This window comes from Spongiivirga sp. MCCC 1A20706 (assembly GCF_046524175.1).
Classification (GTDB): Bacteria; Bacteroidota; Bacteroidia; order Flavobacteriales; family Flavobacteriaceae; genus Spongiivirga.
On sequence record NZ_JBEFZF010000004.1, the window covers coordinates 1 to 57,671 of the forward strand.

The window sequence follows — 57,671 nt, forward strand, 5'->3', positions numbered from 1 at the left end:
GGTTATAGCAATGGGGCTCACCTCTTACCATTCCGAACAGAGCAGTTAAGCCCATTAGCGCCGATGATACTACACTTGTGGGAAAGTAGGTCGCCGCCTTCTTTAAAAACCCTGACAACAATAAAATTGTCAGGGTTTTTTTTATGCGCTATATTCTAGGCTAATGGATCTAAACATATATGTTATAACGATCTCAAGCGCGAATGAATGTGGTGGGAGTATGGCAAAACTATAAATTTCTTAAACCAGTTTTTTACCTTACGATCGTTTCCAATACTTTTAGTAGACTTCTTAACAGTAAAACGATGGGGCTAAACACCAACCAAGCTTTTATACCGAAAAAAACATATCATCGTAATATAGCAATATTACGATGATATGTTTAATATATATTTATATAAAATCTTTAGAGTACATTTAAGAAAGTATTCCCTTCTAAATATCTAGTCATGACCAAAGACAATCGAAGAAATTTTATTAAAAAAAGTACACTAGCTGGAATAGCGGTTGCAGCTAGTCCCACTTTAGTGGTTCCTAGAGATACTAGAGCAAAACAAAAGTTGCAAATTGGTTTAATAGGAATTGGCCTTCGAGGAACAAATCATCTTGATAATTTACTGAATAGGGATGATATTTTAATAACAGCTATATGTGATATTGATGCGAGTAGAATTGATATTGCTCAGAACAAAATTCAAAAATCCAAACACCCAAAACCAGTTGTTTTCGGCAAGAATGATTTAGATTATCGAAATTTGTTAGAGTTAGAAAATGTAGATGCAGTAATCATTTCTACACCTTGGTTGTGGCATGCACGCATGGCCAAAGATGCTATGAAAGCAGGTAAATATACTGGGGTTGAAGTATCGGCTGCCAACACAATGGAAGAGTGTTGGGATCTTGTAAATATGCACGAAGAAACAGACACACATTTGATGATATTAGAAAATGTAAATTATCGACGGGATGTGCTTGCAATCTTGAATATGGTAAGACAAGATGTGTTTGGTGAATTAGTACATTTTAGATGTGGTTACCAGCATGATCTTCGGTTTGTAAAGTTGAATGACGGAAAAACAGCCTATGGGAAAGGAGTAGAGTTTGGAGAAAAAGGAATATCAGAATCTAAATGGCGCACCCAACATTCGGTTTCTAGAAATGCAGATGTATATCCCACGCACGGTGTAGGTCCTATTGCTGCTATGTGCAATGTTAATAGGGGTAACAGATTTTCTTCAATCACATCAAATGCAACTAAGAGTATTGGGTTACATAACTATATAGTGAAACATGGGGGTGACAATCATCCGAATACTAAAGTAAAGTTCAAACAAGGAGATGTGATTACATCAACTATAGAAACTACTAATGGAGAGACCATTATAGTTACTCATGATTGTAATTTACCTCGGCCTTATTCACTTGGCTTTCGAGTGCAAGGTAGCAATGGGTTATGGGAAGTTGATGGAAATAGAATATATATTGAAGGAAAATCTGAATCTCATAAATGGGATAAAGCAGATTCATGGCTTCAACAATACGATCATCCTCTTTGGAAAAAGTATGGCGAATATGCTGAAGGCTCTGGTCATGGTGGGATGGATTTTTTCGTATTGAACGCTTTTATAGAATGCGCAAAACAAAATGTTGCACCACCGCTGGATGTATACGATGCAGCTGCCTGGAGTGCAATCACACCTTTGTCTGAATTGTCGATCGAGAATAATGGACAACCACAAAACTTTCCCGATTTCACCAGAGGTATGTGGATAAAACGGGAGCCTTATAACTGGATAAAAAATACATATTAGCTATACAATCATATTGAAAAAAGAAATTGTTATAAAAGCTCCTGGTAGAGTTTGCTTGTTTGGAGATCATCAAGATTATCTCGATTTACCCGTTATTGCTTGTGCCATTAATCGATTTGTTGAGTTAAAAGCTGTGCCCAATAAGACTTCTGTTTTCAATATCACTATGACAGATATCGGTCAAGAGCGAAGTATTGATATTGGTGGTTTATTTCAACCTTTAACGCATCATGATTATTTTGCTTCTAGCTTAAGAGTTGTTCGTCGCTATGGATGTATTCCCAACTTGGGGTACGATATAACAATTTCTGGGGACTTACCAATAAACGCCGGTTTATCAAGTTCATCAGCACTGGTGGTGGCTTGGATTCGCTTTTTATTGACAGCTTTTGAAGCTGATCATTCTATAACGGACCAATTTGTTGGGAAGTTGGCCTATGAAGCAGAAGTATTGGAACATCATGGTTCTGGTGGATATATGGATCAGTATTCCATTGCTTTAGGTGGTGTTGTTTTTATTGAAACCTCGGGAAATATAAATTTTAAGAGATTAGAGAAAAATCTAAATTGTAGCTTAATTATAGGAGAATCTGGGGTTAAAAAAGAAACGCAGTCTACCCTTGGTAATTTGAGTGCTAAGGGGAAAGAGTCATTTTCACTGATAAAAGAAAGGAATCACGATTTTAATCCGATTACCACTAGCTTAGAAGATGTTAAAAAACTGTCAACCCACCTACCAGATCAACTTCAGCCAATTTTTTATGCAGCAATTAATAACTATCAAATAACGCAAGAAGCACTAAGAATATTTGAAAAAAATGAGATTGATGCTGCTAATTTAGGGGTACTTATGAATGAACATCACAGGATGTTAAAAGACCATTTGAAAATTACGGTTCCTTTAATTGATAATATGGTCAAAGCTGCGCTTTCCGCCGGTGCTTATGGTACTAAAATTGTTGGTTCAGGCGGTGGTGGTTGTATTGTTGCACTAGTGGATCAAAGTAAGGCTAACATAGTAATTTGTGAAATCAAGAAGGCTGGCGCCAAAGATGCTTATCAGGTATCAATAGTGTAGAAAAGGATTATGAGGCAAAACTTAATCATACTTGCTGCGGGAGCATCATCGAGGATGAAAAATTCAATTGATGATAGTCTAGATAAGCAATTAGCTGCCCAAGCGAATACACGGACCAAGGGTTTAATTCCTATTGCAAAAGGTCGACCACTGCTAGATTTTTTAATGTACAATGCCAAAAAAAGTGGCTATACCAATATCTATTTGGTGATTAGCGAAAAAGATAAGTTGATTTGCAATCATTATGGTGATTGTTTTGAAGGCCTTTCAATAACTTATGCGATACAATATGTTCCCAGAGGACGGGAAAAGCCTCTAGGTACCGCTGATGCTGTTGCACAAACCCTTCAACAGTATCCCGACTTGCAGGGTAAATATTTTACAGTATGTAATAGTGACAACCTATACTCAAAAGAAGTATTTAAGAAATTGCTACATACTAAAGCACTCAACGCATTTATTGCATACGATAGAGATGCTTTGAATTTTCATTTGGAAAGAATTCAGCAGTTTGCACTAGTATCCTTAGATGAAGAGAATTATTTACAAGACATCATCGAAAAACCAAGCGAAACCAAAAGTAAAAAGTATGTTGACTCCTTTGGCAAACTTAGGGTAAGTATGAATATTTTCCGATTTTACGGACCTTTATTCTCACCCTATGTCATTAACTGCCCGATTACTAAATCAAGAAATGAAAGAGAATTACCAACGGCTTTGTTAAATATGCTTAATGATCACCCTAAATCAGTAGTTGGTATTCCCGTTTCAGAACATGTGCCAGATATCACGTCAAAAAAAGATATAGCATTGATGAGGGAGTATATTGAAGAAAATCATGGCTATTTTAACTTAGAATAAGCCTATTATGGCTTTTTAACTTCTTACCTTCACTGGTAAATAAACCACCTTCTTGGTTTCGTAAAAATCCTCTTCAAAATAGTCCGATAAATTGATGATCTCGGCTTTTGGGAAACTAGCTAGTTCTTCAGTTAGATCACCTCCTTTTAAATAAACGATGCCATTTTTAATAGCGTGATTATTTTTTTTAGCAATCTTCCCTTTGGTCCAACGCACAAAAGTAGGCATGGCCGCTACCGCCCGACTCACAATAAAATCGAAAGTATCATCAATGTCTTCTACACGACTATGAATGGCAGTCACATTGTCTAGGTCTAGTCCTTTTTTTACTTCCTCAACTACTTTTACCTTCTTTCCAATAGAGTCAACTAAAGTGAAATGTGTTTTAGGAAAAAGTATGGCCAATGGTATCCCGGGAAAACCACCACCGGTGCCAACATCTAAAATTTTGCTACCTTCTTTAAAGGTTATAAACTTAGCAATCCCTAAAGAGTGTAGTACATGTCTTAGGTATAATTCATCAATATCTTTTCGGCTCACAACATTAATCTTTAAATTCCAATCTTGATAAAGCGACTGCAATTGATCAAAATGAGAAATTTGAACATCAGTGAGATGAGGAAAATATTTGGTGATTAAAGATGTCGGCATCGTTTAAAATTTTAACAAAAATACAACGCTTCGTTTTTCTTTTAAGATACTTTTTTCATGTTATGCGGAGTTATTATCAATATATTTGTTGAAAATTGTTTTGAAACTTTAGGATATAATCCTATTACTACAAAATTTACTTATGAATACACAATCTCTCAGATTTTCAAGAGCTGATAAAACAAAGTTTTTCAGAACTTTAAACAAACGCGTTAATGATTATTTCAAGGATAACAATATAAAACGTACAGGTAATTGGAAGCTTTACTTGAAATCTGCCATTATGTTTTCAATTTTTTTAGCCCCGTATTTCGTGCTGTTAACCATAAATATGCCTAATTGGGCACAATTGTTACTAACAGTTGTTATGGGAGTTGGTATGGCGGGATTGGGTATGAATGTAATGCATGATGGAAATCACGGTTCATTCTCGACCAAAAAATGGGTAAATAAATTAATGGGTTCATCCATTTATATTTTGGCGGGGAATGTATACAATTGGCAAGTACAGCACAATGTTTTACATCATACATATACTAATATTCATGGTCACGATGAAGATTTAGAGGCAGGCCGTGTACTGCGTTTTTCTAAGCATGCAAAATGGTACAAGCATCATAAATTTCAACACTATTATTCGGTATTACTTTATGGTCTGTTAACATTCAATTGGGCAATTACAACTGATTTTATGCAGATGCGCAGATACCTGAAACGTAATTTGTCTTATGGTAAAATTCAAAGCCCTGTAAAACAATGGAGTGTTTTGGTGATTACCAAATTGATATACTTAACAGTATGGATTGTATTACCGTTAATTTTTATTGATGTTGCTTGGTGGAAAGTTCTTCTTGGTTTCTTTGTAATGCATTATGTTGCCGGATTAATTTTAAGCATCGTATTTCAGTTAGCTCATGTGGTAGAAGACACCGCAATGCCGTTGCCTGATGAATCGGGTACTATGAAAAATACGTGGGCTATACATCAGCTGTTTACTACGGCTAATTTTTCTACAAAGAATAAAATTGTTAATTGGTTTACAGGTGGACTAAACCATCAGGTTGAGCATCATATTTTCCCACATATTAGTCATGTTCATTACACGAAGATCTCTAAAATTGTAAAAGAAACGGCAAAGGAATTTAATTTGCCATACATCGAGTATAAAACGACCAGGAAGGCGATCATTGCGCACTTTAAGCATTTGAAGGAAATGGGCATGAAGCCGGCACTGGCATAAAACAACACTTAAGTACTTTTTACAATGTTAGTTGAAGCAAAAAATCCACTTTCGGATAGAATTAACAGCTTACCAACCTCTCAAACTTTGGCAATGGCCGCTAAGGCAAGAGAATTAAGAAATCAAGGAAAAGATATTATTGGTTTAAGTTTGGGGGAACCGGACTTTAATACCCCTGATTTCATAAAAGAAGCGGCAATTCAGGCAATTAATGATAACTATAACTCCTATACTCCGGTTGATGGTTATGCAGAGTTGAAGGAGGCTATTTGTCTTAAGTTTAAAAGGGATAATCAACTTACCTACAAGCCATCTCAAATTGTTGTAAGTACTGGGGCAAAGCAGTCAATTGCAAATGTGGCTCAAGTACTTTTGAATCCTGGAGACGACGTATTATTACCTGCACCATATTGGGTGAGCTACTCGGCAATTGCCACGTTGGCGGAGGCTAATTTTATTGAAATACCAAGTACTATAGATACCGATTTTAAGATTACTCCAGAACAATTAGAGGCAGCTATAACTCCGAAAACGAAGATGATTTTCTTTAATTCACCTAACAATCCAAGTGGTAGTGTATATAGCGAGGCAGAGTATCGGGCATTAGCAAAAGTACTTGAAGAACATCCAGATATTTTCATATTATCTGATGAGATTTATGAGCATATTAATTACGGACATCCAGGTTTTAGCTTCGCTAGAATTCCTGAAATGTATGATCGTACGATTACGATAAATGGAGTAGCCAAAGCTTTTGCCATGACAGGGTGGAGAATAGGTTATATTGGTGCTCCTGAGTGGATCGCAAAGGCATGTACCAAAATGCAAGGTCAAATTACTTCTGGTGCAAACTGTATTGCTCAACGGGCTACTATTACAGCGGTTAGTGAACCTGTAAGCCGTATACAATATATGGTAGATGAGTTTAGAAGTCGTCGCGATATGGTGTTAGGTTTATTGGCAGAAATCTCGGGATTTAAGGTTAATGAACCTGAGGGAGCTTTTTATGTTTTTCCAGATATTTCCTATTATTTTGGAAAAACCTTGAAAGGCCATGAAATCAATAACGCATCAGATTTTGCGATGTTTATATTGGAAGAGGCTAATGTTGCTACTGTGACTGGTGACGCGTTTGGCGCACCTAATAACATTCGTATTTCCTACGCCGCTTCAGTAGAAGAGCTAAAAGAAGCAATAAGAAGAATAAAGGAAGTGTTGCACTAAACAATTATTCATCACTAAAAATGATAATAAAAGGCGTCCTAATTATTTAGGGCGTTTTTTATTATCGATTTCTCCAAAAAATAGGTGTTAGTAGGATCAATACGGTAAACAATTCAAGTCGCCCAAGAAGCATTAAAAATGCACACCACCATTTGCCCGCCGAAGGCAAAACACTGTAATTATCTACAGGGCCTAGTTGTCCAAATGCAGGGCCTACGTTACCCAGAGAAGAGGCCGCACCACCAATGGCTGTCTCAAAATCAAGCCCCATGACTCCAAGCACAAGTGCTCCTATAATGAACAACAGCATGTATAAAATAAAAAAACCTAGAATGTTGTAGACAATTTCTTGAGATACGCTTTTACCATTATAGCGCACAGGGATAATAGCATTGGGGTGCAGAGTACGCTTAAATTCTAACAATCCATTTTTAATCATTAGCATATGTCTTACCACCTTAACCCCACCCGCGGTTGACCCTGCTGACCCCCCTAAGAACATCAATCCAAAGAAAAATACGGTTAGAAAAGGTGTCCAAGCGGTATAATCCGCAGTAACAAAACCAGTTGTCGTTACTACAGCTAGAATTTGAAATAAAGCATGTCTAAATGCACCTTCTCCTTCACCATTTACAAGAGGGTGCGTTACTGTTGAGGCTGATATATCCGCATTGAAATAAATAACCAATGAAGCTACTAAAGTTCCAATTGCGATAAAAAAGAAATAAAATTTAAATTCTTGATCCTTGATAATTTTTTGGACTTTTCCTTTAAAAGCAAAGTAACTTAAAACGAAATTGGTTCCTGCTAAGAACATAAATATCATAATAATATATTGTATAGCAGGATTATCATTCCAGTGTGCGACGCTAGTATTTTTGGTTGAAAATCCGCCAGTGCTCAAGGTGCTTAGGGCGTGATTGATGGCATCAAAAAAGTCCATTCCAGCTACTTGCAATAAAATAGTTTCAGCCGCTGTGTAACCAACATAAATAAGCCACAAACGTTTCGCGGTATCCGTAATTCTAGGATGAAGTTTATCGCCTCCCGGACCTGGAGCTTCGGCTGCAAAAAGTTGCATTCCTCCAATACCAAGCAAGGGTAATATGGCAATTGCAAGAACTATAATTCCCATACCGCCTATCCAATGTGTCATGCTTCGCCAGAATAAAACGCCTTTTGGAAGTGACTCTATATCACTTAAAATGGATGCACCTGTGGTCGTATAACCTGATATAGTTTCAAAAAAGGCCTCTGTAAAACCCGGAATTGCATCTGTAAAAATATATGGAAAGGTACCTGAAAGAGACATAAATATCCAACCAAAAGTAACAACGATATATCCTTCACGTTTTTTGATTTCCTTTTTATGGTCTCTAGTGGTAAACATTAACAAGATACCTGCAAATAAGGTTGCTAAACCTGCCAAGGTAATTTCGAGCGTTACGCCATCTTTATAAATGCGGCTGATAATAGCAGCGACAAGCATAAATCCGCCATTACACAATAAAAGCAGCCCCATTAAATGAAATATGATCTTGTAGTTAAGCCGTTTCATGAAATTCTAAAAAAACATGTTTTCGACTTTTTTAATCGATCGGGGTAAGCAACAAACCACTACTTTGTCACCTACTTGAATCTCGAAGTTTCCAAGTGCAATAATGCCTTCGTCATTTCTTACTACGCCCCCAATAATTGCCGAGCGGGGAAATTCTAAATCTTTGATTTTCTTGCCTGTAATTTTAGAACCTGGATTTACAATAAACTCCAAAATCTCAGCATTCATATTATTAAGCTTTGTTAAAGCAACGACTTCTCCTCGGCGTATGTGCCTGAAAATATTGTTGGCGGCAAGTAGTTTTTTATTGATCAATGTGTCGATACCAATGGAGTGAGAAAGTTGAAAATAGTCCATATTTTCAACAAGCGCTATTGTCTTTTTAATATTACGAGACTTTGCAACTAGGCAAGACATAATATTGGTTTCTGAATTTCCGGTAACGGAAATAAAAGCATCCATTTCATCAATGTCTTCTTCTTCAAGCAGCTCTACATTACGACCATCACCATTAATGACAAGTGCATTGGGGAGGTCTTCAGCAATATCAAATGCTTTCGTTTTGTTTTTTTCAATAAGCTTTACATTAAATTTGTTTGCACAAAGATCCCGTGCTGTTTTGTAGCCTACTTTACTACCCCCTAAGATCATTACATTTTTGATGTCTTCTTTTTCTCTTCCTGTAAGTTTATAAAGCTGGTCAACACCATTTTTACAAGTAATAAAATACGCATTATCACCATCCTTAAATTGGGTATCTCCTCTAGGGATTAAGGTATACTGAGTTCCCTTTCGTTGCAAGGCAATAGGCATAAAAGCGAAATCAGGGAAAATATTGGCCACTTCCTTTACGGATTTGCCAATAAAAGGTGCTCCACGTTTAAGTCTAGTACCAATCATGGTAAGTGCACCGTCTTCGAATTCATAAGTGTCGCTAAATCCAGCTTGCTCTAATAATAGATGAATTTCATCAGCGGCTAACTCCTCTGGAGAAATAAGCTCATCGATACCCATACTAGTAAATTTGAGATCATCTTTATGTTCGATGAACTCCGTATTGGAAATACGCGCAATAGTTCGTTTGCAACCCAGTTGTTTGGCCAATAAACAAATGGTGATATTCGATGTTTCTGAGGAGGTAACGGCAATCATCAAATCAGAAGATCCAATTTGTGATTCATTTAAAACGTTAATGGAGGTAGCGTCGCCTTTAACAACCTTAATGTCAAGATGCGTATCTGCATAAGTCAAGCTTTCTTTATCTTGATCGATGAGGGTTATATTTTGCGACTCAAATGATAGTAGTTTTGCCAAATGGAAACCAACCTCACCTGCACCGGCTATAATAATTTTCATTTACGGTATTGTTATAAACAGTTGTTTAGGGGGTGAAAAAGTAATACACTTTTGGCATGGTTAGTTTGATGTCCTTTACCATATTTAAAATAGAAAGAGGGGACAAATATACGCTAAAAAACAGTTTTTGATATAGAGATTCCGATCTAAGGTGATGTTTTCTATTTAAACGAATTAATAGAAGTGGGAAGCTAAGGTCGTTTTTCTCATCTTTTTGATGTGGAATAAGCTTTGATTTAAAGCATGTACTTCAATTTGAATGTATATTTGCAAAAAAAAATCTATGTCTTCATCAATTACTCCATATAACGATTCAGATAGCAGTAAAAAGGAACAAGTGACCGAGATGTTTGATACTATTTCGGATAAGTATGACGGGTTGAATCGTGTTATCTCGTTTGGTATAGATGTTAAATGGCGCAAGAAGGTGGTTGCTTTGGTAAAAGAAATAAACCCAGAAAGCATACTTGATATTGCAACCGGAACTGGCGACCTAATTATAAACATGGTAGAAACCGGAGCTACGAAGCTTGTAGGTTTAGATATCTCACCAGGAATGCTAGAAGTAGGGAAACAAAAAATTGCTCAAGAGGGTTTGAGTGAAAAGATTGAGATGATTATTGGTGATAGTGAACAAATGCCTTTTAAGGATAACAGTTTTGATGCAATTACAGTAGCTTTTGGAGTGCGTAATTTTGAAAATTTAGAGAAAGGTTTAAAAGAAATTTTAAGAGTTTTAAAACCCAAAGGAAGGTTGGTGATTTTAGAAACATCAGTACCTACTAAAACACCCTTTAAACAGGGTTATTACTTACATTCTAAACTAGTTTTACCGACAGTAGGGAAATTGTTTTCTAAAGATAAAACGGCATATACTTATCTGTCAAAATCAGCTGCGGCATTTCCCCATGGAGAAGCTTTCAACAATATTTTGCAAAAAATTGGGTTTATAGCTATTGAAAATAAGCCACAGACATTTGGTGTTGCCACCATATATACCGCTTCAAAATAGCTTTATGAGTAGATTGTTTCTTTTTGCATTGTTTTTTCTTGGTGTTCAAGCCGTATCAGCTCAGTTTTTGCGGGACCAGATTATCAATCTTGAAAATAAAGACAAAGACTTGCTTAGTTGGGGTTATTACTTAGGTTTCAATCAATATGATTTCAAATTTAATTATGAAGAAGGACAGGCGGAAGATATTTTGGTCAATAAAAGCATCGGTTTTAATGTTGGTCTCGTAGGAGAAGTTAGGCTTAATGATTATTTCGACATTCGCTTTGAACCTGGTTTATACTATACGCAACGAGACCTGTTTTTCCCTGGATTTACTGAGCAGCGTGATATTTTAAGAGAGGTGAAGTCTACCTATATTCACTTTCCGTTACTTTTGAAAATAAGTACTAAACGGGTTAATAACTTCAAGCCATTTATCGTCGGTGGTGTTTCCACATCCGTAAATCTTTCAAGTAATGAAGATAACCCTGATGATAACCGCAGCGGTAATTTCCGAATGAAAGAGAGTACATATTATTACGAACTTGGTTTTGGAATTGACTTTTATTTGTATTATTTCAAATTCACACCTTCTATTCGTGGGGTTTTTGCACTAAATAACGAATTGGTACCGGATGCTGATGCCAATAGTCCATGGACCGGTAATATTACCAAAATGGCGACAAGAGGTATTTTTATCAATTTTACTTTTGAGTAGTTTTTTACTTTAACGTTTAGAGAGGTAGCTTAAGGTTCCGAAATTTCTAGGTTCCCATTTAGTATTTACAAAAATTATCTAATTTTTATTAAGCTACTTTAAATAATCTGCTCCAAAGGCTAACGGAAGTAAATCTAGTAGCGATGCGGTTTTGATTACTTTTCCGGTCTCCCCCATGAAAAGCATTTCAATAGGTGTTTTTTGTTTTTGTTCGTATTCAGCGATACTTTGTCTACATGCACCACAGGAAGATACGGGTTCAGTACTGGAGCCATCGCTTGCGGCCGCAGTAATAGCAATTTTCTTTATGGCAACTCCAGGATATTGGGCGCCAGCATAAAAAATTGCAACACGCTCAGCGCATAGGCCTGAAGGATATGCTGCATTTTCTTGATTTGTGCCAGTTATTATTTCTCCATTTTCAAGGAGAATAGCAGCACCAACCTTAAAAGTAGAATAGGGAGCGTAAGCTGTATCACGTACTTCGATAGCCAAACTCATCAAAGATGAATCATCTCCATCTAATTCGTCAAAGTTATCGAATACCTTTATGGTGGAACTCAGTTTAACTTCTTGCATCCTTAAAAGTAAGGATTATTGGTCAAAAGTATCACCTAAATTAAAGGTTAGCGAAAAACGTAGCGTGTTTTCCAAAGGGTTTCTTACTTGCGAAGTAGAAAACAGATATGAAATGTCAATATCTAAAGAGTTGTAGGTGAAACCTGCGCCCAAAGTAGCGTACTTTCTTGATCCTTTTTCGTCACTTTCGTTAAAATATCCGGTACGTACAGCAAATGAATCCAGGTAGGTATACTCAACACCTAAGGCCCATGTAAATTCTTTTAGCTCTTCACTAAATCCTCCTGGTGCGTCACCAAAAGATTGGAAAATACCCTGAAAGAAACTTACATCATCATCCTGCCCTTCGATAATATTACCTGAATCATCTCTTACAGGAGGAGTAGGGACTAGAAGTTTATTAAATTCTGTATTAATCGATAAGGTATTATCGGCATCAAAAATAAAATCAAATCCACCACCTAGTCTCATATTAGAAGGAATAAAGTTTTCCTGACCTCCTTCATCATAGGTGAGCTTAGGTCCGATGTTTGAAAAATTAAATCCTGCCCTCCAACGTCCGTCAAATTTACTGTATGCCTGTTCTCTAGATTGGTAAAAACCGGCTACATCGACACCTACAGTACCACGGCCTCCAATTTCATTTCCGCCTTCTTGTAATCGTAAATTACTATTTAAGTAACGTCCTGCAATTGCCATGGAAAAGGTTTCACTCAGCTTTAACGAGTACGATAAATCTACCGCTAATTCATTAGGTTGTTGAACGCCCTGACTTACCACATCATTGCCAACTAAGCTATTAAATTCAATATCACCTAGACTAAAAAATTTAAAACTTGCCGCCCAAGCACTTTGTTCATTTAGTTTGTTGTAAAACGTAATGTTTCCTAAGAAAATATCATCTACGAGGTCACTTAAGTAAGGTGTGTAGCTTATACCAATTCCGTATTCTTGAGTCGCGAAAGCGTACTTTGCCGGATTCCATTGTTGTGAATACGCATCAGGAGACGTACTAACTCCAAGTTCTCCCATTCCCGCTGAGCGGGCATCAGGTGTAATAAGCAAAAAAGGTACTGCTGTTGTTATAACTCGTGTATCATCCTGAGCACTTAAATTAAAGGTAGTAAGTGCTATAAGTAAGGTGCAGATAAAGTTTTTCATAAGTAACCGCTGTGCAAATTTGAGCAAATATAACTTTTAATTGAAATACAGCAAGTGCATCCAATCTTGTTAATTAACGCTCTTTTAATGGTATTGTTATATCCATTGGTCGAATTCTTTTAACAAGTCTTTCAGAAAAAGTGAAAACCATCAATTTTACAGAAATAACAAAAAACTAGGTAGGGTAAATCAAGACTTTCTTTTTATATAAATAGTAATGAAACAAAAAGACCACTTTTAGAATAAAAGAGGTTCGTTACCGATAAAAGCAACCAGACGTCGTTAGATGAAATTTTTATGCCAAGTACATAAAATAATATTCATAATCCTTCGTTAATATTACGCACTAAATGTCAGTTATACTGATTTTTAGTCAAGTATATGTGGTAACAACTAAAAAAACTTGACATTTTGCACGTTATTGCTAACTTGCGTGCTTTAATAAAGAAGAACCAAATCTTAGTTATGAAAAAACTTACTTACAAGTCTAGCTTGTTAATGCTAATGGCGATTTCCCTTTCGTTTGTTGGTTGTAAAAAATCCTCTGGTGGAAAAAACACATCGCGTGCTACCGGATGGTCTATCAACGACAAAAATGGTGGTTTTCAGTACAATTCTGATTTTAAGGAGCAGGAAACAGGACCAGGCCTAGTTTTTATTGAAGGTGGTACGTTCACCATGGGTAAAGTGCAAGATGACGTCATGCATGATTGGAACAACACTCCAAATAAGCAGCACGTTCAGTCATTTTATATGGATGAAACCGAGGTGACCAACAAAATGTATTTAGAGTATTTAGATTGGATTAAAATGGTATTCCCAATCGACAATCCAAACTATCGCCAGATTTATCTTGGAGCTTTGCCTGATACACTTGTATGGCGCAATAGACTTGGTTATAATGAAACCATGACCTCTAACTATCTACGTCACCCAGCTTATGGAGAATATCCTGTAGTTGGTGTAAACTGGGTACAAGCGACTCAGTTTAGTAAGTGGAGAACAGATCGTGTAAACGAGTATGTTCTAGAACGTGAAGGCTATATTGCCCAAGATACAAAGATCGCAGGAGTTGATGCTAATAGTACTTTCAGTACTGAAACTTATCTAAATGCCCCAGATATGGCATATGGTGGTAAGATCGATTCGGTTCAAGGAAAACAAAAAAGCTCAAAAGATAGTACAAACGTATATGCACGTCGTAGCTCTGGTCTTATTTTACCAGAGTACCGTTTGCCAACAGAGGCAGAATGGGAATATGCTGCAATTGCTTTAGTAGGAGTGAGAGAATATAACAATTACAGGGGTAGAAAGAAATATCCTTGGGATGGTGATTATACTAGAACGGCCAAACGCCAAATCAAAGGAGATCAGCTTGCAAACTTTAAGCAAGGTAAAGGTGACTATGGTGGAATTGCAGGATGGTCTGACGATGGTGGTGACATTACCGTAGCTGTAAAATCATATGCGCCAAATGATTTTGGATTATATGATATGGCAGGTAACGTTGCAGAATGGGTTGCTGATGTATATCGACCAATTGTTGATGATGAGGCAAATGACTTCAATTACTACCGTGGTAATGTATATACTAAAAATCAAATTGATGAAGAAGGTAAAGTCGTAGTGATTAATCCGGATGCTATTGTATATGATACGTTGCCAAATGGTCGAATTGTAGCAAGAAACCTTCCTGGTGAAATCTCAACCGTTGCGGTTGATGATAAAGATACGTATTTAAGAACTAATTTCGATAGTTCAGATAACCGTGATTATCGTGATGGTGATACGCGTTCTACAAGACAATTCTTTGAGCAATTTGCAGAAGAGGAAGTAGAGGGAGAAGATGCTAGTAATGATAAAATGTACAATTCACCAAAGCATAAAGTTGAGGTAGATGAAGAAGGAAACTTAGTTAGAGAATACGATTCTTCTGACAAGCGTACATCTTTAATTAACAACGAAACACGTGTATACAAAGGAGGATCTTGGAGAGATAGAGCATACTGGCTAGATCCTGCACAGCGTCGTTACTTGCCACAGTATATGGCAACAGACTATATTGGATTTAGATGTGCAATGTCAAGAGTTGGTTCTAAGTCAAAACAAAGCGCAAAAAGAGCACGACACTAGTCTTTTATAAATAATTATGAAAAGCCTTTCTTAACGAAAGGCTTTTTTATTTTTGACCATAATTATAAGTTTGTCACATGACTGTTCAAGATATTCATAAACTGTTCTTAGCATCTACCGGAGTCTGTACCGATACGCGAAAGATTAAAAAGGGACAACTGTTTTTTGCATTAAAAGGGGAAAACTTCAATGGCAATGAGTTTGCTGAAGAAGCATTAAATAGTGGTGCGGCTTATTGCATAATAGACGAAGAATCTTTTAATACCAATAAAGACTTTGTATTGGTTAATAATGTACTGGAATCGCTTCAACAATTAGCAACTTTTCATCGTGATTATTTGAAAATACCCATATTAGCGCTAACAGGTAGTAATGGTAAAACTACTACGAAGGAGCTAATTGCGGCCGTGCTGTCAAAAAAGTTTAACCTCGCTGCTACTATTGGTAACTTGAATAATCATATTGGAGTGCCTCTTACTCTTTTATCTATGAATGAACAAACTGAGTTCGGAGTGGTAGAAATGGGAGCAAATCATCAAAAAGAGATTGCGTTTTTGTGTAGTATAGCGAAACCGGATTATGGTTATATCACCAATTTTGGGAAAGCGCATCTAGAAGGCTTTGGTGGTTTTGAAGGAGTCATTAAAGGAAAAAGTGAAATGTATCATTACATTAAAGATTATGGGAAACTTTTCTTTTATAATGCAGATGATATACTAATGGTTGAAAAAGTAAGTAGTGGTAATACTTATTCTTTTTCCGAAGATGCTAAAGCTGACGTGAAGGTTGAAAAAGTTACTGCAGACCCTTTTGTAGTTGCCCGCTACAACGACCAAGAAATCAGCAGCAAGCTAATTGGTTCATATAATTTTACGAATATAGCTGCGGCGATTGCCATTGGCAACTATTTTAATGTAACTGATGATGCAATTGTTGATGCACTCGAAACTTATGAGCCAAAAAACAATCGTTCTCAGTTAATTAAAAAAGGAAGCAATACTATAATATTAGATGCATACAATGCGAATCCTACAAGCATGAAAGCAGCCTTAGAGCATATTTCCACACTAAAAGAAGATAAAAAGTGGGTTATTTTAGGAGATATGTTTGAAGTAGGTGAAAGTACAGCCAAAGAGCATCAGGCCATCGGAGATTGGATCAGTGGTCTATCATTTGATAGAGCATATTTGATTGGCAATGCGTTTGCAAGCATTGAAATTAATAATGATAGCATCAAGCTATTTAATGATTTTGAGTCATTAAAAGTGGCATTCGAAATGCCTGAAAATGCTACCATCTTGATAAAAGGGTCAAGAGGGATGAAACTGGAACGTGTTTTAGAGTTATTATAACAAGCTTTTGGTAAGTCTATTCTTTCTTGTACGTTAGCATCCAATCATATAAATCCACTTCAAATTTATCATATAGTTGTGGACTATTTTGGCCAGTGCCATCATAAGTTCTAGACCAAGCATCATGGCCAACATCTGTATATACGGTTAATCTAGCACTTATTTCCGGAGAAGTTTCATTGATCGCCTGAACCATTTGCACTGAACCATAATTTGTAAAAGCATCTACGGCTAAGTCTTTTTCACCATGAAAAGCCCAGATGGGGATATTCTTCAAATTGGTTATCAATCTGTCTGCTCCGTTAGCACTAATAGGAACAATGGCAGTAGCATAATTGTCTTGAATTTCACCGGCATAAAACCAGCACCCGATTCCGCCTAAACTTAGTCCGGTAAGATATATTCTGTTTGGGTTAATTTGATAGTTGTCTAAAAGATATTCTATAAACTGATGTATTTGATCAGGTGCCCAAAACTGAGTGGTTAATTGAGGTGAGGCAACAATAAAAGGAAATCTAGGATTCCATTTACGCTGATTGATAAGTTTCGGTGGGCCACTATTTAGAACATTTGATAAAGGTTCATTTCCTAAATTACTATTCCAGCCATGTAAAAAAATGATCAGGGGATAATCAGGGCCGTTGGTAGTGTATCCGCTGGGCGTATATATATAGTGTCCAAAATTTGAAGAAGTAGAACCTAACGGTACTGGAGTATGCTCTCCTCCCAGATCTTCCGGTAATATTGATAAATCAGTTTCGTCAATATTTACCACAAATGGTCCATCTTGGGGTGTTTCGTCAGTATTGTCATCTGGGTTTTCATCAGGGTTTTCATCTGGAGTATCACTTGGATCTTCTGGACTTTCGTCAGGACCATCTTCCGGAGTATCAGTTGATTCATCTGAATCATCTTGATTATCATCTTGTGAATCTTCATCCATACTAGCAATACTTTCTTCCATTTCAACACCTTCAAATTCATTACAACTGTGATGGGTCCAAATAGACAATATCAAGGATAAGAGAATCAAAAATTTCTTCATAATACTTATTAAAACTATTAACATTACTAACTATAATACGAATGTAATATTGCTATTGGTTTATTGTCTTCAACAAAACTTAAGTAAAGATACTTCATTCATGTCTAACTTATCGCAACAATGTGAAATGCCCTGTAAACTCACGATTGTCAAAATCTTTAAGTCTAATAACGTACCAATAATCACCGGAAGGAAGAGGTTTCATATTACGTTCATATCGACCGTCCCACTTTTCATTTTGCTTTAGTGTTTTAAGTAACCGCCCATAACGATCATAAATTTCTGATTCTATATTCGGGAAGGATACTTGGTTAATTGGAGCCCAGAAATCATTTTGGCCATCACCATTAGGACTAAAGAAATTCGGTATTTCAACGTCGATAAATAAATAGTCTATCTGGTCGCTAGCTTCACAACCATTACTATCAACTACCCTAACTTCATAAAGGCCATTTTCAGGAACAATAATTATATTGTCTTCTCCTGTATCTTCACCATTAACGTAATAAGTATACGGTGGCACTCCACCACTGGCCATGGCAGTTAATACGTTATTTCCTGTTTCTACAATACTTACCGAAACAGGATCAGCAGTAATAATTGAAAAATTGACCATCCGCTCGCAACCGTTTCTATGTAGCACTCTGATTTCATGATCTCCTTCAGATAATTGGGTAAAGACATTCGAATTTCCTAAACTACCGCCATCTAAACCAAACATGACATCATTTAACGGAATGGATCCAACATCTACTTCTACTTCATTCATTAAAGTGGTACCTGTACATTCATAACGTACCAAAGGATTAGGATTTAACGGAATACCTACCCCTAGATCAATAGGTACAATTTGAGTACAGTTTCGGGAGTCACGCACATGAACTTCATAGGTTTGGTCTCCGCGTAAATCGGTAAACTCAAATTGATTTTCAGTATAACTTGTAGGATCATTGGGATCTAATGTTGTAAAATATGGAGGTGTTCCTCCTTGAAGTTGTATTCTGATTACCCCATCATCATCCCCCAAACAGCTTTCAGGGATCGTGCTAAACGTACTTGTTATTGCCGCTGGTTCTGAAATTGTTCTTGTATAGGTGATATAGCATCCTACTGAATCCTGTATGATTATTTCATAGGTGCCTGCCACTAAATCATCGAATCTAAATACATTGGTTCCAGGGATCTCTTCATCGAAAAATTCATTTAAACGATTGCTAATTGCAAATTGAATAGGACCCGTTCCACCAGATGCTTCTACAATGATGCTTCCGTTCATTCCACCAGGACAGTTTACATTAGTAATTTGTGGTTCTTCAGCCTGCAGAGGAACAGGGTCTACAACAGGAATATTGGTGGTACGTTCTCTACATCCTCTACTTTCAACCTCTATAAAATAGTTGCCAGCACCTAAATTTCTAAAAATACCGGAATCTTGTGGTCCGGCTAGGGGCGGATCCGTTGCAGGGTTCGCACTCGCATCAAAAAGGCGGTATCTGTAATCGCCTGAACCTCCATTGGCTTCTGCACGTATAATGGCCGTTGCTTCACCGGCACATTTTAAGTTAGCATTGGTTTCATCGGGAATTACATTTAAGGTTGGAACCGGATCAACTCGTACCTGATTAGTAATTACCGAAGGGCATGAACTGGCTCCGACCTCTCGAATATAGTAACGATATTGGCCCTGGGGTTGAGGAACCATTGTGGTAAAGACACCGGCTCCCATAGCCGTCCATATCCCTGTTGCTGGATCGTCAGTACTAATCAAATATTCATATTCTGCTCCTGGGTCCGGATTGGTTACGTTTATTTCTAACTCCGCCGGATCTACACATGATAAGGCTACTGCTTCTCGGAGCAATACCAGCGGTGGTTCCGGATCTTGTACCCTAAATGGTTGAGTGGTATGTTCGCATTCCCACCCGTCTCTTATAATAATCGAGTAATTTCCTGCCGGTAAATTTCCAAACTGGGCGTTCGACTGTGGTCCGCTTGTTTGCAGAACTGCATCGTTTTCATCTAATTGATTTAACCTAAAAATATAGGATCCCTCACCTCCGGATAGTGCACCATCTACCTGAATTATTGCATCATTATCTCCCGGACAGAACAATCCATTAACTAATTCAATCTCTCCTGCAATAGGAGTTGGTTCTGATAAATTAATAGTATCTGTAAACCTGCAATCTTGATTATCTCTGACCGTGATTTGATGCACACCTGCTGATAATCCTGTTAGAATACGGTTGCTGCTAAAAGTTTGTATGGTAACACCAGTTGTGGTATTTATGACTTCGAACTCATGATTACCCCAGCCACCTGAAGGAGTAAGTACTAGGACTCCTTTATCATTACTACATGTTACATTGGCTGTTTCTTCGGCAGTAAAACTTAACGGATCGTCAGGCTTTGGGATCGTTATCGTGTTTGAACGAGCAGGACAAAAGGGAATACCAGTTGCTACTACCTCAATATAAATATTCGCGCCGGGTAAGTTGGTTACGTTGGTAGCACCAGTTGTGGTATCACCTGAACCAATAATTCCTGTTGAAGTTCCATTTTCCAAAAATACTTCATAGTTGTAGGTTCCTGTATATCCGCTTACATTAAGGTCTACAGTACCGGTATTATCAGCCAAAGGATTAGGAGCGGTAAAGCATACTGAAGTCGGATTTGATATATCTGCCTCAATAGTATCGTAAGGATCAATGGTAACAATTTCAGAGAAATAACGACAACCCCCACCAAGTTCATCTTCAACGGCAAAAAGATAATCACCGGGAATACTGATGTTGAAATTGGCATTATCTACACCTACTGCGGTATTTTGAGTGCCAATGGCCGTTATCGGCATTAAATAAAAAATGTAATCACCTCCGCCACCTGAAGCAACACGGATATTTACTACGGCAGGATTGGGATTCAATGGGTCGCTACTACAGGTAATTCCATTAACGACTAAAGTTTGAATATCTAGTACGTTTGGAGGATCGATTGTTATATCAGGTATCGGTGTTGAAATACAACCATTGACATCCCTAGCGACTATAGTAAATGTTTGTGATGAGCCATTATCTACAATTTCAAAAGTGCTGCTGTTTTGAAATGTGATGCCTCCATCAATGCTATAGCTGTAAGGTCCTGTTCCTGTATTATCTGCGGGGTTTGTGCTTTGAGTACCGTTAGGGAAAACCGTAATTTGAGCAGTGCTAAAACTGTTATTTAGTGGATTACAGCTAAATGTCGTATTGGATGCAGATATTACGAAAGCAGGTGGCTCAATAATAGTTTCTGAACGTACGACATCGCATCCTTGATTTGAAACTACACGAACTGTATACGTATCAGGATCTAAATTTTCAAAAATGTTTGAAGTTTGGTTGGCCACTTCAGCAGGATATGGTCCGCCTAGGGGGATATTACCTCTATATAGAATATACGTAAATGGGTCGGCACCAATACCAACCGAAGCTCCATCTAGTTCAACTGTAAAAGTACCGTCATCAGCATTATTACAACTTATATCTGTCTTATTTAAGCTAGTGATTACCGGAATAACCCTTGGGTCGAGATTGACTGAAGTAGAAGCTGGGCAAGTTGTTTCATTATCAACAACGTCTATGGTATAACTACCTGGAGCCAAATTGGTAAAAACGTTATTTCCATTTTGGATTACGGGAGGGTTTACTCCGTCATCTAAGGTGAATGTCAGGTTGGTAAGACCTGAGCTTTGTTGAATGTTAACCGTAATCTCGCCATCATTATCATTACATGTTGGTAACGTGCTAAATTCAGCAGTAATTCTTAATACCGGATTCAAGGTAAAATCTTCAGGAGAAACACATCCTTTACCATCTTTAACAATAGCAGTATAATCACCGGGGCTTATACCATTAAAAAAGCGACTGTTTGTATAGGTTATCGAGGTAGTTGGCAACCCTTGGGGAATAATAGCATAGGTAATTGGTGCTGTAAGCGAAGCTAATACAACGGGGTCTATTTGTATTTCGACATCATAGGTATTATTTGTTGGACTACACTGATTTATGATGGTAATATCATCAACCACTGGTTGTGGATCGATCGCAATTACAATATCAATTTTGGTCTCACAACCATTACTGTCACGTACCCAGGCATCCCAATTTAAGGCACTTGCAGGATCAAGTTCAATTTCATTATTGGTTGCTGCATAATCAGCTGGAACAGGATTATCGTCCGTGGTATTACCTGGTGTCAGGTCAGGAACAAAATGATATTCATAACCAGTGCCAGAACCTCCAGTTCCTTGTATAACCACTTGGGCATTAAATGTACAACCGGCATTTATATTGGTCAATTGACTTAACTGCAAGGGCGGATTGGCATTTATGCTAAAAGTATCTGAAGCTCCACATCGAGTGGAAGTTGGATCAGTTTCTTCAACTAAAATTTGATAATTTCCTATTGGTAAATTATTGATATAAGGTGCAGGAGAAAAAGTAAATGGTGCGGTTCCGACCCCAGTTCCATTAGGAACGGGAATTGCATTGGCTGCAGAAACCACAGCATTGGTATCAGTATTTAATACTGTAATAGTTAATTCGTTTCCTGTATAATCATTTACCGTAAAATTTAGTGTGCCAGTGGTTTCTCCCTCGCAAACGGGTGTTGTCGAGGGGTCTGTAATAATATTAAGGTCGTTCGGTTCAGGAATTATGATTTCTTCAAAATAACGACAGCCTGTTGTTTCATCCAGAATCTCAACCACATAACTTCCCGAACCTGTGACGATACCTGCAAAACTGTGATTACGTTCACAAGCGCCACCACTAGGAGCTGGTAAAGCGTTTGGAGCACCTAATGGGCCACCTGCTAAACCTATTTGAAAACACCCTGGGTTTGGTCCGGTCCCCCCACCAACAATAGTTACTTCATAGGCAGTACCGGTATTGGTACAATCTATATTTGGTGGTGGAGTGTAATTGAGCGTTACGTCACCGGGATCATTTATAAGATCAGGTGTTGTCGTAAAGCTACAACCATTAGAATCTGTCACCACTACAAAATAAGAACCAAAATCAACTGGGAAGGTTTCAGGTCCGGCTGATGGTCCTAGAATGGTTCCAGTGGAATTACTGGTCAGCGCATCAAATAGTTCAAAAGTGTAAGGTCCGACACCATCAATGGCCGTTACTTGAATACTACCCTGATTAATTGTGCCACCACTACAGGTTTCATCTAAACTGGAAGTACTTGCCGTTAGAGCAGGGGTGGTGTTAATCGTCACATTAAAAGTCGATTCACAGTCTTTGGAATCTCGTATGGTATATGAATAATTCCCTGCTGCTAAACCTGGATATAGTGATTGACCGGTAAAAGGTGTTGGGGGGTTAATACCATCATCTAAACTATATAAAAAAGGGCCTGCACCGCTAGTGGGGTCTGGTCTTATTTCAATAGCACCATTGTCTAATCCGCAGCTGGCATCGATTACTAGAGGGGGTAATTCTGATATTACCGGAAGTGGATCTATTATCACCTCATTACTTCGGGTTGTACAACCATTAGCATCGGTAACTACAAACTCATAGGTTCCGGGATTTAAAGTATTAAATGTGGTGTTAGATCCCGCTGCAGGAATATTTGCAATAGAGGCAGCGTTAAAAAATACCTCAATATTACCATAAGGGGAATAACCGCGACTTGCATTAATAGTTATTTCTGCAGCGATGGGACTTGGAATTCCACATCTTAAGTCGGCACTTATAAATGCAACAACACTTAATGGTCTTTCGATATCTATTACAATATCATCAGTACAACCATTCGCATCAATCACCTCGATGGTATAAGTTCCGGGATTTAAACCGGTAAAGGTTGGTAACGCTTGAGGGGTATCACCATTAATACTATACTCAAAGGGGGCGGTTCCTGTTCCGGTTTGTACTTCCACCGTTATTGAGGCACCTGTACCTGAGATAAAACAAAAATCTGCTGGTGCAGAAATGTTATTAAGTACCGGAAGATCGACTGGAGTCAAGGTAAATCGCTGCTCTACGACACATCCGTTTGCATCCTGCACTTCTAAGATGTACTCACCACTTTGTGATAAGTTACCAAAACTACGGTTGTTTCTAAAGTCTCCTGAAGCAGGAATCGTTGTTGCATCCGGTTGCGTAAGTCGATATTGATAACCACCCCATCCGTCAATTCCTTGGCCAATTACACGACCCCGATTGTTGTTTCCGCAATCCATTGCATCGACATCAATAGTGAGATCTAATGCCGCTGAAGGAGCATCTACCGTTACTATAGCTGAGTCAGTACACGAAGTATCGTCATCAGTGATTTGTAAAGTGTAGGTCCCTGCTGGTAAGCCGGTAAAATCTAAAGAAGTGTTATTTACATTATTCCCTGCCGTTGGAGTGGGCGTGTCAATAGTATAGCTATAGGTATTGTCGAAACCGCTTACGGAAAATCTGATAACACCCTGGCTTTCTCCTAAACATTGAACGTTTTGAACTAGCTGACCACTTGTGGTAATTGAACTAATATCAGTTATCGCATAACTCTCCTGATAGCTACAACCACTGTCATTATCGGTTACTTGAAAGGTATAACTTCCAAGAGCAAGGCCATCGAATCGTACAGTCGGAGTGGTTTGGCTTGGTCCTACACTTGCGGGAGCGGTAATCTCATAAGTGAGATTAGTACCACCTCCAGTTGAGGTCACTTCTACGTTTACAGTACCTGCGGCACAATCGACACTGGCAATCGCGAATTGAAGATCGTCAGGCGCGTTAGGGGATGCTATATTTAATTGTGCTAAAACTAAGACACAGCCATTACTATCTCGTATTCTAGGAGTATATGACCCTGGGCTTACATTCGTAAATATTGGGTTGGTTAAAAATCCACTTCCAAGGTCAAAAAAGTATGGAGCTTGACCACCTGCAACACCTGTAAACGATACAGTCGCACCTGTAGTACAAGTCGCTTCCACATCAATTTGTCTATAACCTACTAAACTAGTGGCGGAGTTTACTGCTTCTGTACTGGTGATATCGCATTCAAAAGTACCTGAGCGATATCTAATGACGACATCATAATTGTTGGGTGCAAGATTCGAAAAATTACCGGAATTTTGGAAAGTTACACCATTGTCAATGCTAAAACTTATTTCGTAACCTCTACTATTGTTAACGGTAATTAAGATCTGTCCGTCGTTAGCCCCAGCACAGTTGCTATCAAAGTTGTCAATGGTAATATCCGGAGGTAGTATATCTGGGACGTTATAGGTAATGGTTTTTTCACAATTGTTTGCATCCCGCACCAAAATAGTTTGGTCTCCAGGAGTCGTAGCCTGTAAAATATTTGATGATTGTAAAGTGCCTCCGTTGATTGAATATTGATATGGACCCGTACCTCCCGTTGCATTTGCGGTAATATCGACTGTAGCGCCGCCACAACCAAAACTCTCGGTCGCAAAGGCAGTTAGATCGAGGGTAGATAATGACGAAATGTCGATGGTTTCACTATAAGTACAACCATCATCGGTGGTAACTAACACTTCATATGTACCACCATTTAAATTGTCAAATGTGTAGTTATTGTTAGTGGAAGGCCCAAATGTATCGATAACAGTACCTGCTAAGGATAATGAATAATTGTAAAATTCAGGCACATCGTTTATTTGAATGGCGATTGAACCAAATTCCCCACTGCATTCAATATTTGTAGGAGTAATGTCTACGTCGATGTCCTGTTCTTCAATTGTTATGGGTTGCGTTGGAAAAATACAAGCTGAGGGACCTGCATTTTGCTGCCTTACATAAATATTATAGGTTCCAGCTGCAGTGATGTCAAAAATTGGAGAGGTTTGATAAGTGCCATTAGGATCATTCAGACTATATTCATAATCAGCGGGAATGTTGGTTACTTCAATTTGACCATCGTTTCCGCATATTAGATCGGTTTTAATAGTTTGAGGATCCAGCGGATTACTATTCACTTTAAAATAGTAGCGTTCCAAAGCGCCATTTGTAATGATAACAACTTGGAATTCACCAGGACCAGTAATGGTAAAATCGGGACCTGTTCCAACTGTATTCCAAGTACACGCAACGTTGGTATTTGGGCAATCATCGATTGTGACACCCGCGCAGCTTGTTGGGTCTAATTGCTGCCAACTTATAGTAGATCCGGTAATGCCAGTGATAATATCTCTTGTATCTCCTGTTCCGCAAAGAAAAAATCTTGCCAAAGGGAGTCCGTTATTTGGGCAAGTAACAATGTTATCGGCAACTGCAATTAACGGATTTGGCATTATTGCTGCTGTAGCTTCTTTTTCAAGAGCCTGTATTGTTTTTACCGCGGTAGTTTCTTCGGTTATAGCCTGGATATCACGTTCAAAAAATGAAATAGGGATGAAAGCGGTAATGTTATTAGCTGCAAATACAACTGAAACTACTACCAGGAGCAATACTAGCACAAATACGTTTGTTTTGGGGAAACGCATTATTAGGTTAAGTTTAGCTGGGTTGTCCGCTTGGGGGAGGACAAGCCATTAGGTTTTTGATTATTCTCTTAAGTAATATTAAGCAAAAAGCATTAAAAAAAACGGTTTAAGTATTAAAAAATCGACGAAATGCATAAATTATGTTAAAATTGAAAGTTTTAACTTACAAATTATGTTAAATACTACTGCTGGTCTATAGTGTTCATTATTAGCAAATTAAAGTTTCTTGTTAACAGTATTTATTTTTTTGGTGAAAAATACTTGGATTTTGATATCAAAAATGGCCGAGAACTGATTAAAAAACCAATCACAGAATACTTGAAAATTGTATGATTTAAAGCTTATCGTGTTATCTGGTGATGATTCAAAGTCAGTTCGCTACTGTAGAAAATAAAAACCCTCAAGGCTTACCACCCTGAGGATTCTGCTTGATGTGAAGCGTATTGGATTCGAACCAACGACCCCTGCCCTGTCAAGGCAGTGCTCTGAACCAGCTGAGCTAACGCTTCTTCATTGTTGTGGCGAAGGTAAAAATCTTTTTCATCTGTAAAAATGAATTTTCAAAATAATATAGGGTACACATTTAAAGCTTCTAAGATGATTTTCCAGTTTGACTTTCAAACCTGGTTAAAATAAATTGATTTTATTGTAACAAAACAAGCTCATGGAAGTCCAATAACAAATTTCTAAGGCAGATATTTTAAAACTAACTAAATTAATTCCAAAATATATATGAAACTTATCATCAAAGATCTCACCAAGACTTACGGAAACGGGGTAAAAGCAATCGACAATGTAAATATTGAAATTGGAGCTGGAATGTTTGGGTTACTTGGCCCAAACGGAGCGGGTAAATCATCTTTAATGAGAACTATTGCTACCCTTCAGAGTCCAGATGAAGGCTCCATTACTTTTGGTGATATCAATGTATTAGAAGATAAAATGTCATTGAGAAAAGTGTTGGGTTATCTACCCCAAACCTTTGGTGTGTATCCTAAAATGTCGGCTGAGGCCTTGTTGGATTATTTTGCGACATTAAAAGGGGTGAAGACAAAGTCTGATAGACAGGCTTTGGTTAAGGAGGTACTTGAAATTACTAACCTTTACGATGTCAGGAAGAAAAATGTAGCTGGGTATTCTGGTGGTATGAAACAGCGTTTTGGTATCGCCCAATTGCTATTAAATAATCCAAAACTAATTATAGTTGATGAGCCTACAGCAGGCCTTGATCCGGCAGAACGCCATCGTTTTTTAAACGTTCTTCGAGAAGTAGGGACTAATAGTACAGTCATCTTTTCTACACATATAGTCGAAGACGTTAAAGAACTTTGTAATGAAATGGCGATTTTAAATGGTGGACGTATTTTAAAACATACAACTCCAATGGAAGCAACTGCTGAAATAGAAGGTAAAATATGGACCAAGGTGATCGATCGAGAAGAATTAGAATCGATGGAAGCAATGTATAATATTTTATCATCTAACTACAATCAAGACAATACACTAAATATTCGGGTGCACTCGTCAGAAAAACCTGCAGCTGATTTTGAAAATGCTGAACCGCAGTTAGATGATGTTTATTTTATCGCTTTGAAAGAAGGTGAAACGGTAAATGCCTAACCAATATTTAGTTTAACAAGTCAAGATTTTACATATGTTTTCAACTATATTCATGAATGAGTTAAGGTATTGGTTTAAAAGACCGGCCTTTTATATATATGCTGCGATATTTTTTGCGTTATCAATTTTAATCGCGGCAGCCTCTGCTGGTATTTTCGATTCTGTTACAGCTACTACAGGATCTGCGAATATTGTGAACTCTCCAATTGGAATAATGGGAGCTCTGAACGGATTGGCAACTTTGATAATTTTCCTATTCCCATCTATAATTGGGGTGGCTATTTATAGGGATTATAAAAGTGAAATGCATACCATTTTATATTCGTACCCTTTTACAAAGGCTAACTATTTATTTGCAAAGTTTTTTAGCGGAGTGTTTATCGTGTCACTGGTAGTATTATGTATTGCCCTAGGTATATTCGTAGGGTATAGGCTGCCTGGTACAAATCCGGATATTGTAACTTCTTTCAATTTTCAATCCTATGCTACAGCTTTTGGAGTGTACGCATTACCAAATATCTTATTATTTGGTGCGATTATTTTTGGTGTTGTTACGTTTACAAGAAATATAGCTGCGGGCTTTATTGTAGCGGTAATTATAGTTTTTGGCCGCGATTTACTGGATGGACTTATTTCAAATCCTGATAATCGTTACATGGGCGCGCTTTTAGATCCTTTTGGTTTTTCAGCTTCAGAGTACTATACTAGGTATTGGACAGTTGCCGAGAAAAACGAGCTACAACTCCCTATAAAAGAAGTGATACTTTATAACCGGTTAATCTGGTTAAGTGTTGCCGCTTTGATTTTTGGGTTGGTTTTTAAAGTGTTTAGTTTTAGTCAAAATGCCATTTCATTTTCTTTTAGAAAACAGAAAGGAGAACGTATCACCAAAAGTAATTTTGGAGGTATTACCAGAATAAAACTTCCCAAAGTGATTAAGGATTACTCTTTTTTACAGAATTTAAAAACTACTTGGAGGTTATCTAATACTGACTTTAAATATATCATTAAGAGTTGGCCTTTTATATGTATTGTCTTTATTGGACTAATATTTATTGTAATAAATATTTCAGAGGTTGGTAATTTATTTGGTACTAAGACGCTTCCAATGACTTGGAAAATGTTGGACAAAGGTGATGCTTTCTACCTATCCATCATTATCTGTACTTTTTTGTATTCAGGAATGTTGGTACATCGTGGTAAGATCGCTAGAGTCAATCATCTTGTAGATGCTTCACCTGTTCCCAACTGGACATTATTTGGTTCAAAATTTCTTGCTTTATTGAAAATGCAGTTGCTCTTATTAACGGTTATAATGGTATCGGGTCTAATTTATCAAATATCCCAGGGCTTCGATACTTTTGAGATATGGCATTATATGTTCGAGCTTTATGTTCTAAATTTTATAGTTTTTATAATCTGGGCTTTTCTTGCCATGTTCGTACAGACACTAGTTGGTAACCCATATCTAGGCTTATTTATCCTTTTAGTTATTGTAATAGGGTTGCCGTTTTTAAGTCTTGCGGGAATCGAGCAAGCAATATTTAAGTATAATCAAGGAGGTGGTTTTAGTTATACCGATATGACAAAATACGGCTCCTTATCTAGATTTTTAATTTACAGAAGTTATTGGACGCTTTGTGGTTTGACCCTCTTGGTTTTGACAACCCTATTTTGGGTTCGAGGTTTACCGCACTCATTTAAAGAACGACTATACATCGCAAAATCGAGATTTAGAGGCCTAACAATAGCTGCTTTTGTGCTATTTTTTGTTGGCTTCTTGAGTATGGGTTTCAGAATTTACTATGAGAACAATATTGAAAATGAACGTACTTCTTCTAAAGAACAAGAACTTCAAAGAGTAGAATGGGAAAAGAAATATAAAAAGTATCAAGGGGTTCCTCAACCTAGAATCGTATCAGTAAATGCCGATATGAACATTTACCCAAAATCAAGGGATTTTAAGGCAAGTGCTACTTATATAATGGTCAATAAAACAAATCAAGCCATCGATAGTATTTTATTAAATCACAATAGTTACCCTAGTACTTTTACTTTTAATAGGGAGAACACGTTGGTTTCAGAAGACACCTTGTATAATTTTGATATTTATAGGTTAAAACAACCACTCTTACCGGGCGACACTCTTGGATTAGATATTACTGTCGAAAATGAGCCTAATACTGCACTTAGAAGAAATTCGCCTGTAGTTGAAAATGGAACATTTATTAACAATTTTGCGATATTTCCAACCTTGGGTTATAGTGATGGGAATGAATTAAGAGATAATAAAACACGTAAGAAATATGACTTGCCTCCAAATGAGTTAAAACCGCATCCTTCAGATTCTACTGCGCTGGCTAATACCTATATACGTAGTGACTCAGATTGGATCGATTTTGAAACTACAGTGAGCACGTCCGAAGATCAGATTGCCATTGCTCCAGGCTATCTTCAAAAGGAGTGGGTAGAAGATGGACGACGTTATTTCCATTATAAAATGGATAGTAAGATATTAAATTTCTTTGCCTATAACTCAGCTAGATATAAAGTAGTACGAGACAAATGGAAAGATGTCAACTTAGAGATATATCATCATGAATGGCATGATTATAATATAGAACGTTTTATGGAAGGTTTAAAAGCTTCTTTAGAATACAACACGGAGAATTTCAGCCCATATCAACATAAACAACTTCGTATAGTGGAGTTTCCTTCAGGAAGTTTTGCACAGTCATTTCCAAATACCATACCGTATGCAGGTGATGCTGGTTTTATCGCTGATGTCGATGATACCGACGAAGGCGGTGTCGATTATCCATTTGCGATTACGGTTCATGAAGTAGCGCATCAATGGTGGGCACATCAGGTAATTGGTGCTGATGTGTTAGGAGCAACGATGTTATCCGAAAGTTTGTCTGAATATGTTTCTTTAAAGGTTCTTGAGCACCAACAAGGAAAAAGTAAGATGCGAAAGTTCTTGAAAAAGGCGCTTGATGATTACTTAACAAGAAGAACCTTTGAGCGTAAACGAGAAAAACCGTTAATGTACAATGACGGTCAAGGGTATATTCGTTATCAAAAAGGATCGTTGGTATTTTATGCGCTAAGTGATTACATCGGCGAAAAGACATTAAATAATGCTTTAAAGAAATATGTAGAAAAAGTAAAGTTTCAAGAGGCACCTTATACCACCTCGATTGATATGGTAAACCATATAAAAGCAGTAACTCCAGATTCGTTGCAGTACGTCATAAAGGATATGTTCGAAACGATCACTTTATATAAAAACAAAGTGGTCGATGTTACCTCAACAGAAATGGATAATGGCAAATACAAGGTCGATATCGAATTCAATGTAAGTAAGTATCGAAATGATGAAAAAGGGAAGCGTTTTTATGGTGAAAAAGAAGGAGATACGCTTAGTTATAAGACGGAGAAAATGAGAAAACCGGAACTTTCTGTGAAATTAGCGGATTACGTTGATATCGGTATTTTTGGCGAAGAAGAAATTGACGGTAAGACGAAAGAAGTTGAGTTATATCTTAAAAAGCACAAAGTCACTACTATTAATAATAAGCTGAGTATTATCGTAGATAAAAAACCAGTAGAGGTAGGGGTAGATCCTTATAATAAGTTGATTGATACTAATTCAAACGACAATCGAAGAAAACTATAAATATTAGGCAATTATCAAAAACCCGCAGGTCATTATCTGCGGGTTTTTTGTGAAGTAGTTTTTCAATATTGTAAAAGAAAACTACTGTATCTTTAATGCATTCAAAACGAGAAAATGAAAAATACACTCATCTTTTTAATCATAACACTATTGATTCATAGTATGTCTGCACAATCTTCGGAGTTACCGCTTAAACAAATCCCTCCGGCCGAAAAATCTTTTACATCAGGAAATGTAATAGCAAGAATGATAGAGGGATTAGGCCATCGTTATTATTGGGCATCAAAAGACTTAAAAGAGAATGATCTTGCTTACAAACCTAGCGATGATGCGAGAAATATGTTGGAGACCTTACAACATATTTATGGCTTATCTTCAGTGATCAAAAACGGGCCTTCAAATACAGTGAATACTCGAGGAGAAGACCTTACCAAATATAGCTATGCCGAACTTAGAAAAATGACCTTGGAAAACTTAAACAACGCCGCTACGCAACTAAAAGGGAAATCGGCTGATGATGTGGCAAAGATGAAGGTGATTTTTAAAAGAGGTGAACAAGAATCGGCCTTTCCTTTTTGGAATATGATAAACGGGCCTATTGCTGATGCTATTTATCACACAGGACAGGTGGTTACTATGCGTCGTTCCAATGGTAATCCTATTCAATCCGGGGTCAATGTCTTTTTAGGAACTACCAAAGAGTAACTATAATTAACACGCAACCTTAGGATCAAAACGTTATCTATAGATAGTAATTTTGCTCAATAATAATGTATGAAATCCCTACTGATTCACTGTTTTGTATATCTCATGGCGTTTTTAGCGGCTATATGCGGACCTGAGGAAGATCCTCCAATTTCTATTAATACTAGTGTTCCCAATGCAATATCGGTTGATAATCAAAATAGAGAGTATTCTTTAAATGATACCTTATGGATTAATGTATCAATTCCTGTGAAAGTTGTTGACAGTAACAATGAACAGATAGATTTGTTTGAAATAACCAATAATCAAAATATAGTTGCTGATTTCTTTTTTTTCAATCAACAGTTACCTGAGGGAGAATCCAGCTTAATAATTGAAGAAGATGATATTGTTTCTTCAGATGAGGTCATCCCTTATGATAGTGGAAGAATTGTTTCTCTTATAACGAACTTATCTCAAGAGCAATATTCTGGTCGAGTTGGTATTATACTAAAGCAACCCGGATCATTTTATTTTGAATCAGGAGTTAATGAGCAGGTGACCTTCCATATTGATGGTCCCAATACAGGAGATCTGTATTACTCCATATTCATAATCTCCAATATCGAAGGAGAAGACGAATTAGGTAGATATAATTTTGTGGTAAACGAAGCGCTGTAATAGACAAGCTTATTTCTACTGATAACAGACTAATTTTATAGAAAACCTCACTTTTTAAGGATAAAAAATAGGGCATAAACGTGCTGGGTCGTATCTTTATAATTCCCAATTTTAATGCCTTAAATATGGATAATCTAGATGCAGCTAGGCTGCAAATGGCATTCACACTTATATTTCATATTGTATTTGCTTGTATTGGCATGGTGATGCCTTTTTTTATGGTTGTATCCCATAGAAAATGGCTAAAAACAAGAAATCCGATTTACTTAACACTTACTAAATCCTGGCAAAAAGGTGTTGCAATCTTTTTTGTAACAGGAGCGGTTTCAGGTACAGCCTTGTCATTTGAACTTGGTCTGTTATGGCCAGGTTTTATGGAACATGCAGGACCTATTATTGGGATGCCTTTTTCGTTAGAAGGCGCGGCGTTTTTTGTGGAGGCGATTGCATTAGGGTTTTACTTATATGGTTGGAATAAAATACCAGAAAAGTTTCATTGGTTTACAGGGATAATTGTCGGTTTGGCTGGAGTCGCCTCAGGGATTTTAGTGGTTTCTGCTAATGGTTGGATGAATGCCCCCTCAGGTTTTAATTTTGTTAATGGAGAGTTCTTGAATGTTGATCCGATCAAGGCATTATTAAATCCTGCATGGTTTACGCAAGCATTGCATATGACGTTGGCCGCATTTACGGCTACAGGATTTGCCGTTGCCGGTATTCATGCTTTTCAGATATTGAAAAAACGAAATGTAGAATTGCACAAGAAAGCTTTCAAAATTGCAATTACCTTTGGTGCAATTGCCGCAATTCTTCAACCAATCAGTGGTGATCTTTCTGCAAAAGATATCGCTGAAAGACAGCCGGTAAAGCTTGCAGCTATGGAGGCTCATTATGAGACTACTAAAGGGGCACCTCTTTATATTGGTGGTATTGTTGACACTGATAACAAGGAGGTGAACTATAAGATTGAAATACCCAAAGCTCTTTCTTTCCTCGCGTTTGGTGATTTTAATGCTGTGGTTAAAGGATTGAATGATTTTCCTGAAGATGAAATTCCAAATGTTGCTATTACCCATTATGCGTTTCAAATTATGGTAGGCCTAGGCACTATTTTGGCCCTTGCTGGGGTGTTGTTTTTTATTGGCATGTATAAAAAGAAAAACTGGTTTGCTAAGTCCAAATTTTGGTTACTATTTGTTCTTTTAGCACCTGCAGGCTTCATTGCCTTAGAAGCAGGTTGGATAGTGACAGAAGTAGGCCGGCAACCTTGGATTATTCATGGTGTTATGAAAACAAAAGACGCTGTTACTCCGGTTCCCGGCATAATCGTGAGCTTTTATATGTATTTGTGCCTCTACGTAACTCTTGCGATTGCTGTAAGTTGGTTAATGATACGCCAGATAAAGGCCTTAAACTTAAAAGAAGTTAGTTGATATGATTTATGTGGTTTTGTGTTTTTTGGCTATTTCTTTTTTGCTATATGTAATACTGGCGGGGGCTGATTTTGGAGCTGGGATTTTAGAACTATTTTCGTCAAAGAAAAATCAAGATATCACCAAAAAAACGGTATATCGGGTGATGGGGCCGGTTTGGGAAGCCAATCATATATGGATTATTTTGATGATCGTTATTTTATGGATAGCTTTTCCAAAGTACTATAATGTTTTAATGGTCTATCTTCATATTCCACTAACCTTGGTTTTATTAGGAATAACACTACGCGGAGTCGCGTTTGTATTTAGACACTATGATGCGTTCAAGGATAAATCTCAGCAGGTATATGATTGGATGTTTCGAATATCAAGTTTGCTGACACCCATATTCTTAGGATTAACTTTTGGAGCTTGCTTGTCAGGCAGAATCATCATAGGGGCTGATAATATGCAATTTAGTTTTCAAGAACTTTATATTAATGCTTGGTTCAATACTTTTTCAATATTGATCGGTATTTTCTTTGCTGCCTTATGTGCTTTTTTAGCATCGGTATTACTAATTGGTGAAGCCGATAAGAGTAATCGACCTGTATATGTTAGAAAAGCATTAATATCGACGGCTTTTGTAGTATTTGTGGGTTTTATAGTACTAGCAGTTGGCTATACAGATACGAATGGCTTTGTAAAAACGTTTTTCGCAAACAACTATGCAATATTAGTGGCAGCTATATCGGCAATTCTATTAATTCCTTTGTGGTGGTGTATTAAGAATGAGAAACGCGTGTTGAGTAGACTGCTTGCTGGATTTCAGGTGGTCTTCATATTGTTTGTACCCATTGTAACCCATTATCCTAATTTATTGTTTACCAATAAAGGGGTGCTAAGTATTACTGATAATATTGCGGTGCCTGCGGTGATTAATGTATTAGGTATTTCATTGCTCATAGGGGGACTAATTATTTTGCCTGGACTTTTTCATCTTTTTAAGTCATTTAAAATGATAAAGATTTTAGAAAGAGATTGATGTCAAGTACAGTAAAAAACTTCAAATATTTATTCTTATTTCTTTGTCATAATCAAAAACAAAATTATATTTGCACCCGCTAACGGAAAGAAGTTTATTTCTTAAGTTAGGGCGCGTAGCTCAGTTGGTTCAGAGCACTTGGTTTACACCCAAGGGGTCAGGGGTTCGAATCCCTTCGCGCCCACATCAAGTAGAATCCTGATACAGAAATGTGTCAGGATTTTTCTTTTTTAAATATATCAAGTTTACTTGGGTATATTTAAAAAAGAAAAAAGACTAGAATGCGTTAGCATTCTGAGGATTCTATTTGCAGTAGCGGTTTCGTCAAGGGATGTTTTGCGGAGCAAAAGAATCCCTATTAAACACACATTCTTCCTTGACTTAAAGGCCGTTACTGTCCTAACTTTTCGTGAAAAAGTATAAATAGGATCCTATTTGCAGTAGTGGTTTCGCTTTTGGATGTTTGCGCAACAACAGAATCTTTTTTCTAGGTTTCCTAAATATTCAAATGGCTTTGAAAAGCAACTTGCGATTATCTCCCTAAAAAAAATATAGGTCTTAACCCTTTTAAAAACAGCGGTTCTTGAATAAAATCAAAAAAAATATAAAAACAGGTAGGGTATTTGGGTAGGTAGTTGTTTTATATATGTAAATCGATAAGAAAGAAACACTGATTGAAAATGCCCCTTTCAACAGTAGGTTTCAAAAAAAATATAAAAACCGATTTTAGTGATGTTTGATCGGTTTTATTAAAATTTACATTAGGTTTTTGGTTGGGAAAAAAGGCTGTGTTTCTTCGGAGACGCGGCCTTTTTCATTTTAATGATTCAAATCATAGTAAATGTATAAGAATTAGTGTAAACTAACCCGATCGAAACCCGGGTATCGTTTTTTTGCTTTGAATAAACTCAAAATAAAAAACCTTTCGATACTAGAACACACTAGCACATATCATAGAATCTCTGCAACGACAAAAGTGCTACCACCAATAAAAATGAGGTCATTGTCTTTTACGGCTGTTTTTGCAGCTAAATATGCTTCCTCAACCGAGGGGTATTTATTTCCATTGAGTCCAATATTTCTTGCTTCCTTGTACAATTTATTTACGTCTAATGCTCTTGGAATACGGGCCGCGCAGAAATAGTATTGAGCTTCTTTTGGAAAAAGTGGGAGGATCTTGTTAAGGTTTTTATCTTTTACAACGCCCAGTACAATGTGGAGATGATTGTAAGGTTGTTCTCTTAATTGATCAAGTACTAAGCTTAATCCTTCTTTATTATGCGCTGTGTCGCAAATAACTGTCGGATTTTTTTGAAGTATTTGCCACCGACCTTGAAGCTTGGTGTTCTTAACGACGTTAAGCAAACCTTGTTTAATTTGTTTTTCAGAAATTTTGTATCCTTTTTGTTGTAACTGGTGAATAGTAGCTACTGCTGCCTTGCTATTTTTTTGTTGGTATGATCCTAGCAAATCCGTTTCATAATTTCTATCAACAGAATTTGAAGCAAGGACCATCAAAGAATTTGTTTTATTAGCCTTCTCCTCAAATACTGATATGGTTTCTTTTTGCAATTCGCTAATGACCACCGGAATATTTCGCTTGATAATTCCTGCTTTTTCAGTAGCAATGGCCTTTAAGGTATTTCCTAAGTATGCCGTGTGATCATAGCCAATATTGGTAATAACGGATACTTCTGGCGTTATAATATTTGTCGAATCCAAGCGGCCTCCAAGTCCAACTTCAATTATCGCGATATCAACCCTTTGTTTTGCAAAATAATTGAATGCCATTCCTACTGTCATTTCAAAAAACGATAGTGGGTGACACTCAAAAAAATCCCAGTTGCGTTTAACAAACCCTATTACAAATTGCTTGCTGACCATTTTACCATTTATTCGGATTCGCTCTCTAAAATCTTTTAAATGAGGTGATGTGTATAGTCCAACTTTGTAACCAGCTTCTTGTAATATAGAGGCGATCATATGACTTGTTGAGCCCTTTCCATTGGTGCCGCCTACATGAATTGTTTTGAATGTTGAGTGTGGATTTTCTAAATGATCATCCAACAGTTGAATGTTAGACAGATCGGCTTTGTATGCAACTTTCCCCACTTTTTGGTACATGGGAAGTTGGTTAAATAACCAGTGGATTGTTTCTTGATAGGTAGGATACTGTTTCAAACTTGTATAAAAGTTTACACAGCTAAATTACTCAGTAAGTTTAAAATTGTAAATTATTTTTCCGACTTGTTTGTCAGGTGCATTGCTATCAGATTCCCACCGTGTTTTTAATGCTGCCGCCTTGGCTTTGTCCAATAGGCATGCAGCGCTATTGGTAGTGCCCCTTGCTCCTGCGGTAGCACTTATCACCTTACCGCTTCTGTTAACAGATATAGAGACTACAACTATGCCTTCTTCATTGCATATATATTCTGGTTTTGGTCTTGATAATGGAGCTCTACCACCTAGTTGGTAGTTACCTCCTCTGCCGCTTCCTGCTTTGCCATAATATCCGCTAGCATTGGGATCACCGGTTTCTTTTCCTTTATCACCAGCTGTATTGTCGTTGCCTTCACTGCCAGAATCTGTCCCGTCTGAATTGGTGACACCACCTAAGAGCGCATCCAATTTTTTCTTTTTAGCATCTTGCTCTGCTTTCGCCTTTGCGATAGCAGCTTGACGTTCACGCTCCTTGCGTTCGGCTTCTTCACGCTCTTTACGTTCAGCCTCAGCTTTTGCTTTTCGTTCTGCCGCCTCGGCGAGTTTTTTTGCTTCTTCTGCTTTTTTAAGAGCAATCGCTTCTTCTTGTTCTTGGGTAAGAACGTTTTCTGCTTTTGTGGTTTCTGCAGCTTTTGCAGGCTCACTCTGTTTGATCTCTTCTTTGGGTTTTATTTCTTCGACCTTTTCGGGTTCAGAAATTTTAGGAGTAGGAGCCTGTCTTATTTTTTGTTTGGGCTGTTTTCTACCGCTCCCAAAATCGGTAGTACCAAAATTCACTTCCATTCCATATTCAACAGGAATGTCATCTGGATCTAAGGTGACGTAGAAAAACAATAAAAACAAAATGAGAATACCAATAACTGTTGTAATGGCTGCTGATTGCTTTTCGTATTTTGTTTTAAATCCTCTCATTTTTTATTTTAAACACAACCCTTTCATGTCCAGGGAGGCTTTTGATCCAAAGTCATATGTTATAAAAGGAACACTCAATTTTCTTGCCAGATTTTCATAGTTTTCGGGACAGTTTAATTGTTAACTAAACTCACTTCGGCTTTACAGCAAGAATTACTTTGAACTTATTTCTATTTGCAATGTCCATTACCCGAACTACGTTTTGAACAGGTACCGATTCTTCTGCGCGTAAAACGATATTTTTATTTTCTACATTACTCAATGCCTCAATCAAGGCGCTTTCCAGTCTACTAGTGCGCACTTTCTTCTGATCTATATAAAAATCTAAATTTTTAGTGATGCTTACCGCAACTGATTTTTTATTCTCGGTTTTACCCTTTGCTTCTGGAAGAAGAATATCAATGGCACTAGTTGTGGCCAGGGTAGAAGCAAGCATAAAAAAGATCAGCAGTAGGAATACAATATCCGTCATTGATGACATATTGAATTCTGGCGTTACTTTGTTTTGTCCTCTAATATTCATACTAAGCAGGTTCTTCTAATAAATCAAGAAATTCTACAGAGTTTGCCTCCATTCTATATACCACTTTAGTCGTTCTTGTTACCAAATGGTTATACGCTATATATCCTATAATACCAACAATTAATCCAGCAACAGTAGTGGTCATTGCGGTATATAATCCGCCAGAAAGTATTTGTATGTCAATTCCTGTTGATGAATTTGCTAAGTTGAAAATAGAGATGATCATCCCAATTACGGTTCCTAAAAACCCAATCATAGGAGCAGCACCTGAGATGGTAGCAAGGATGCTTACATTTTTCTCCAATTTATAAACTTCTAATCGTCCTGCATTTTCAATAGCAGTGTTAATATCAGACAACGGTTTTCCAATTCGGTTTAATCCTTTTGCAATAAGCCTGGATACAGGCGAATCTTCCTGTGCGCACAAAATAAGCGCTGCATCAATTTTACCACTGCTAACATGATCCTTTATCTGATTCATAAAATTAGGATCTACTTTTGATGCTGCTTTAATAGCTAAAATGCGTTCAAAATAGATATAGCAGGCAAACAGTAGTAATACAAAAAGGATGAGAATAATGATTTGACCTGAGGTCTCACCTTCACTAATAAGTTCAATGATCGATAGTGATTTCTGATCAGTACCAGTTTCTTCCAATACTTTTTTTGCACTATCTTGAATAATAGTTGTTAGCATTATATAGTTTTATATTATCTATTACGTATAACGCCTATATATTCACAAAAGTATATGACGATTTTTATAAGAAGAAAATTACTCCTGCTAAGCCAACACCACCTAAAACTATGGTGTACGGAAGTGCCATTTTTACCATTTTACCATACGATAATTTGATTAAAGGTGCCAATGATGAAGTCAACAGAAATAAAAAGGCTGCTTGACCATTAGGTGTCGCTACACTTGGTAAATTTGTACCTGTATTAATTGCAATGGCTAATTTTTCGAACTGTTCTCTATCAATTATACCATTTTGAAAGGCTTGTTGTACTTCTCCTATATACACCGTGGCAACAAATACATTATCGCTAATCATCGACAAAATACCATTTGCAGCATAGAACATCGAAGGTTGTTGCGAAACTGGTAGTTCTAGCGCCCAATCAATAATTGGTTTAAATAAGTGTTGGTCATGAATCATCGCAACAATTACGAAAAAGACCACTAATAAGCCAGTAAATGGAAGCGCTTCTTCAAAGGCAGGGCCTAAGCTATGCTCTTCAGTGATTCCCATAAATGCAGTTTGTACAATAATAAGACCTAATCCAATAAAACCTACGGGTGCTATGTGAAGTGCTAACCCAGCAATTAACAAAATGGCCGAAATTCCCTGTATAATAAGTCCAAAGCGTTCGCGTTCCGTTCGTTTTTCATCTTCTTCTTCGGTGTATTTTTCAATAATTCTTCTAGCCACATCCGGCATTTTTTCACCAAAACCAAAAGTTTTAGTTTTTTCTAAGAATACCGTTGTAAGAAGACCAGCTCCTAGGACCGGTAGTGTAATAGGCATCATTTGTAAGAAAAACTGGATAAAATCCCAACCCATTCGTTCTCCTATCAATAAGTTCTGTGGCTCACCCACCAAAGTACAAACACCCCCTAAAGCGGTACCTACTACGCCGTGCATTACCAAACTCCTTAAAAAGCTTCTAAACTTTTCTAAAGTTTCTCCGCTTAGTGCTTTTCTATCTAAAATGTTATCCTCATCATAATCAGCAGTTGCGCTCGAATGTATTTTGTGATATACCCCATAAAAACCGACAGCAACACTTATTAATACCGCAGTAACCGTTAGTGCATCTAAAAAGGCAGATAACACTGCTGCTAGAAAAACAAATAACAAAGACAGTACTAGCTTTGATTTTATCTTGGTAAATGCTTTACTAAAAATGAACATTAGTAACGGTTTCATAAAATAAATACCCGCTACCATGAATACAAGAAGTAATACAACTTCTAAATTTTGATCTACTTCATGATAAGCAGCTTCAGGGCTTGTAAGGCCAAGTGCTAATACCTGTATGGCTAATAATCCGCCTGATTGTAAAGGATAACACTTAAGGGCCATGGCCAAGGTGAAAATAAACTCACCAATAAAAATCCAAGCGGTAATTGTTTTTCCCAGTACAAAAAATGAAAGAATGTTGAAAATGATAAATCCAATCATGGTTAGTTTGAACCATCTTGGGCTATTGCCTAGGAAACTTTTGAACATAGTCAGTTGGTTTATGAAAATCTAAATTAGTTGTTTTAATGCAATTTCGAAAGCGGTGCTACTTATATTTGTTTTTGAGCTATTCGTCTCAAAGGCATTTTGAATGGCTTGTTTAATGATTTGTTCGGTATCATTGAATATAGCTTCATCGGTCATTTGAACTTTTCGTTCCATAAAATAAGCAAATACCCGCGCCATTCCACAGTTAGAAATAAAATCAGGGATTAAACTTACCCGCTCATCAGTATATTCCATAATGGGGCCAAAGAAAATCTCCTTATCCGCAAAAGGTACATTGGCGCCGCATGAAATGACTTCTAATCCAGAATTGATCATTTGAGATATTTGATCTTTAGTTATGAGTCTTGATGCGGCACAAGGAGCAAATATCTCAGTATGTAACCCCCAAATACGTTTATTAATGTCATTAAAGGGAATCATGTTTTCTGCTACCAAAGTGTTACCATCTTTGTTTAGGAAAAGCTGCGTAATTTCTTCAAAGGAAAAGCCATCTTCATTAATTATACCACCAACACGATCTATAATTCCAACAACCTTTGCGCCCATTTGAGCTAAATAAAAAGCTGCAGCAGAACCGACGTTACCAAAGCCTTGTACTATTGCTTTTTTACCTTTGATAGTACCCCCATATATGTCGTAATAGTTTTTAGCTGCTACAGCAACACCATATCCAGTGATCATATCAGCAACAGTATATTTTCTGTCAACATCAGGAGAGAATATTGGGTTCTCAATTACTTTGATAACTCCTTGTCTTAGTTGACCAATTCTATTGATTTTATCAGCTTCAGTAGGTTTAAAATGGCCATTAAAAACACCTTCTTGTGGGTGCCATACGCCCGAAGCTTCCGTAATAGGAATCACCTCATGTATCTCGTCAACATTTAGATCACCGCCAGTACCGTAGTAGCTTTTAAGTAAAGGGGAAACAGCCTTATACCAGCGTTTCAAAACACCTTCTTTACGAGGATCAGCGGGATCGAAGTTGATGCCAGATTTAGCGCCTCCAATGGCAGGTCCAGATACAGTAAATTTCACTTCCATTGTTTTCGCAAGTGAGAGCACTTCATTTTTATCTAGGCCTACTCGCATACGAGTGCCACCACCTGCAGCGCCGCCCCGCAGCGAATTAATTACTGTCCAGCCCTCAGCTTCTGTCTCAGCATCATTCCAGTGGAAAACGATCTCTGGTGATTTATCTTCGAATTTTTGTAAAAGTTCTTTCATTTAGTTTTAAGTTAATTTGAATAAATAGAAAAGTAGTACTGTCGAAATAGTGTAAATAGATCCCCAAGTGGGGTTAAAGCTGATCCATATTTTCAAATTAATTACATGAAGAATGATGCAAATATATAAAACTATAAAACGAGGTTTCAACTCATTTTTAAGAATAACCAAGATACCAGTGTTTTAACGTTTTCGTTAAACAAAAGCAAGGTTTAAAAATGAGATTTTTAAATTGAAATTTAGGTTTTAAAAGGTATCTTTGCACCACTTTTTAAAATAGAAATAAAGACGTATTTAAATGGATTTTAATTTAACTGAAGAACATATAATGATTCGCGACGCCGCGCGCGATTTTGCAAAGGCGGAATTACTTGATGGTGTCATCGAACGTGACAATGAACAACGTTTTCCTACAGAACAGATTAAGAAAATGGGAGAGCTTGGCTTTTTGGGAATGATGGCTTCTACCGAATACGGTGGTGGCGGTATGGATACACTTTCATATGTATTGGCGATGGAAGAGATATCAAAGATCGATGCATCAGCCTCGGTAGTTATGTCAGTTAATAATTCATTAGTTTGTTGGGGTCTAGATACCTACGGTTCGCCAGAGCAAAAAGAAAAGTACCTTACTAAATTAACTACGGGCGAATCAATTGGGGCATTTTGCTTATCAGAACCAGAAGCTGGAAGTGATGCAACTTCTCAAAAGACAACAGCGATTGATAAAGGAGATCACTATATCTTAAATGGTACTAAAAACTGGATCACCAATGGAGGTACTTCAGATTTTTATTTGGTAATTGCCCAAACAGATCGGGAAAAGAAACATAGAGGGATTAATGCTTTTATTGTTGAAAAAGGTTGGGAAGGTTTTGAAATCGGACCAAAGGAAGATAAATTAGGAATAAGAGGTAGTGATACCCACTCACTGATTTTTAATGATGTAAAAGTCCCAAAAGAAAATAGAATTGGAGAAGACGGTTTCGGATTCAAGTTCGCAATGAAAACCTTGGCTGGAGGACGAATTGGTATTGCTGCACAGGCATTAGGAATTGCAGCCGGAGCCTATGAATTAGCCAAAAAATATTCAAAGGAACGAAAGGCGTTTGGCACTGAAATTATGAATCACCAGGCGATTGCTTTTAAACTAGCCGATATGCATACGCAAATTGAAGCGGCAAGAATGTTGGTGTATAAGGCAGCACGTGATAAAGATAACCATGAAAATTACGATCTTTCTGGAGCGATGGCGAAGCTTTATGCTTCGCAAGTAGCCATGGAAGTTACCGTAGAAGCTGTTCAGGTACATGGGGGCAATGGTTTTGTTAAAGAGTATCATGTAGAGCGTTTAATGCGTGATGCTAAGATTACACAAATTTATGAGGGGACTTCTGAAATTCAGAAAATCGTTATTTCAAGAGCAATCTTGAAAGAATAAAATCGTACTAATCATGAAATAGAAACCCTAACCTAATGGTTAGGGTTTTTTCATTTATAAATTTATTTGATACCTTACCAATACAAACAATACTACCATTAATCGATTGTAAATTATGCTAAACCTATCAGTATTACTTGAAGACAGCGCACGTAAGTTTTCAAATAAAACAGCTTTCACATTTATGGATACTAGCTTGAGTTTTTCTCAAGTAAATACTGCAGCTAATCAAGTAGCAAATGGTTTGGTTGATAAAGGAATTAAGCCTGGAGATAAAGTGGCCTTAAGTTGCTTTAATCTGCCTTATTTTCCAATAATTTATAATGGTATTTTAAAAGCAGGGGCGGTCGTTGTTCCACTAAGCGTATTACTGAAAACCGATGAGATACAATACCATCTTGAAAATAGTGATGCAAAGGCCTATTTCTGTTTTATTGGTAGTGATGAGCTTCCTATGGGGAAAATGGGTTATCAGGCATTTGATGCTACTCAAGACTGTAGACATTTTTTTACTATTATGCCAAAACCTGAAATGCAATCAGCAATAGAAAATACTGAAACTTTGGGGTCATTAATGCAAGGTCAATCTCCAGAGTTTGATACGGTAGCAACAAAAGCAAGCGATACAGCCGTAATCGTGTATACTTCCGGAACTACAGGTAGGCCAAAAGGAGCAGAATTGACACATTCCAACCTGATGCAGAATACAATTTTATGCGCTGATCTTTTTAATACAACCCAAAATGATAAAATGCTAATTGTGTTGCCGTTGTTTCACATTTTTGCCATGACAGTACAGATGAACGTGAGTATTTACAAAGGAGTTACTTCCATATTACTACCTCGTTTTGAAGCGAAAACTGTTTTAGAGTTATTAGAAAAGCACGAAATCACATTTTTTGCAGGAGTGCCAACGATGTATTGGGGGCTTAATAGTTACTTAGATGCAAATAAAAGAGACTTGAGTGCGATAACCAAAAAGTTGAGAATGTGTGTCTCTGGAGGAGCTTCTTTACCCGTTGCAGTACTCGATAAATTCGAAGCCCATTTTAATGTTAAAATTCTTGAGGGATACGGCATGTCAGAAGGTTCGCCAGTAGTGTCTTTTAATCAATTTGATGTGGGAAGAAAAGCAGGCTCCATTGGTACACCTGTTTGGGGCGTGCAAATTAAAGTTGTCGATGACAAAGGTATAGAACTTCCTGAAGGAGAAAAAGGTCAGTTGGTTTACAAAGGTCACAACGTGATGAAAGGCTATTATAATAATCCTCAAGCTACCAAAAATGCTATCAAAGACGGGTGGTTGCAATCAGGTGATATAGCCCTTAAAGATGAAGATGGATTTTTCTTTATTGTTGATAGAACCAAAGATATGATCATTAGGGGCGGACTTAATGTATACCCTAGGGAAGTTGAGGAAGTGATGATGAAGCACCCTGCTATTTCAATGGTTGCTGTTGTTGGTATTCCGGATGAAAAAATGGGAGAAGAAATTAAGGCTCATGTCGTGCTAAATGACGGAGCTGAACTTAGCGCAGAGACACTTTCAGAATGGACAAAGGAAAAAATAGCTTCATACAAATATCCTCGTGTTATTGAATTTGCCAAGTCGCTACCAATGAGTGCTACCGGTAAAATATTGAAAAAAGAACTTCGCAAACTATGATTCTATTTGGCTGTTCGGCTTTTTCATTTTATGAAGTGTTATAAAATTTTGTTTTGACTTTATTAAAGTGATATCCTTAACTCGCTAATTGAAAAATAGATTTAACTCATTATCAATTTCAAAATTTACCCCCCTGTAAAATGGTGATTTTTCATTATTGATATCCTTTTTTTACTAACAATACATTTTAGTCAACGAAGTGATCTAATCGTTAAAATATTGTTATCCATTCTTGTATTTTCGTTTAAAATGTGCAAAATGAAGCTCGAAAAACAGGGGTTGTATTTACCGGAATTTGAACACGATAATTGTGGTGCAGGATTTATTTGTAGCCTAGAAGGGAAAAAGTCAAATGATATTATTCATAAGGCGCTTGAAATTCTAGAAAAACTGGAACATAGAGGTGCTGTAAGTGCTGATGGTAAAACTGGTGATGGGGCTGGAATTTTAGTTGATATTCCACATGAATTTTTTGTGGATGAATGTGACTTTAAGCTTCCGGAATTTGGTCAGTATGCTGTGAGCAATGTTTTCTTACCAAAAAAAGAAAATCAACGTAACTTTTGTATCGATGTATTTGAAAAACACATAGCAGCTAAAGGTTTACACCTTATCGGCTGGAGAGATGTACCAGTAAAACCGGCGCATATTGGTGCTATTGCTGCAACTACGGAGCCTTTTATAAAGCAAATATTTATAGGAAAAGAAAATGTTGATCAAGACGATTTTCAATTTAATTTAAAACTGTTCATAGCCAGAAAACTAACTGAACATGAAATTTACGGTTCAAAATTATCTGAGTCTGATTTCTTCTACTTACCAAGTCTTTCAACTAAAACCTTAATTTTTAAAGGCCTTTTATTGCCTGAAGATATTAAACTGTACTATAGTGATCTGCTAGATCCACGTGTTGTAACAAGACTGGCATTAGTACATCAGCGTTTTTCAACTAACACCTTCCCGACGTGGGATCTCGCTCAGCCTTTTCGATATATGTGCCACAACGGTGAGATTAATACGTTGAGAGGTAATATTACTAGAATGCGCTCTAGAGAAGAATTGTTAGAAAGTGATTGGTTTGGTAATGATATTAAAAAAATACTACCCGTAGTGCTCCCTAAAAAGTCAGACTCAGCTTCTATGGATATGGTAGTCGAATTATTGTTAATGACAGGTCGGTCACTACCAGAGGTAATGATGATGTTGGTGCCTGAAGCATGGGAGAAAAATCCTGATATGTCGGATTCAAAACGAGCGTTTTACGAATATAATTCTTGCGGGATGGAGCCTTGGGATGGCCCGGCCTCTATACCATTTACCGATGGTAACTATATTGGAGCTGTTTTAGATCGAAATGGCTTACGACCATCTCGCTACTCGGTCACGAAGGATGGATATGTGATCATGTCGTCAGAAACTGGGGTTGTTGATATTGCTCCTGATAATGTTGCTAGCCATGGTCGACTAGAGCCTGGACGAATGTTCTTAGTGAATATGGAAGAGGGTCGTATTGTAAATGATCAAGAAGTTAAAGAGGCTATTGCTTCTAAGCACCCCTACAGAAAATGGTTAGACAAAAACCTTGTTCATTTAAAAGATATACCCTACAACGATTGTCCGCTCTTTTTAGACGAAGCTCCGCTTGAGAAACGTCAAACAGTTTTTGGTTATACCCAAGAAGATATTAATACCATTATTCTTCCAATGGCCAAAACCGGAAAAGAACCTATTGGTTCTATGGGCTCTGATACCCCAATTGCTGTATTGTCAGAAAGACCGCAACTGGTTTATAATTATTTTAAACAACTTTTCGCCCAAGTTACCAACCCACCCTTAGATGGTATTCGCGAAGAGTTAATTACTGATATTAGCCTTACTTTGGGATCAGATCACAACATTTTTGACTTAAGTGAAGCACATTGTAAAAAACTTAAAATTCAAAATCCCGTAATCTCTAAAGAAGACCTTGATAAGATAAAAAGCTATCAAAATCTAGACTTTAAGGTGACCTCTATTCCTATTTTATATGATGCGAAAAAGGGATTGAACGGATTAGAGGAAGCACTCGATGCAGTTTTGAAACAAACCTCTAAGGCAATTGATGAAGGGACTAATATTCTTATTTTATCTGATAGAAATGTAAGTGAAGATAAGGCGCCAATTCCTGCATTATTAGCTTGTTCTTTTGTCAACAGCGGATTGCAAAAAATAGGAAAACGCTCTAGAATGAGTATTATCTTAGAATCTGCAGAACCGAGAGAGGTACATCATTTTGCTTTGTTATTTGGGTATGGCGCGAGTGCCATCAACCCATATATGGTTAATGAAACTATTTCAAAGCAAATTGAAGAAGGTAATTTAGAGGGAGTCACTTTTAATGAAGCAATAAAAAATTATAACAAAGCGGTTGGCAAAGGTATTTTAAAGGTGATGAATAAAATTGGTATTTCTACTTTAAATTCCTACCGAAGCTCACAATTGTTTGAGTGTATTGGTTTAAATACAATTACTGTTGATAAGTACTTTCCCAATACTCCAACACGCATTGAAGGAATTGGTTTATACGAATTGGAACGTGAGATTACCAAACGTCATCATAAGGCATATGGTGCATCCAATGTTGCTGCAAGCCTAGATTTAGAAGCCGGTGGGGAGTATCGTTGGAGACGAAATGGAGAGAAACATATGTTCAACCCGTTAACGGTTGCAAAACTTCAAGATTCCGTTAGACGAAATGATCCTAAGTCATATAAGGAATACTCAGCTTTGGTGAATGACCAAGCAAAGAATTTGATGACTATTCGCGGTTTGTTTGAGTTTTCTAATTACGATCCAATTCCTTTAGAAGAAGTCGAACCGTGGACAGAGATTGTAAAGCGTTTTAAAACTGGGGCGATGTCCTATGGTTCCATCAGTAAAGAAGCACACGAAAACCTTGCAGTTGCAATGAACCGGATTGGTGGTAAAAGTAACTCTGGCGAGGGTGGTGAAAATGCAGAGCGTTTTTACAAAGACGCCACCGGCGATTGGCGTAACAGTGCTATTAAGCAGGTCGCTTCGGGTCGATTTGGTGTTACGTCTAATTATTTGACCAATGCTCAAGAGATTCAAATTAAAATGGCTCAAGGAGCAAAACCCGGAGAGGGAGGGCAATTACCTGGGCCAAAGGTAAACCCCGAGATTGCTAAAACAAGAAATTCAACTCCATATGTTGGGCTAATTTCTCCACCACCGCATCACGATATCTATTCAATTGAAGATTTATCGCAATTAATCTACGATTTAAAGTCGGCCAACCGCGAAGCGCGAATCAACGTGAAATTGGTAAGTGAAGTGGGTGTAGGAACTGTTGCGGCTGGGGTAGCAAAAGCAAAAGCTGATGTGGTCTTAATATCTGGTTTTGATGGTGGTACGGGTGCATCGCCTTTAACCTCTTTAAAACACGCTGGATTGCCTTGGGAACTTGGTATTGCTGAAGCACAGCAAACACTAGTGATGAACGATCTACGAAGTCGAGTGGTGGTTGAGGTTGACGGTCAGTTAAAAACGGGACGTGATGTTGCGATTGCATGCTTGTTAGGAGCAGAAGAATTCGGATTTGCAACGGCACCTCTAGTAGCATCGGGTTGTATTATGATGCGCGTATGTCATTTAAATACTTGTCCGGTTGGTATTGCTACTCAAAATCCTGAGCTTAGAAAGAAATTTAAAGGCAAGCCTGAGCATGTAGTTAATTATATGTATTTCGTCGCTGAAGAATTACGTCAAATTATGGCGAAACTAGGATTTAGAACGGTAGATGAAATGGTAGGGCAAGTGCAGAAACTAGATCGTAAAAAAGCCATTGAGCACTATAAAGCTGCAGGAATTGACTTAACACCAATTTTACATCAACCGATTGTTCATGAAGGTGTTGATATTTATAATACACAAAAACAAGACCATCAATTGTCGAAATCCATTGATTTTGATATTATAGAACAAGCGCATCCAGCGTTATTCAGAAAAGAAAAAACAACGCTTGATCTTAAAATTACCAATACAGATAGAGCCGTAGGCGCGATTTTGAGCAATGAGATATCTAAGATATACGGTGCGCAAGGCTTACCAGAAAATACATTAAAACTGAATTTTACTGGGGCCGCAGGACAAAGTTTTGGAGCATTCGCTACCAAAGGTCTAACAATGATTGTTAATGGTAATACCAATGACTATATCGGTAAAGGATTATCGGGGGCAAAATTAATTGTAAAGGTACCGGAAGAATCGACCATTGTTCCTGAAGACAATATTATTATCGGTAACGTTGCGCTATATGGAGCAACAGCGGGAGAGGTCTTTATTAACGGTAAGGCGGGAGAACGTTTTTGTGTTCGTAATTCAGGAGCTACAGCGGTTGTTGAAGGTATCGGTGACCATGGTTGCGAATATATGACGGGGGGTATAGCAGTAATTTTAGGAAAAACAGGACGTAATTTTGGCGCAGGAATGAGCGGTGGTATCGCTTATGTATTTGATGAAGATGGAACTTTTGAAAAGCAGTGTAATAAAGAAACCTTGAACCTTCTTGCGGTAGAAGGTGAAGATAAAACTGAATTAAAAGCCCACGTGGAAAATCATTTTAATGCAACAATGAGTCCACTTGCGCAACGAATTTTAGAAAATTGGGAAGCCGTACTGCCAAAATTTATAAAAGTATTCCCTGAAGAATACCGCCAGGCATTAAAACGATTAGAAGAAGATAAATTGCAAACAGCTTAATCAAAAGAACATGGGAAAGACAACAGGATTTTTAGAATTTGAAAGGGTTGATGAAGGCTACGTTGCAATTGAAGAACGTGTTAAAAATTACAAGGAATTTACCGTACCACTTGCTGAAAAGAAATTAAAGGATCAAGGTGCACGATGTATGGATTGTGGCATACCATTTTGCCACAGTGGTTGCCCGCTAGGCAATTTAATTCCTGATTTTAACGATGCGGTATATCAAGGAAAATGGGAAAAAGCAGCTAGTATTTTGCACAGTACCAATAACTTCCCTGAGTTTACCGGACGTTTGTGTCCAGCGCCATGCGAAGAAGCGTGCGTGCTAGGTATTAATGAGGATCCGGTTTCTATAGAAAATATTGAAAAGAATATTGTTGAGACTGCCTTTAACAAGGGATGGATCACAGCGCAAGTTCCAGAAAACAGAACAGGGAAAAAAGTTGCCGTTGTAGGTTCAGGTCCGGCAGGATTGGCTGCAGCACAACAGTTAAATCGCGCGGGACATCTGGTAACTGTTTTTGAACGGGATGAGAAGGTTGGTGGACTGTTGCGCTATGGCATTCCGGATTTTAAAATGGAAAAAAATGTGATCGATCGTCGCTTGACTATTTTAGAAGAGGAAGGAATCGTATTTAAAACAAATGCTCATATTGGTAAAAATATCCCCGTCGAAAAGTTGCAATCTGATTTCGACGCGATTGTATTATGCGGTGGAGCAACTGTTAAACGCCAACTGCCTATAAAAGGTGCACACTTAAAAGGTGTTGTACAAGCAATGGATTTTCTGCCACAAAATAATCGAAGAGTAGATGGTGTTGAATATCAAGGTGATGATATTTTGGCAACAGACAAAAATGTAATTGTTATCGGTGGGGGTGATACGGGATCTGACTGTATAGGAACTTCAATTCGTCATGGTGCGAAGTCTGTAAAGAACTTTGAAATCATGGTTAAAGGAACCACCGATCGTCCTGAAGGTCAGCCTTGGCCATTCTGGCCCATGCGTTTGCGTACCAGTACATCGCATAAAGAAGGTGCAGAGCGATTTTGGGGTATTAGTACTAAAGAGTTTGTTGGTGATGAAGAAGGAAATTTAAAGGGTCTGGTTACTTGCGAAGTAGAATGGATTAAAGAAGAAGGAAAAAGACCAGTGTTAAAGGAAGTGCCTAATACCGAAAAGAAATGGGATTGCGATCTTGCTTTATTGGCGCTCGGTTTTACTGGAGCTGAATCAACCTTGCCTGAGCAATTAGGATTGGAAATGGATCCTAGAACCAATATTAAGGCAACTGCAAGAGACTATCAAACGAATGTTCCTGGTGTTTTCGTGGCAGGTGATATGAGGAGAGGACAATCACTTATTGTTTGGGCAATTTCTGAAGGTCGTCAAGCGGCCCATCATGTTGATGCTTATTTAATGGGGAATTCAAACTTACCATTAAAAGGTGAAGGAGATTTGCCGAGAGTTTAGTTGGTTGAAAGGATTTCGATATATTATATTAAATTCTGTACTAACCCCCTAGAATAAAAACACTCAATCAGATAATTTTCTTGCCACATTAGATCGAGTGTTTTTTGGTTTGAACGATAGTGAAAAACTAAAAAATGTATAGAGATCCTTTGGTTTATCTAATTTCTTCTTAAATAAATATTCCCATAACCGGCGTCCACTTTCATTCTTGTTTTGCCATTATTAAGCTGAAGTTTCATTTTTTTCTTACCCGCATTTACTTCTTCCGATTTTATTTGAAAATCGAGGTTGCTATAAATCGAGAATGCGGTCGCATCAATGATAACTTCGGATTTTTTCGGAAGCTCAATCTTAATCGATCCATCGTGGCTAATTAATGAAGAAATATTAGAAGGAAGAACACTATTAAATTCCGCTTCAATTTTCCCATTCAGTGTATTTGCAGTTATTGGACCAGAGACATCCTCCAACATGATATTCCCATTTTCAGTGGTTATTTCAACTTCACCTTGAAAATCTTCTAACCATAATGATGGCGGCCAAAACAACTTTCTTGTCAACTCTTGATTTTCACACTCAGTAGTGTTCCATTGAAGTTTTAATGAGTTGGGAATCAGGATGTCGAAAGTCCTACCTGCGAGGATATAGTTGCCCCTAGGCTTTTCCATTATTTTCTCAACCAAAGATATAACGCCATTACTTTCTTCAATAATCAAGTAGCGTTGTTTTTTCTTTTCAGCAGTGTGGATTTTGGCAGATTTATAGTACGGATTGTCGTCTGGGTTTACCTTAAGATTTCCAAGTTGTTCAAGACCCCTTGATGCTTTTTTAATAGCATATTTGCTATTATAGTTTCGTCTGTAAATTGAATCATTTTTGTGAACCATCCATACGAATCCTGGATAATTTTTTTTGCCGTCTGTTTCGATAATAATTTTGTCACCATCATAGCCTTTAATTTTCACGGTAGTTTGTAAGCATAGGTTTAATGTTCCCTTATTAAAAGAAATCTCCTTTTTCTCCTCTGCAACCACTGTCGCGCAGATTAATAAGTATACTACTATTAGTGTTTTGATTTTCATATTATTCGTTTTTAAGATTGATCATTGCTATTGATGCGTTTCCTTTTACTTCAGGAAATGTTTGCTTTTGTTCTATTAACTTTTTTAGTGGTTTTTCCGCGCGCTCTTCCTTTAATTTCATAACAGCGTCAATTAATTTTAACTGCACTAGTGGTTCTTCTTCTGTTTCTAATGCTTTTACCAATTGTAATCGCATAGCCTCATTGTTTGGAAACTTTAAAAGTGCATCGATGACAGCGATTTTTACATTGTTATTACTGTCTTTATGTAACAGTTCAAAAAGTGTTTTTAGCAAACGATCATCTTCCTTTTTATAAGTATCCTCATATTCATAAATAGCTTCTAATCGCACACTAGTAGATTCATTTACCATGCTAGATACTAGCTGCTTGGTCAACTTTTCGTCTTTTCTTTTCTTATTAATGAAAATTATACCTAGACTGCTTACTAAAATGACACTTGCTGCAATCAGCCATTTTTGGATTATTACTTTTCTAATTCCTGAGGAATGCATTTCAGTATTTAAAAGCAGTTCAAAATTGATTTTTGCTTCAGGAGGCATCTTTTTTTCGGGAAGTTGATCTTTTTGCTCTTTTATATATTTTTCTAAACTCATGATAGTTTATATTCCTTTAAAATGTTAGCCAGCATTTCTTTTCCTCTTTTATACTGATTACGAACAGTACTTTCATTTAACTCAAGTTTTTGGGCAATTTCTCTATGTGAATATTCTTCAATTAGATACAAAACAATAATGATCCGATATTTATCTTTTAACTTACCCATAGCATTCATGACATTATCGATCTGCAAATTAGGCATCGAATGCACCTCTATTTTTTCAGGTATTTCTTTATCTAGTGTTACCCATTTGATCCTGTTGTTTTTCTTTAAAAAGCCAAGCGATTGGTTGATCACAATTCTTTTGAGCCAACTTCCTAAACTTGATTCGTCACTAACCGTTGAAATTGATTTAAATGCTTTGATAAAAGTGTCATGAACTACATCTTGAGCATCTGCATCGTTCCCAATTATTCTTGAACTTACCGTATAAAGCATGTCTTTGTATAACTCATAAACTGCTATCTGGGCTTTATAGCTGTTCGCTTTGCACGCTTTAATTAGTTCGGTTTGTTCCAAGAAGTTTGTTTAGTTCTTATTCTAATAACTACTAAGATGCGTTTTTGTCTCAAAAAAAAATGAAAATTGTATTGAATTCTATCCTACAAGATGCGTTTGGTAATTTATTTAAACCGCGAATACGTTTATAAATTCTTATTAAAAAACTGGCTTACTTTCAAATTAGTTGCTTGAAAAGACTTCAACCATCTAAAAACTAAACTTCACTCCCAACTGGGCTCTCCATCTAGAGTTTTGCGCATCCGTTACCCAGGGAGTAGTACCTTCTGGAATGTTGAAGGTGTATCGAGGAGTACCATTTTGAATATCGACAAAACGCAATAAGCTAAAACTTGAATTCACCACATTTGGTACAAAAACTAATCGACCCCAATCTCGATTAACAAAGTTCAACACATTTAGCATATCTAATGAAACGGTGATGCCTTTTCCGTTTTTTAGTTTTCGATTATACGACAATTTCATATCTAACTCATGATTCCAAGGAGTGCGTGCACCATTGCGCTCGGCAAACTGACCCCTACGCTCTGAAAGATAATTGTCGTTTTCAATAAAGGCATTCAACTGTTCCCATTGTTGCTGAGCCGTTGTAATTACTACGTCATTACTGTCGGTTATATCAATTAAGTTAATCTCACTCTGGTTGCTAGGTACAAAAATCAAATCGTTTCGGGAAGAGCCATCTCTATTGGGATCACCTTGATACACGTATGAAAAAGGACTACCAGAACGGCCACCATATAAAAATGAGACCAATACATTGTTTACATCGTTAAAATTGTATGAAAATGAATGAGATGAAACTATTTTATGTCTTAAATCAAAATTAGAAAATGATAGGCTAGGATTGTTTCCAGAAACTGCCTGATTCCATTCGAAATTCGCTGCTGGACTACTGCGCACAGTACTTGAAATGTCTTTACTTTTTCCGTAAGTATATCCTAGATAACCATCGTAGTTTTTTAGTTTTTTATTGACAGAAGCCGTGATATTATAGCGATATCCTTGGTCGGTATTGGTTAATAAAAATACATTGGTGAAATTTGGGTTGATTTTAATGTCATCACCCGTTTGTAAAAAGTAAGGGCGATCATCGGCTCCCACAAAATTTCCTATATCATTCCGTCGGTTAATCGATTGGAAGAAAATACCATTAACAATGTCGGTATATGTGGCTTCTAAACCAAAGTTCCAATTGTTTTTTAATGAAATGTCGATCGCCATATTCGACTTCCACTCTCTGGGAAGTTTAAAATTGGTGTCCAACAAATTGATTTCTGTTAGCCCCGGTTGTTGTACTACTAAATCATCTAAATTTTCTGTTAGCGGTAGCGGTCCATCCGGTCTTAAATCGATATTAAAGTAATTGGTGCCGGAAATGTATTCAACATAGGCGAACCATAAATAGGGTAGTCTACCTGAAAATAATCCAGTACCTCCGCGCAGTTTATACGTCCTATTGTCATCTAAGAAATACGTAAACCCAAACCTGGGATTAACCTGTGGTGCTTTCGATAGTTTATTGTCAAAACGACTAAATTCTGGTGTATTTTGAACTTCTTGACTTATCGGTAGATCTTCAGGAAGGGATTGCGCATCAAGTCGAACACCGAATGAAAGCGATAGCCGATCAGAAGCACGAAAATTATCTTGAGCATACAAAGCCCCTTCAAATACTTTAAATGAGGCAGATGGTGTATTACTCACAAAATCGAAGTTATTATTATTCACATTATACACACCACGCACTCGTCTCGGATTGTCATTTAAAAAGTCTTCGACAGATCGGTATTCCCAACGGCCGTTCCATGCCGACAAAAATCCGTAGTCGATATTATTTAATTGTGCAAATCCACCAAATTTAAAACTGTGATTGTTTTTAATGTAAGTGAATTTATTAGAGAGTTGAACGGTACTAAAATCGGTACCATAAACCGATGCCTCGCGATAGGTGCCAGCAAAAATCCGGTCAGAAGCATTAACTGCAATTTGAATATGTGGAAAAACTCGCCCGTCAAAATCTCTACCTTCTTTTACAGTATTATACCCTATCGAAAGCACATTGGATGTGTTATTGGTTAGATTCGATTTTAGTTCTACAGCCAAACTGTTTGCCGTGCTATTATGCCGATATCCTTGATTGCCAAAGTTTAGAAAAGACGCATTTCTCTCTAAATTATCAGTAAAACTTTTTACATAATTATTTCTTATCGTTAGTTTATGCTTATCAGATATGTTGTAATCGAGCCTTGCGAAAAGTTTTGTGCTTGATGTTTCAAGTGCAGCATCACCAAAAGTACCAGGGTCATAATTGTAATTATTTATAAGATGATCAGCAATGGATTCTACCACATCTAATGAAAAATTTGAAGTAGCAGTACCGGGTGCATTTAAAACGGGAATTTTAGCCAGGGCTTGTTCAAAATTGACGAAATAAAAAAGTTCATCTTCTTTTAACGCACCGCCAATCGAAACACCAAATTGTGTGTCATAGAAATTGCTTACTTCTTGCTTAATACCGTCTGAAAAACTACCGATTAATGTCTGGTTGTTTCCAAATGCATATAATTCTCCTTGAAACTTATTAGTTCCGTTTTTTGTAACCACGTTGATGTTGGCACCACTAAAATTCCCAATACTTACATCAAAAGGAGCAATTTTAACTGACAGTTCCTTAATCGCGCCAAAACCGATTGGTTGGGATCTTGACAAACTTCCCGGTGTTCCATTTGCTTGAGAACCTGATGCGCCACTTGCTGGCTCTTGAAAGCCAATGATGTCATTGTTTGCAATACCATCAATATTTAAATTGTTAAATCGATTACTGGCACCGGCAAATGAATTTAGGTTGGCTTCCGGGAGATTTTTAGTTAAATCCTGAATACCACGAGAAATGGTAGGTGTTTCATTTAATTTTTTATTACCAAGTAGCACTTCGTTTCCCTGTTTAAGTCGATTGTTGGAGTTATTGGCGCTTAGTACTACTTCTTCTAAGGTGACGTTTTCTTCATTTAAAACAAAATCTTTATAGGTAACCGTTCCTAAGTTTATAGCGATACCGCCCAGTTTTTTTGAGCTAAAACCAATTGAACTTACTGCTATTTGGTAACTATTTGAAGGAGGTAGGTTATTTAGAATATAAAACCCTGTTTCTTGTGTAATAGTGCCGTATTTGAAATTAGTTTCAGTATCAATAACAACAATATTGACAAATGGTATCGGGTTGTTTTTTGAATCTTTAACTGTGCCTTGAAGGGTTCCTGTGGTTTCTTGGGAAAAAGTGAATATGGGTAAAAAAATAATAACGAGGAATATCCTCTTCAAAAAATCGAACATTAAGTAGTGTTATGTATAAAGAAAATGGGTGTATATGTCTTGATAAATATAGCAACCTTACATAAAAAGCATCATTTAACATGGTTTTTTGTTAAATAACATGTTTCCAAATAAATAAAAAGTGACTAATCGCACCACCGAGCACGAAAAAATGCCAAATAACATGATTGTATGGTATTTTTTTAATGGCATAGAAGACAATGCCTATAGTATAGAAGGCTCCGCCCAGCATCAACCAAAAAATACCAT

At 37.2% G+C, this 57,671-nt stretch carries 37 protein-coding genes, 2 tRNA genes and 1 rRNA gene (1 of these 40 running past the window's edge); 21 read left to right on the forward strand and 19 right to left on the reverse strand.

Annotated features, from left to right (window positions below):
• The 4 genes from rrf to ABN763_RS10350 all read left to right on the forward strand — a co-directional run.
• A 5S ribosomal RNA gene (gene rrf / locus ABN763_RS10335) occupies nt 1-102 on the forward strand; the annotation flags it as partial.
• Nucleotides 103-449: 347 nt separating this feature from the next.
• Entirely contained in the window at nt 450-1,811 is a 1,362-nt protein-coding gene (locus ABN763_RS10340) for a Gfo/Idh/MocA family protein (protein ID WP_410485388.1), read from the forward strand.
• A gap of 13 nt (nt 1,812-1,824) precedes the next feature.
• Nucleotides 1,825-2,889: a mevalonate kinase gene (locus tag ABN763_RS10345; protein ID WP_410485389.1), complete on the forward strand. Its 1,065-nt coding sequence runs from the start codon at nt 1,825-1,827 to the stop codon at nt 2,887-2,889.
• 9 nt (nt 2,890-2,898) lie between these two features.
• Nucleotides 2,899-3,750, forward strand: a complete 852-nt coding sequence (locus tag ABN763_RS10350) for a sugar phosphate nucleotidyltransferase (RefSeq protein ID WP_410485390.1) — start codon at nt 2,899-2,901, stop codon at nt 3,748-3,750.
• Between the two features lie 15 nt (nt 3,751-3,765).
• Here the strand turns inward: ABN763_RS10350 and rsmG are convergent, their stop codons facing one another.
• The gene (rsmG, locus tag ABN763_RS10355; protein WP_410485391.1) at nt 3,766-4,401 is read right to left on the reverse strand and encodes a 16S rRNA (guanine(527)-N(7))-methyltransferase RsmG; all 636 of its coding nucleotides are present in this window, start codon (nt 4,399-4,401) and stop codon (nt 3,766-3,768) included.
• A gap of 142 nt (nt 4,402-4,543) precedes the next feature.
• Here rsmG and ABN763_RS10360 point away from each other — a divergent pair, with 142 nt between their 5' ends.
• Nucleotides 4,544-5,641, forward strand: a complete 1,098-nt coding sequence (locus ABN763_RS10360) for a fatty acid desaturase family protein (protein WP_410485392.1) — start codon at nt 4,544-4,546, stop codon at nt 5,639-5,641.
• Nucleotides 5,642-5,734: 93 nt separating this feature from the next.
• Nucleotides 5,735-6,865, forward strand: coding sequence for a pyridoxal phosphate-dependent aminotransferase (locus tag ABN763_RS10365; protein WP_410485824.1), 1,131 nt, complete (start codon nt 5,735-5,737; stop codon nt 6,863-6,865).
• 61 nt (nt 6,866-6,926) lie between these two features.
• Here the strand turns inward: ABN763_RS10365 and ABN763_RS10370 are convergent, their stop codons facing one another.
• Nucleotides 6,927-8,423, reverse strand: a complete 1,497-nt coding sequence (locus tag ABN763_RS10370; protein ID WP_410485393.1) for a TrkH family potassium uptake protein — start codon at nt 8,421-8,423, stop codon at nt 6,927-6,929.
• Nucleotides 8,424-8,429: 6 nt separating this feature from the next.
• Nucleotides 8,430-9,779, reverse strand: coding sequence for a Trk system potassium transporter TrkA (gene trkA, locus ABN763_RS10375; RefSeq protein ID WP_410485394.1), 1,350 nt, complete (start codon nt 9,777-9,779; stop codon nt 8,430-8,432).
• Nucleotides 9,780-10,062: 283 nt separating this feature from the next.
• On the opposite strand from trkA, the gene ubiE reads away from it, so the two are divergent.
• Both ubiE and ABN763_RS10385 read left to right on the forward strand, forming a co-directional pair.
• Nucleotides 10,063-10,791, forward strand: coding sequence for a bifunctional demethylmenaquinone methyltransferase/2-methoxy-6-polyprenyl-1,4-benzoquinol methylase UbiE (gene ubiE / locus ABN763_RS10380; protein ID WP_410485395.1), 729 nt, complete (start codon nt 10,063-10,065; stop codon nt 10,789-10,791).
• Between the two features lie 4 nt (nt 10,792-10,795).
• Nucleotides 10,796-11,491, forward strand: a complete 696-nt coding sequence (locus ABN763_RS10385; protein WP_410485396.1) for a porin family protein — start codon at nt 10,796-10,798, stop codon at nt 11,489-11,491.
• A 93-nt stretch (nt 11,492-11,584) separates the two neighbouring features.
• Here ABN763_RS10385 and cdd read toward each other — a convergent pair whose 3' ends face one another.
• Together cdd and porV are read right to left on the reverse strand one after the other, a co-directional pair.
• Nucleotides 11,585-12,070 (reverse strand): cytidine deaminase, encoded by a 486-nt coding sequence (gene cdd / locus ABN763_RS10390; RefSeq protein WP_410485397.1) that lies wholly within the window; start codon nt 12,068-12,070, stop codon nt 11,585-11,587.
• A 15-nt stretch (nt 12,071-12,085) separates the two neighbouring features.
• Entirely contained in the window at nt 12,086-13,231 is a 1,146-nt protein-coding gene (porV, locus tag ABN763_RS10395; protein ID WP_410485398.1) for a type IX secretion system outer membrane channel protein PorV, read from the reverse strand.
• A 465-nt stretch (nt 13,232-13,696) separates the two neighbouring features.
• On the opposite strand from porV, the gene gldJ reads away from it, so the two are divergent.
• Nucleotides 13,697-15,364, forward strand: a complete 1,668-nt coding sequence (gldJ, locus tag ABN763_RS10400) for a gliding motility lipoprotein GldJ (RefSeq protein WP_410485399.1) — start codon at nt 13,697-13,699, stop codon at nt 15,362-15,364.
• Between the two features lie 77 nt (nt 15,365-15,441).
• Nucleotides 15,442-16,716, forward strand: coding sequence for a UDP-N-acetylmuramoyl-tripeptide--D-alanyl-D-alanine ligase (locus ABN763_RS10405; RefSeq protein WP_410485400.1), 1,275 nt, complete (start codon nt 15,442-15,444; stop codon nt 16,714-16,716).
• Nucleotides 16,717-16,732: 16 nt separating this feature from the next.
• On the opposite strand, the gene ABN763_RS10410 is transcribed toward ABN763_RS10405, so the two are convergent.
• From ABN763_RS10410 to ABN763_RS10420, 3 genes are all read right to left on the reverse strand, one after another.
• Nucleotides 16,733-17,761: a hypothetical protein gene (locus ABN763_RS10410; RefSeq protein WP_410485401.1), complete on the reverse strand. Its 1,029-nt coding sequence runs from the start codon at nt 17,759-17,761 to the stop codon at nt 16,733-16,735.
• Between the two features lie 109 nt (nt 17,762-17,870).
• Nucleotides 17,871-26,234, reverse strand: coding sequence for a T9SS type B sorting domain-containing protein (locus tag ABN763_RS10415; RefSeq protein WP_410485402.1), 8,364 nt, complete (start codon nt 26,232-26,234; stop codon nt 17,871-17,873).
• Between the two features lie 461 nt (nt 26,235-26,695).
• Nucleotides 26,696-26,770, reverse strand: a tRNA-Val gene (locus ABN763_RS10420).
• A 223-nt stretch (nt 26,771-26,993) separates the two neighbouring features.
• Between ABN763_RS10420 and ABN763_RS10425 the strand changes: the two genes are divergently transcribed.
• The 7 genes from ABN763_RS10425 (at nt 26,994) to ABN763_RS10455 (ending at nt 35,566) form a co-directional block, all read left to right on the forward strand.
• Entirely contained in the window at nt 26,994-27,881 is an 888-nt protein-coding gene (locus ABN763_RS10425; protein ID WP_410485403.1) for an ABC transporter ATP-binding protein, read from the forward strand.
• Nucleotides 27,882-27,915: 34 nt separating this feature from the next.
• Complete coding sequence (locus ABN763_RS10430; protein ID WP_410485404.1) at nt 27,916-31,560, forward strand: ABC transporter permease/M1 family aminopeptidase; 3,645 nt, start codon at nt 27,916-27,918, stop codon at nt 31,558-31,560.
• A 114-nt stretch (nt 31,561-31,674) separates the two neighbouring features.
• Nucleotides 31,675-32,265: a DinB family protein gene (locus ABN763_RS10435; protein WP_410485405.1), complete on the forward strand. Its 591-nt coding sequence runs from the start codon at nt 31,675-31,677 to the stop codon at nt 32,263-32,265.
• Between the two features lie 69 nt (nt 32,266-32,334).
• Nucleotides 32,335-32,925 (forward strand): hypothetical protein, encoded by a 591-nt coding sequence (locus ABN763_RS10440; protein ID WP_410485406.1) that lies wholly within the window; start codon nt 32,335-32,337, stop codon nt 32,923-32,925.
• A gap of 125 nt (nt 32,926-33,050) precedes the next feature.
• Complete coding sequence (locus ABN763_RS10445; RefSeq protein WP_410485407.1) at nt 33,051-34,358, forward strand: cytochrome ubiquinol oxidase subunit I; 1,308 nt, start codon at nt 33,051-33,053, stop codon at nt 34,356-34,358.
• A gap of 1 nt (nt 34,359) precedes the next feature.
• Complete coding sequence (locus tag ABN763_RS10450) at nt 34,360-35,382, forward strand: cytochrome d ubiquinol oxidase subunit II (RefSeq protein ID WP_410485408.1); 1,023 nt, start codon at nt 34,360-34,362, stop codon at nt 35,380-35,382.
• 109 nt (nt 35,383-35,491) lie between these two features.
• Nucleotides 35,492-35,566: transfer RNA gene (locus tag ABN763_RS10455), tRNA-Val, on the forward strand.
• 767 nt (nt 35,567-36,333) lie between these two features.
• On the opposite strand, the gene ABN763_RS10460 is transcribed toward ABN763_RS10455, so the two are convergent.
• The 6 genes from ABN763_RS10460 to ABN763_RS10485 all read right to left on the reverse strand — a co-directional run bounded on the left by ABN763_RS10460 (nt 36,334) and on the right by ABN763_RS10485 (nt 42,519).
• Nucleotides 36,334-37,506, reverse strand: coding sequence for a bifunctional folylpolyglutamate synthase/dihydrofolate synthase (locus tag ABN763_RS10460; protein ID WP_410485825.1), 1,173 nt, complete (start codon nt 37,504-37,506; stop codon nt 36,334-36,336).
• Between the two features lie 84 nt (nt 37,507-37,590).
• A complete protein-coding gene (locus ABN763_RS10465; protein WP_410485409.1) occupies nt 37,591-38,514 on the reverse strand; it encodes an energy transducer TonB in 924 nt (307 codons plus the stop codon).
• 130 nt (nt 38,515-38,644) lie between these two features.
• Nucleotides 38,645-39,037 carry an ExbD/TolR family protein gene (locus tag ABN763_RS10470; protein WP_410485410.1) on the reverse strand — a complete coding sequence of 131 codons (393 nt, stop codon included), beginning with the start codon at nt 39,035-39,037 and terminating at the stop codon, nt 38,645-38,647.
• A 1-nt stretch (nt 39,038) separates the two neighbouring features.
• Complete coding sequence (locus tag ABN763_RS10475) at nt 39,039-39,734, reverse strand: MotA/TolQ/ExbB proton channel family protein (RefSeq protein ID WP_410485411.1); 696 nt, start codon at nt 39,732-39,734, stop codon at nt 39,039-39,041.
• 64 nt (nt 39,735-39,798) lie between these two features.
• Nucleotides 39,799-41,271, reverse strand: a complete 1,473-nt coding sequence (gene nhaB / locus ABN763_RS10480) for a sodium/proton antiporter NhaB (RefSeq protein ID WP_410485412.1) — start codon at nt 41,269-41,271, stop codon at nt 39,799-39,801.
• Nucleotides 41,272-41,292: 21 nt separating this feature from the next.
• Nucleotides 41,293-42,519, reverse strand: coding sequence for a Glu/Leu/Phe/Val dehydrogenase dimerization domain-containing protein (locus tag ABN763_RS10485; protein ID WP_410485413.1), 1,227 nt, complete (start codon nt 42,517-42,519; stop codon nt 41,293-41,295).
• A 298-nt stretch (nt 42,520-42,817) separates the two neighbouring features.
• Here ABN763_RS10485 and ABN763_RS10490 point away from each other — a divergent pair, with 298 nt between their 5' ends.
• The 4 genes from ABN763_RS10490 to ABN763_RS10505 all read left to right on the forward strand — a co-directional run bounded on the left by ABN763_RS10490 (nt 42,818) and on the right by ABN763_RS10505 (nt 51,864).
• A complete protein-coding gene (locus ABN763_RS10490) occupies nt 42,818-43,960 on the forward strand; it encodes an acyl-CoA dehydrogenase (RefSeq protein WP_410485414.1) in 1,143 nt (380 codons plus the stop codon).
• Nucleotides 43,961-44,075: 115 nt separating this feature from the next.
• Nucleotides 44,076-45,626 (forward strand): long-chain-fatty-acid--CoA ligase, encoded by a 1,551-nt coding sequence (locus tag ABN763_RS10495; RefSeq protein WP_410485415.1) that lies wholly within the window; start codon nt 44,076-44,078, stop codon nt 45,624-45,626.
• A 258-nt stretch (nt 45,627-45,884) separates the two neighbouring features.
• On the forward strand, nt 45,885-50,387 hold the full coding sequence (gene gltB / locus ABN763_RS10500) for a glutamate synthase large subunit (protein ID WP_410485416.1): 4,503 nt from the start codon (nt 45,885-45,887) through the stop codon (nt 50,385-50,387).
• A 10-nt stretch (nt 50,388-50,397) separates the two neighbouring features.
• A complete protein-coding gene (locus ABN763_RS10505) occupies nt 50,398-51,864 on the forward strand; it encodes a glutamate synthase subunit beta (RefSeq protein ID WP_410485417.1) in 1,467 nt (488 codons plus the stop codon).
• Between the two features lie 158 nt (nt 51,865-52,022).
• On the opposite strand, the gene ABN763_RS10510 is transcribed toward ABN763_RS10505, so the two are convergent.
• From ABN763_RS10510 to trhA, 5 genes are all read right to left on the reverse strand, one after another.
• On the reverse strand, nt 52,023-52,946 hold the full coding sequence (locus ABN763_RS10510; RefSeq protein ID WP_410485418.1) for a DUF4097 family beta strand repeat-containing protein: 924 nt from the start codon (nt 52,944-52,946) through the stop codon (nt 52,023-52,025).
• Between the two features lies 1 nt (nt 52,947).
• Nucleotides 52,948-53,562: a HEAT repeat domain-containing protein gene (locus ABN763_RS10515; protein WP_410485419.1), complete on the reverse strand. Its 615-nt coding sequence runs from the start codon at nt 53,560-53,562 to the stop codon at nt 52,948-52,950.
• Complete coding sequence (locus ABN763_RS10520; RefSeq protein WP_410485420.1) at nt 53,559-54,086, reverse strand: RNA polymerase sigma factor; 528 nt, start codon at nt 54,084-54,086, stop codon at nt 53,559-53,561. Before ABN763_RS10520 ends, ABN763_RS10515 begins: the two co-directional genes overlap by 4 nt.
• A 189-nt stretch (nt 54,087-54,275) precedes the next feature.
• Nucleotides 54,276-57,422, reverse strand: a complete 3,147-nt coding sequence (locus tag ABN763_RS10525; protein ID WP_410485421.1) for a carboxypeptidase regulatory-like domain-containing protein — start codon at nt 57,420-57,422, stop codon at nt 54,276-54,278.
• Nucleotides 57,423-57,513: 91 nt separating this feature from the next.
• On the reverse strand, nt 57,514-57,671 hold the 3' end of the coding sequence (trhA, locus tag ABN763_RS10530; protein ID WP_410485422.1) for a PAQR family membrane homeostasis protein TrhA. The gene runs 463 nt beyond the window's last position; only the last 158 of its 621 coding nucleotides appear in the window; its start codon lies off the right edge, out of view — the gene reads right to left on this strand; its stop codon occupies nt 57,514-57,516.

Bases quoted from the DNA above. Each gene is read 5' to 3' on its own strand.
- ABN763_RS10370 (WP_410485393.1), bottom strand. From the start codon at position 8,423: ATGAAACGGCTTAACTACAAGATCATATTTCATTTAATGGGGCTGCTT.
- ABN763_RS10425 (WP_410485403.1), top strand. From the start codon at position 26,994: ATGAAACTTATCATCAAAGATCTCACCAAGACTTACGGAAACGGGGTA.
- ABN763_RS10515 (WP_410485419.1), bottom strand. From the start codon at position 53,562: ATGAGTTTAGAAAAATATATAAAAGAGCAAAAAGATCAACTTCCCGAA.
- ABN763_RS10405 (WP_410485400.1), top strand. From the start codon at position 15,442: ATGACTGTTCAAGATATTCATAAACTGTTCTTAGCATCTACCGGAGTC.
- ABN763_RS10470 (WP_410485410.1), bottom strand. From the start codon at position 39,037: ATGAATATTAGAGGACAAAACAAAGTAACGCCAGAATTCAATATGTCA.
- ABN763_RS10460 (WP_410485825.1), bottom strand. From the start codon at position 37,506: ATGTACCAAAAAGTGGGGAAAGTTGCATACAAAGCCGATCTGTCTAAC.
- ABN763_RS10385 (WP_410485396.1), top strand. From the start codon at position 10,796: ATGAGTAGATTGTTTCTTTTTGCATTGTTTTTTCTTGGTGTTCAAGCC.
- ABN763_RS10410 (WP_410485401.1), bottom strand. From the start codon at position 17,761: ATGAAGAAATTTTTGATTCTCTTATCCTTGATATTGTCTATTTGGACC.
- ABN763_RS10490 (WP_410485414.1), top strand. From the start codon at position 42,818: ATGGATTTTAATTTAACTGAAGAACATATAATGATTCGCGACGCCGCG.
- ABN763_RS10495 (WP_410485415.1), top strand. From the start codon at position 44,076: ATGCTAAACCTATCAGTATTACTTGAAGACAGCGCACGTAAGTTTTCA.
- ABN763_RS10435 (WP_410485405.1), top strand. From the start codon at position 31,675: ATGAAAAATACACTCATCTTTTTAATCATAACACTATTGATTCATAGT.
- ABN763_RS10440 (WP_410485406.1), top strand. From the start codon at position 32,335: ATGAAATCCCTACTGATTCACTGTTTTGTATATCTCATGGCGTTTTTA.
- ABN763_RS10525 (WP_410485421.1), bottom strand. From the start codon at position 57,422: ATGTTCGATTTTTTGAAGAGGATATTCCTCGTTATTATTTTTTTACCC.
- ubiE (WP_410485395.1), top strand. From the start codon at position 10,063: ATGTCTTCATCAATTACTCCATATAACGATTCAGATAGCAGTAAAAAG.
- ABN763_RS10450 (WP_410485408.1), top strand. From the start codon at position 34,360: ATGATTTATGTGGTTTTGTGTTTTTTGGCTATTTCTTTTTTGCTATAT.
- porV (WP_410485398.1), bottom strand. From the start codon at position 13,231: ATGAAAAACTTTATCTGCACCTTACTTATAGCACTTACTACCTTTAAT.
- ABN763_RS10340 (WP_410485388.1), top strand. From the start codon at position 450: ATGACCAAAGACAATCGAAGAAATTTTATTAAAAAAAGTACACTAGCT.
- ABN763_RS10465 (WP_410485409.1), bottom strand. From the start codon at position 38,514: ATGAGAGGATTTAAAACAAAATACGAAAAGCAATCAGCAGCCATTACA.
- gldJ (WP_410485399.1), top strand. From the start codon at position 13,697: ATGAAAAAACTTACTTACAAGTCTAGCTTGTTAATGCTAATGGCGATT.
- trkA (WP_410485394.1), bottom strand. From the start codon at position 9,779: ATGAAAATTATTATAGCCGGTGCAGGTGAGGTTGGTTTCCATTTGGCA.
- ABN763_RS10350 (WP_410485390.1), top strand. From the start codon at position 2,899: ATGAGGCAAAACTTAATCATACTTGCTGCGGGAGCATCATCGAGGATG.
- ABN763_RS10445 (WP_410485407.1), top strand. From the start codon at position 33,051: ATGGATAATCTAGATGCAGCTAGGCTGCAAATGGCATTCACACTTATA.
- ABN763_RS10430 (WP_410485404.1), top strand. From the start codon at position 27,916: ATGTTTTCAACTATATTCATGAATGAGTTAAGGTATTGGTTTAAAAGA.
- ABN763_RS10475 (WP_410485411.1), bottom strand. From the start codon at position 39,734: ATGCTAACAACTATTATTCAAGATAGTGCAAAAAAAGTATTGGAAGAA.
- ABN763_RS10485 (WP_410485413.1), bottom strand. From the start codon at position 42,519: ATGAAAGAACTTTTACAAAAATTCGAAGATAAATCACCAGAGATCGTT.
- ABN763_RS10365 (WP_410485824.1), top strand. From the start codon at position 5,735: ATGGCCGCTAAGGCAAGAGAATTAAGAAATCAAGGAAAAGATATTATT.
- rsmG (WP_410485391.1), bottom strand. From the start codon at position 4,401: ATGCCGACATCTTTAATCACCAAATATTTTCCTCATCTCACTGATGTT.
- ABN763_RS10360 (WP_410485392.1), top strand. From the start codon at position 4,544: ATGAATACACAATCTCTCAGATTTTCAAGAGCTGATAAAACAAAGTTT.
- ABN763_RS10510 (WP_410485418.1), bottom strand. From the start codon at position 52,946: ATGAAAATCAAAACACTAATAGTAGTATACTTATTAATCTGCGCGACA.
- gltB (WP_410485416.1), top strand. From the start codon at position 45,885: ATGAAGCTCGAAAAACAGGGGTTGTATTTACCGGAATTTGAACACGAT.
- ABN763_RS10505 (WP_410485417.1), top strand. From the start codon at position 50,398: ATGGGAAAGACAACAGGATTTTTAGAATTTGAAAGGGTTGATGAAGGC.
- nhaB (WP_410485412.1), bottom strand. From the start codon at position 41,271: ATGTTCAAAAGTTTCCTAGGCAATAGCCCAAGATGGTTCAAACTAACC.
- cdd (WP_410485397.1), bottom strand. From the start codon at position 12,070: ATGCAAGAAGTTAAACTGAGTTCCACCATAAAGGTATTCGATAACTTT.